The sequence below is a fragment of the Clostridium nitrophenolicum genome, assembly GCF_055391695.1.
The window spans coordinates 1,730,145-1,787,815 of record NZ_AP042469.1; the positions used below are offsets into that span (position 1 = coordinate 1,730,145).

Genomic DNA, 57,671 nt, shown 5'->3' on the forward strand with positions numbered 1-57,671 from the left:
TGATATATGAAAAACTGATTGAAATGATGATGCATATCTTAAAGGAGTCAAAGTCGCCTGAAGATATTAAGAAATCATTTGAAATTATAAATTCCTATCATTTGTTTGGAGTTATTAATTTATTTAAATAGTTTATCAAAGATAAAAATATAAGCATAAGAACTCAATAAAAATGAAAGGGGAGCGGGGAAATGGGTAGAAATTGGGTTTTAAATAGCAATCATCAAAAATTATTAAAGGCAGCACACCTTCTTTTGGTTGCAAGCGTATTTGGAGGGCTGATTTCAATCTTAAGCCTTCTTTTGTTAAAACAGACTGGGCGTTTTGAGGGAAATACTTTTCCAGTAGATTTAGGAATACTTAAGATATTTACCTGGGGAGTAAATTATGCATTTTTAATTTTAATAATAACTGCATTTATATATGGAATATTTACGAAATGGGAATTCATTAAGTATAAGTGGATAATGTTAAAGTGGTTGCTTGTGCTGGTTATGTTTATAATTACTTGGAGTGGATTTGGTCCTGCGGTTAGTGGAATGGCGTCTATATCAGATGCAGGTTTGAACAATTCTATTATGAAAAGTGAGTATTTAGAATTTCAAAACAAAGCATTAGTATCTGCAATTATTGAAGTGATAGGAATGGTATTGATTATCTTCATTTCTGTTTTTAAACCTTGGGGAGAAAGAAAAGTAAAAGGGCAGGTAAGACAGAAAACTATTATAATGGTTATATTGCCTTTAATTATAATTGGTGTTGGATTTATGATTTCAAATACTATTAGTTTAAACAAAATTAGGAATATGCCTATAGGAAGTGTAAACCTCACAAAAATTAATGATGGAGTATATCAAGGTGAAGCAAAAGTTGGCAGTTACGTGTATAAAGTAAAAGTAGAGGTTAAAAACCATAGAATTATTGATATTAAAGGGGTAGAGAATCGCAAAAGCGTATATGTAACCTATGCAGAAGGAGTATTCAAGAAAATAATTAGAGAGCAAAGGGCAGATGTAGATGCTGTTACTGGAGCCACTACTACTAGCAAGGCATTCATGAAAGCAGTAGAAAATGCTCTTAAACAATAGCATGAAAATTTTCTAACTAATTATTATTGCAAACTTTTTGTCTGTAACTCATCATATAAATATCCTATACTGTAAATGTAAGGTTAAGGGTAGTGCAGAAAAGAGTTACTTCTATTTTGGTATAATAAAGACCTCTTTTCGAATTTCCTCCTTAAATCAATAAAATAGGGCAGTGTATATTTGAGTTACTTCGATTAGTATGAAAGGTGTCGTCGGTTCGATTCCGATTTCATTCTCTTTGAGAATGAATAGCTCAGTTGGTAGAGCACTATATACTCAAATAGCTTTTCTCCCTATTTTATATCTTATAATAAGCTTTCATAAGAAATAGAGGAGGGCTATAATGTCTAAGTTCAACGTTAAAAATAATATAAAAACAACAAATATATCAGGGCATGAAGCCTATAAAATGAAGGATAAAGATAAGCTCCTTTCTCAAGTATTAACTAGCATGTTTAATGAAGATAAGTATTATGGAGATAATTCGCAAGATATTATAGAAACCGCTAAAAGGGTTATTGAAGTAGACCCAAAGTTTGTTGCAAATCTGTGCATTTATGCAAGAAAGGAAATAAATTTACGATCTATATCTCATGCTTTAATTGGTGAATTGGCCAGATCAAATATGGGAAAGAACTATGTAAGAAAGGCCGTTGGCATGACAGCTCTTAGAGTAGACGATATGACAGAAATACTATCATATTATGTAAATTCCTATGGAAAGCCAATCCCTAATTCTATTAAAAAGGGAATTGCAGATGTAATTCTTGGCTTTGATGAATATCAATTGGCAAAGTATAATCGTAAAAATGAAATAAGGCTTAAGGATATACTTTGTTTAACACATCCAAAAGCTAAAACTAATGAGCAAAATGATATGTTCAAGAGACTATTAGAAGATAAGCTTCAAACTCCTATAACTTGGGAAACTCAGCTTTCAGCTAGGGGTAATAAAAAAGAGGTTTGGGAAGAATTAATTCAAAACAATAAGCTTGGTTATATGGCTATGATGCGTAACTTAAGAAATATAATTAAATCTGATGTCAACAACATAAATAAAGTATACGAATTTTTATCTAATGAACAGAAAGTTTTAAATAATAAGCAACTGCCATTTAGATATTATTCTGCTTATAAAACCTTGAAAAATGAAGGTATAGGCACTTCAAAGGTATTCGATTCATTAGAAACTGCTATAAAGCATTCTACAAAAAATATAAGTAAACTTTCAGGTAAAACTCTAATATCAGCGGACGTATCTGGATCGATGAATATGCCAATAAGCAGAAGAAGTGAAATGACCTGTGCAGAAATTGCAGTGATATTAATGTCTATAGCTAATTATATATGTGAAGAAACAATAACTACAACCTTTGATACAAGACTTTATATGAACAACTTGTCAACTCAAAATGGAATAATTGCTAATGCTAATTCGATAAAGGTTAATGGAGGAGGAACAGATATTTCGTTGCCTTTAAAATATCTGTTTAAAAAGAAAATATTTGTAGATAGAATAATAATACTATCAGACAATGAAATAAACAGAGGATATGGAACAGTATGTCAAAGATATGTAGAGGAATATAAGAGGTTGATAAATCCAAAAGTTTGGGTACATGCTATAGATATGCAGGGCTATGGAACACAGCAATTCTCCGGTGATAATGTAAACATAATATCTGGTTGGAGTGAAAAAGTGCTTGATTTTATGAACTTAGCGGAACAGGGGATTGAAACTTTAAGGGATAAAATAGATGGATACTATTTTAAAGAACAGATATTAAGTGCTTGAAAAAGCTATAACTTGGGTATCTTCAGAAATGAATTATATATTGTTATAAAAAGGGTGCAGAAAAAATCTGCACCTTAGTGATTCACAGTTTTAACAAACAAATGTAATAAAAATTATTTAAGTTTATTTAAGAGGAGAAGAGTAAATGGAAATAAAAGTTTATACATTAAATGCTTTTGCAAAAACGGACAATGGTGGAAATCCAGCAGGGGTAGTTTTAGATGCAGACTTTTTATCAGCACATGATATGCAAAAAATCGCAGCAAAAGTTGGTTTTTCGGAAACAGCATTTGTTAAGAAATCAAATAAAGCTGATTTTAAGGTTGCTTTTTTCACTCCTAACGAAGAAGTGGATTTATGTGGGCATGCTACTATAGCAACTTTCTATTTATTGGCTAATAAAGGTATTATACAAGTAGGAGAGTATACGCAAGAAACAAGAGCTGGTATTTTAAATGTAGAATGCAGGAATGATAATGTAATTTATATGAACCAGCGTAATCCTGAATTTTATGAAATACTGGATAAAAAAGAGATAGCTAACACATTGAATATTAATGAAGATGATATTATGAATGAGCTTCCGATTCAAATCGTATCTACAGGATTAAGGGATATTTTAATTCCAATTAAATCATTGGAGACATTATATAAAATAAAACCTGATTTTGATAAGATTTCATATGTTAGTAAAAAACAAGATGTTATTGGATATCATCTTTTTACATTGGAAACGGAATATGATTCAACTGCCCATTGTAGAAACTTTGCACCTTTATATGGTATTCCTGAAGAGGCTGCAACTGGAACATCTAATGGGGCATTAAGTTGCTATTTATATAAATATGGATTTATTTTGGGGAAGAATGCAGAAAATTTGGTCTTTGAACAGGGATATTCTATGAAAAAACCTTCAGAGGTTTTAAGTAGTTTAATAATTCATAATCAAAAAATTAATGAAGTGAAGGTTGGAGGAATTTCTTTAAATATTGAAGAGAAAAAGATAAATTTATAATAAAGACTAAAAGCATGATGAAAAATGGTCATTTATTTTAGTATTTTGCACTTCAAAACGGAAGCCGTTGGAAAAAATCTGCACTTTTTTTAAATATAAAGTTAGGATTTATATATTTAACATATAAGTTCTAAGCAATGTCTAAACTAAGCAGCTAATTGTTTTAAAGTACTTTATGGAATATTAAAGAATAGATATAATTAGGATTTAATGTATTATATAGAGAATTATAAACTAAAGTACATTTAGAAAAGAGGTTTTACAGTGAGTGTTAAGAAATTATTCTGGGAAAATCCTTATTTAACTGAAATTGAAGCAAAGATAACTAGTGTTAATAACAATATTATTACTCTTGACCAGACAATAGCATTTGCCTTCTCAGGGGGACAACAATCTGATTCAGGAATAATAGGTGGGTTTAATATAATTGAAGCAAAAAAGGAAGGAAAAGAAATTTTTTATACTATTGAACAAAGTCATAATTTGATATTTAATCAAAATGTTATGGTTACAATTGATTGGGAAAAAAGATATAGATTAATGAAATTACATTTTGCGGCAGAAATCATTTTAGAATTAGTTTATCAGCACTACAACCATCCTGAAAAAATTGGAGCAAACATAACTGTAGATAAGGCAAGGATAGACTTCTTTTGGAACGGAAATATATCAGAAATTTTCTCGGAACTTATGAATAAAGCAAATAATATTATAAACTCAAACTTCGATATAATAAGTGCTTTTGATGATGAAGAAAATGAAAAAAGATATTGGTATATAGAAGAATTTGCAAAAGTTCCCTGTGGAGGAACACATTTAAAGAGGACAGGAGAAATCGGTGCAATATCTTTAAAAAGAAACAATTTGGGTAGTGGAAAGGAAAGAATTGAGATATACCTATGATAGATTTTAATAGATTAAATGCATTAGGAAATACAGCAATTGGGACGTCATTTATTCGTGGAAAAGAAAGTTTAAGGGAAGATGTATTATTTTATGATAAATTGGCTGTTGAAATACTTATGGTTGAGATTACAGAGTTATCAGCAAATGAAAGTAAAATTTTATGTGATGTGATTAATTTAGCTTTCTTAGAATCCAACTTTATGCAATCTTGGATTACGCAAATGCATAAGGAAGGAAGAGGTTGGTACTTTGGAATTGATAATTATAATGATTTTTTTAAGCAATTTGGTTGGAAGATTAAATTAACGCAGCCTGGCGAGGAGAATGCAAATTATGGACGTTGGAGATATAAGGTGTTTCCAGTAAGCTTGAGTCACATTCCTAGGTATTTTTTTATTGAAGCAATAAAATCAACAAATCCTGATTTGGACTAACATTGTGCTTCCAACATGAAAGTGTCTAAGCTAGAAGTTAGCTAAGGCTCTGACACGCCGAAAACACTTAAAAGCTATATGAAAGGAATTTATTATAAGCAGAAAAGGAGGTCAATATGAAAATGGATTATGAAAGAATGCATAATAAAGAGCCATTGCCGACTTATGATGAAATAAGAGGTTTCATTGGTAATACTGCAATAAAAAATTTTGATAAAATAATTACCTTTATTGAGGAAAATTATGATTTTAACAAAGAAATATGCTATGGTGGAAAAACTATAGAGTGTTAATAAGGTTTAGGAGAAGTGGAAGAACGCTATTATCACTATTTCCAGAAAAAAATTGTTTTTCTTGTGTTCTTGTGTATGGAAAAAGAGAAATTGAACAATTTGAAAATAGAAAAAATGAATTTAGTAATTATATGAATGTAATTTTTAATGAGACTAAGCAATATCATGATGGAAAATGGTTATTGATAAGGATTGAAGAAGAAAAATACATAAATGAATTAATAGAAATGATAAAAATTAAGAAAAAGTTAAAGAAAAAATGAACAGTTAATTAAATACCGTATTATTTCTGAATAATACGATATTTAATTAATTTATTTGTTTTTTTATTTGGTATCTATAACCTTCTGTGCCATTTTTACTAATTCATCTTGTGATATATCAGAATCCATTGCTAAGAAAGTATAGTTAATTCCATCTTGCATCCAATTTAAATATTGAATTTTAGAGATTTTTTCCTTGTCAGATCCATAACTAAATACATATTTACCAGACGATTCGTCCTGCTTATCTTGTTCTGTCATTTTATAATCTGCTGGCACAAGCTTGTTAGCATATGAATGACAATATAAATCTATACCGTTATAAGTATTAATAACAGTCGCTTTCTCTGATTTTTCACCCAACCTTCCATTTTCCATAGAAAGGCTTAATTTATCATTCCCTTTTTTATAAGTAAAATCAAGTGATTTTGTTTTTCCTACAGAATTACCTTTCATATCAACCCCTTCATTATTTGTAGTATATCCACTTGCAAAGGTATATCCGTTGTCAAATTCCTTAACTAATTTAGGATTAAATCCAAAATCACCCTTTACTTGTTCTACTGTAGGCATAGTAGTATAAGTTGGTATATTACTTCCGTGTGAAGTTATAAAGAATACTTTTCCTGCGGCAAATGCAGTTGTTCCTATTACCATAGCAGCTACTAGTGCAATCATAATTCTTTTCTTAAATGATCCCTTTTTATATATTTTTCTATTTTCCATTTCACCATTCTCCTTTTGGTCCGGTAAGCTGTTTAATGTTGCACTTACCTTATTTTTAAAACTTTTAGGTATATCTGGAAAGGTATTACTCCAATTATAATTATCCATAAGTTGCCTCCATATGCTCTAACTTTATTTTTAATAGTTTTCGTCCTTTTGCTAATCTACTTTTTACAGTTCCTGCAGGTATTCTTAAAATCTGTTTAATTTCTTCTACCGAATATCCCTCTACATAATAGAGAACAATTGTAATACGAATACGCTCTGGTAATTTCTGAATAGCCAAATATAATTCGCTATAATCCTTTTTATCATCAGCTTTGGCAAATTCAAAGTATTCTTCATAAGATACCTTTGAACATTCTTTACGCTTCAAACTATAACATTCATTTATAAGGATTCTAACCAACCATGTTTTAAAATATTGTTCTTTCTTTAGTGTACCTAATTTATCATAAGCTTTTAAAATTGCCGCCTGAACTGCATCCTCACAATCTTCATCATGAATCAAGATTGATTTAGATACATGATATAAAGTAGATTCAACCTCAAGAACTTTATCTACAAATGCATCTTTATTCAATTGATTTCCTACCTTTCTTTGCAAATTGTAGCGCTACCTTTTTGCCTTACACTAATTAGATGCATATATCTACCAAATGGTTCATTTAATTTTAACTTAAATTTAAAGTTTTTATAATATGTAAAGCTAACTTTATTTTCATAATGATTTAATACAACGCTGTAAGCTGCATCTTGGGTGCTAGGGGACGGTTCACAACTTTTGTATATTGAATACAAAATTATGAGCTGTCTCTTTAGTTTTGCTATTTGTAATAAAATCTGTACTTAAAAAATATATAAATAGTAAATAGGTTACATTAAATGCTTTTCATAGATAGCTATAAATAGCTTATTTATTAATATTATGAAAGGGTGAGTTGAAAAACATGAATATCATTGTATTAATAAAACAAGTACCAGATATGGAACGAGTTAAATTTGACAGAGAAAAAGGTGTAGTCGATAGAAAATCTGCTGGCACCGAAATAAATCCATTTGATTTAAATGCATTAGAAACAGCGGTGCAAATAAGTGAAAAAATGGATGCAAAGGTTACAGTTATAAGTATGGGACCTCCTAGTGCTGATGAAGCTTTAAAGGAGTCAATAGCAAGAGGAGCTCATGAAGGAATATTATTAAGCGACAGAACTTTTGGTGGTGCTGATACTAAAGCAACTTCAAAAACCTTAGCTAGTGCCATAAATAAAATTGGAAAATTTGATTTGATTATTGCTGGAGAAAAGACTGTTGATGGAGATACAGGACAGGTTGGACCAGAAATTGCAGAGTTTTTGGATATACCACATATAAGTTATGTGGAAAAAATTGAAGATATAAATGAAGATAATATGCTGGCACAATGCGAACTGTGGGGAGGAATCTATTTAAAGAAAGTTCAGTTTCCAGCATTAATCACAGTAACAAAGGATATAAATGAACCTAGATTACCAACCTTCAAAAGCAAGATGAAAGCAAGAAAAGCAGAAATAACTTTATGGGGTATAGAGGAGTTAAAGGAGTTTTTAGCTTTAGAAGAGGTTGGCTTTAAAGGCTCTCCTACGAAGGTAAAGAAAATAGAAGTTCCAGCAAATGTTAAAAGAGAAGGCAAGTTATTTAGAGAAAATACAAATGAAGGGCTTGAGGAAATAATTACTGCATTAGAAGACAAAAAGGTATTGGAGGTGTAAGTATGAGCTTGAAAGAATTCAGCGGAATTTTAATTTTTGCAGAGCAAAAGAATGAAGAAATTCATAAAGTAAGCTATGAGTTATTGGGCAAAGGAAAGGAACTTGCTGATAAGCTAGGAGCACCTGTATATTCAGTGGTCTTAGGACCTACCAGTATAAAAACAGAGGAACTTATCTATAGGGGAGCAGATAAAGTATTCTATTTAGAAGATGACATATTTAATGAACCAGAAGAACTAGTTTATAAATTAAATTTAGTTAACTTGATTAATAGTGTTAAGCCAGAGATATGTTTAATAGGTGCAACTAGCTTTGGACGTTCTCTAGCTCCACGTTTAGCCGCTGCGCTTAAAACTGGTCTGACAGCAGACTGCACTGGTTTAGATGTTGATGAGGATGGCAAATTAATACAGATAAGACCTGCCTTTAGCGAAAATATTTTGGCTCATATAAAAACAGAAACATATCCTCAGATGGCAACAGTAAGATATAAAGAGTTTTCTGAAGCAAAAAGGGACACATCACGTAAAGGAAAGGTAGTAAAAGTAGAAGCTATTTATAATGAAGATAAATTAGTGGAAGTAGTTAGAGAGCTTAAAAGTCAGGAATTTGATATTACAGAAGCAAATGTAGTTGTTTCAGGCGGAAAAGGACTAAGATGTGCTGAGGATTTTAGGATATTAGAAGAACTAGCACAGATTTTAGGAGGGGTTGTAGGAGCTAGCAGAAATGTAGTTGATGAAGGCTTTATTTCAAAAGAACATCAGGTAGGATACAGCGGCAATAGGGTAAAACCAAAAGTTTATATTGCTTGTGGAATTTCCGGAGCACCTCAGCATTTAGCAGGAATGAAGGATTCAGATACTATAATTGCTATAAATTCAGACCCTTCTGCACCTATTTTTAATGTTGCGGACTATGGAATAGTAGGGGACTTATATGAAGTAGTTCCTCAACTTATAAATAAAATAAAGGCTAAAAATAATTAATTATTAAATGGGGGGATATAAATTGAAAAAAGAAATAATTGATAATTTAAAAAATATAGTTGGAGAAGATTTTGTCGTTAGTGAGTTATCACAGATGCAGAGCTATTTATATGATGAAACAGAACCACTATTAAGACCAAAGGCTTGTGAAGATTGTGTAGTTGTAAAGCCAAGCACCAGTGAAGAAGTATCTAATATAGTTAAATATGCAAATGAAGCACTGATTCCTGTTGTTCCAAGAGGTGGTGGTACAGGATTGTGTGGAGGTACAATACCACTGCAGTCAAGTATAATATTATCTCTTGAGAGATTAAATAAAATAGTTGAACTAGATGAAGAAAACTTAATGATTACAGTAGAAGCAGGAGTTACTCTTGCAAATTTAATTGAAAGATTAAATAAACATGAAAAACTATTCTTCCCTATTCATCCAGGAGATGAAGGAGCACAAATTGGTGGAATGGTTGTTGAAAATGCAGGAGGAGTAAATGCTGTAAGACATGGTATTATGAGAAATCATATTAAAGCGTTAGAAGTAGTTCTTCCTACTGGAGAATTAGTTAATCTAGGAAATAAGCTTTTGAAAAATAACATGGGATATGATTTGTTAAATATGATGATAGGCAGCGAAGGAACTTTAGGTATAGTAACAAAGGCTACTTTAAGATTATATACAAAAACAACTAATACAGGTACATTAGTTGTGTCCTTTAATACTAGAGAAGATGCAGCAATAGTTGTATCTAAGGTTCTTCAGGAAGGAATAACACCTTTGGCTATAGAGTATATGGAAAGATTTGTAGCATTAGAAGCAGCAAAACACATTGGGAAGGTATGGCCAGCGACAAAGGGAAGTGTTGATTTAATATTTATATTAAATGAAGCTACAGAGGATGATCTGTATGCAAGAAGTGAAAGAATTATAGAACTATGCGATCAGTATAATGCCCTTGATAGCTTAATAGCTGAAACTACCAAGGATCAAAGAAATATTTTAGAGATAAGAAGTAACGCTTACACTGCCTTTAAGGAAAATGTTGCAGATGCTTTAGATATAGCAGTTCCTCCAGCTTCTGTTCCAAGTCTTATTGATGATTTAATTAAAATAGCTAACAAGTATAACACTGTTACCCCAGCTGTTGGACATATTGCAGATGGTAATGTTCATAATTTTATAATGTCAGAAAACGGAAAACTACCAGTTTATTTTGAGGTTATAAAGGAAGAAATGTATGAAGCAGCTATTAAATATGGAGGAACCGTTACTGCAGAACATGGCACTGGTAAAACAAGAAAGAAACACATGTCACTTCAATACAGTGAAAGAGAAATAGAAATAATGAAGGGTATTAAAAAGATATTTGATCCTAATGGAATATTAAATCCAGGAACAATAGTAGATTAAAAGACACAAAGCTATAAGGAAGTAATAACCAAATTGCTTCCTTATAAGTTTAAATTCAAAAGGGGAGTTTTATATGAAAAATTTTGAATTGGATTATGGAAGTACTAAAGCAAAGGTTTCTATTGAAGATAAAAATCTGCTTGGAGTAATAGAGAGTAAACCTTTTACAGTACTAGAATCAGAAGACAAAATTACACTAAATGCACTACAGAATCCAATAGGAAGTCCAAGACTTAAGGAACTTGTTAACCCAGGAGAAACTGTTTGTTTAGTAATACCTGATGTAACTAGAGCATGGCAGAAAACAGATAAGTTTTTGTATAAAATAGTTGAAGAGTTAAATAATGGAGGAGTTAAGGATAAGAACATTACAATTATTAGTGCTTTGGGATCACATAGAAAACAAGGCAGAGATGAACACGTTAAACTTCTAGGAGAGGAACTAGCGAAAAGATTTGAAGTTATTGATCATGACTGTTTTGATGAAGATAACTTAGTATACTTAGGGGAAACAACTTATGGTACTCCAGTGAAAGTAAATAGAAAAGCTTATGAGTGTGATCATATAATACTCACAGGAGGAATTGTCTATCATTTTCTTGCAGGATGGGGAGGAAGTAGAAAAACTATTTTACCTGGTATCTCATCCTATCAAACTATAATGAAAAATCATTCCCTTACTTTAAATGAAAACCTAGGTGAAGGGAAAAATCCTAATGTAAGAAGTGGGAAATTAAAAGGGAATCCTGTGCATGAAGATATGATGCAGGCAGCAGCTTTTTTAAGACCTACATTTATGTTTAATGTAATTGTAGATACAAAAGGTAGTATAGTTTCAGCAGTTAGCGGAAGCTATATTGAAGCTTTTTATGAGGGATGTAATATAGTTGAAAAGTTAGATAGTATCAATATAAGTGAAAAAGCGGATTTAGTAATTGCTACTGCTGGTGGATATCCAAAGGATATAAATTTTTATCAAACAAGTAAAACAATAATGAATGCTAAGGAAGCGGTAAAAGAAGGAGGAACAATAATTATATTGAGTCAGTGCAGCGAGGGATTAGGCGGTAACGAAGATGTTAAGAACATGATCTTAAATTATGACAACCTGCTAGAAAGAGAGAAGGAACTAAGACGTGAGTATAGTATTTCAAAGGATGTAGCGTATATATTCTGTGATGTCGCAAGTAAGTCTGATGTCATATTTGTATCAGATTTAGATCCAAATCTTGTGAAAAAGGCGAATATAACTGTAGTAAAAACAGTAGAAGAAGCTTTAAAACTAACCTATAAGAAAAAGGGCAGCAATTTGAAAACTTATATTATGCCTCATGCTGCAAATACTTTCCCAAAGATAGATGAAGATTAATGAATAATTTTATAGGGGAGTGGAGTTATGAGTAAAAAAATGGCTATGCCTGCATTTTTCGCCGTTGTATTTGTCTGGTTTACAACTCACTTTGGAGGCGGATTTGCATCTGGAATACAGATATCTAACTTTTATGTTAAATATGGATGGTACTCAATTTTTACTCCAATAATATCTACCTTAATACAGGCTTTTGTTTTTTACTTTGCTTGGAAATATGCAGTACAGCATAAAACCTATGATTATAAAAGCTGGGCAAATGGTATATTTAAGCCAGCAGAAAAGATTCTTGCAAATTTATATGAAGTAATTTTCAATTTAATATTGATTACAGCAACAGCTGTTGCCTTTGCTACAGGTGGAGCTACTTTACAAACAGTTCTAGGTACACCTTATATATTAAACACTATAATAATAGCTTTACTTATATTTGTATTAACTATTTTTGGAGCAGATGTTGTTAGAAAAGCTGCGTCAATATTAGCCATAGCAATTATTATTGGAATACTCATAATTTATATTCCAAATATAATATATTATTGGCCAAAGATAGTACAAAATATTTCAGGAATGCAAAGTGGAACAGTACCATGTCAATATGGTTTTTGGAATGCATTGTTGCAGTGCTTTGTTTATGCTGGTTTTCAGGTATGCTGTGTAGGAGCATATATTGCTCATTCAAGTGTATTAAAAGATATAAAAGAAGTTAAAAAGACAGCAATTTACGGATTTATAATAAATGCATCCATACTACTATTAGCTACCTTAGGTATTATGATATACTATCAAGAAGGTATACTAAAAGAGGCTGTACCAGCTTTATTTGTTATAAAACATGGAGTGGGTTCAAGTTGGATGCTTCCATTGGTATCTATACTAATAATTTTAGGAGTAATTACAACTGGCGTTAACTTAATATATGGTATAACAAATAGAATAGTAACTTGGCTTGGACGAAATGACAGTGAAGAAGCAGTTAAAGCTGGTGAAAAGAAAAGAAATATCCTTGTTGCTGGAGGATATGTAATATTTACTTGGTGTATTGCTTTATTTGGTTTAATACCTCTAGTATCAAAAGGCTATGGAACAATGGGTTATGTAGCAATATTTACTATAATAATTCCAATATTAATTAAAGGCTTTAAAGGATGGCAAAAGAAAACTAGCTAGTATAAATTTAGATAAACGGTGCAGAAAAAATCTGCACCGTTTTTAAATATAAAGTTAGAATTTATATATTTAATATATAAGTTTCAAGTAATGTCTAAAACACTCAGCTAATTGTTTTATTTTAAAGGATTTTAAAAAATATTACAGAATAGATATAATTGGGTTTAATGTATTATAAATATATATTATATATAATTTGGTTAAATGGTATTATAAAATTTACAGAATTATAAAGTCTAAAATTTAGTCTAAAGTTGATATTTACGACAGTGATTTACAGATATCCAATCAGTTAACCGATAAATGTAATTCATCATTTTACGAGTTATACTGGACTATAAATATTTATAAAATATATTTTGAATCGGAAATATTAATTAAAGGAAGGCGTGATAAATTTGATAGAAGATATAGAAAGCAAAGTATGCTTAGTTACAGGGTCTAGCTCAGGGATTGGAAAAGGAGTCGCAAAAATAATAGCTCAGATGGGAGCTAAAGTTATTATGGTGAGCCGTGATAAGACTCGTGGGAAAGAAGCCTTTGAGAAAATGAAAAATATATCTAATAATAATGTAGAATGGATACCAGCAGATTTATGTTCAGTAGAGTCTATTCATGAACTTGTCCTAAATTTTAAAAGTAAGTATTCTAAATTAGATATCCTTTTTAATTGCGCTGGGGATAAAATAATGAAAAAATACTATACAAAAGACGGTTTTGATGGACTATTTTTTAGTAACTATCTTGGACATTTTCTACTAACAAATTTATTATTTGAACCACTAAAAAAGGCAACTTCTTCAAAAGTTATCACAATTTCCGGAAGAGGTCATAAAGCTTCTTTAACCGAGGGTAATTTTAAGGGGAGTATTGATTTTAATGATCTACAGGGTAATATTCACTTTTCCTATGGTAAATATGCTAAGCAGGCAACATTAGCAAAAGTAATGTTCACATATGAATTGTGCCGAAGATGGGAAAGCTACGATATTGTGGCAACGAATCTTTGCCCCGGACTGACACATACAAGTCAGGGAGAATATTTCCCGCTACCTTTGAAAGTTCTTGTACCATTGGTTTATATGATAAAAGAAACACAAACTCCAGAAGAAGGAGCGATGCATCTTATAGAACTGGCTAAAAAAGATAACTGGGAGATAAACGGAAAGTATTTTGAAGGAGGTAAAAATGGGTTGTTTGAAGCTAAGTCGTCTGATGAGTCATATGATATATCTGTCGCAAAAAAGCTTTGGAAAGAAAGTGAAAAATTAATTGGTCAGCAATTTGTTTATTAGATTATTTTTTAAAAATGAGTTTTTAGCTTTGTGATTATAGAAAATTTTTAGATTATATGAAATGATGACTAATAAAAGTTTTAAATCAAAATTTATTTGAAACACAGCTAATGAGTCAAGCGAATTTATAAGAGGGTGGTATATATGAATAATATTAAGGTAGGAGTTATTGCAGGAACTCCTGTAGATACTCAAATGGGGGTAGATTTTTTTAGTTCAAAAGGAATTAATGCATTGGGATATCCAGTATCTTCATGTCCTGAAGAACAGTCTAGGTTTCAAATATTATCACCAGTTGAACTTGCGAATAAGATTAGAGAAATAATAAAAGAAGTAAAATATAAGAGTATTGATACAATAATTATATACTGCAATTCTCTAAGTGCAGCAGTTGATATGGACAAATTGTCTAGAGAAGAAGAGATGAGAATAATTACTCCACTTACTGTTTATAAAATAGAATAATATATAGACAAATAAAAAAAGACTCGTGATTAGTTTAGACCACAAGCCTTTATAAGGGGGAATTTAAAGAATTCTATTTCATACCTAACATCATTAAAATACAATTTGCTAATTCTTGTCCATGCATACCACATGCATGAATGCACTGAGCTAAAGTTTGACCTATCATTACAACACCTCCTGTAAATTATATTTTTATTATAATTCAAAGTTATGTAGATATTATGAAGAGAACTCAAGTAGTTCTCCTTTGTAAATTTTAAAAATATCATATAAAAATGACTTTACATTTCAAATATAAGATGCAAATATAAGATTAGTTAGATTAAGGAGTGTTGAATTTACAGAGAAATAAACTTTTAATAAAGAAGTCTTTAAAACAATCGTCAAGGAACATTTCTGAGCTTAATGCATAACTTAGATGATTTGGTATTAATAATTGCAAGTAAATATGGTGAAAATGGGCTTTTAGAAGTAATTAGAAATTTAAAATATGTTAAAGAGAGCGGAGAATATTTTGGAAAAGAAGAATTAGTTAAAATGATGCTATGGGGAGAGGATGAATATTCAATATTACTAAATATTTTACCTTATATATCTGTAGATGAAAAAGAGATTCTTGCTTCAATAATATTAAAAATAGAAGAATTAAATATAGAAAGTCTTGAAGAAAAAGTAAAAGAAGTATTAAATTTATTAATATAAGATATAAATAATTGCCGGGGAAGCTATGATGGATTTTGCCAAGATAAAAGAGGATATAGAAAATAAACTATTAGAACAATTACTTGAATCATTAAGTTGTAATAAATATTAGAAAGGTATTAATATATAACTTACAATCAATATATAGGATGATAATAAAATATCATCAATGTATATGGCAGAATCTAAGTGCAGTTGCTTTAAGGTTCTACCATGCCGGCAATGAGAGACGTTAGCAAACATTAAGTTAAAGGAGGACAACAAGATGCCATACGTTGAAATATCAAATGCTAATCTTTATTATGAGGAGATTGGTGTAGGAGAACCAATTATATTTTTACATAATGCTTTTTCAAGAGGTATCATAGCATTTTCAGCTCAATTTGCAGCATTACAATCAAGATATCGCTGCATTTTTCCAGATCTAAGGGGTCATGGTAGAACTAAAAGCAATAATTTAGATTGGACAATACCACAGCTAGCTGATGAGATAATGGAGTTTATTGATAGGTTAAATATCAACAAAGTAAATTTAATAGGATTTAGTATGGGTGGAGGGGTTGCTTTATATATTGCAATTAAATACCATAAACGAATTAAGTCTCTTATTACTATAGGAACAGCAAGCTGCGTAACAGATGGTATAAAAAGTAATGCTGATAATTGTGAATATCATATTCTACTAAACGAGGAGGATGAAAACTATATTGAATTACTTAAGCAGAATCATTATGAAGCACACTTAGGTGATTGGAGGTCAATGGTAAAGACAAGTATCAATAATTGGAGGGCATACCCTAATCTTACTATTGAAGATCTTAGAAAAATTGAGGCACCAAGTATGTTTATTTCCGGGGAAAAAGATAGTTCAATAAAAGAGGAGCACCTTCTAAAACTTTGTGAAGGAGTGATTCATTCTAGAATGAGGGTTATTGAAGGTTGCGGACATGGGCCACATTTAATTGGTGAAAAGCCTGGATTATTAAATGAAATGATCTTGCAATTTCTGGATAAGGCTAGAGAAGAAAATGTATTCTAACAAAGCACATTCTTGTGAAGTAAAAGTGTTTATATTTTTTATAATTAATTTTATTAATAAGGAGAAGATCATATGGAAATTGACCATATTTATATATGCACAGAAACCAAAGCACCAGCAGGCAATTTATTAGTAGAATTCGGACTTGAAGAAGGCTCTTCAAATATCCATCCTGGACAAGGGACAGCAAATAGAAGATTCTATTTTCATAACTTAATGTTAGAACTTTTGTGGGTAGAAAATGTAGAAGAGGTACAGAGTGAACTCACTAAGCCAATGAGATTATTTGAGCGATGCCTATTAGCTAAAAATACGATTTGCCCATTTGGAATTGGATTTAGACCTACAACGGAAAAAGATAAAATAGCACCATTTTCATCATGGGATTATCATCCAATTTATTTGCCAGATTTTCTTAAAATCCAAGTAGCTGATAATACGCCATTAAGTGAACCAATGTATTTTTATCTATCTTTTGCTACTAGGCAGGATAAGAGTTCTATTGAGAAAAGAGAACCAATGGAACATAAAGTACCTTTGAAAGAAGCAACATCTGTAAAAATACATGTAAATCAAGATATTGATTTATCGGACTCTGCTTGTATTGTAAATCAACTTCAGAACTTTTCAATTGAAAAGGGGAAAGAACATCTTATAGAGTTAGAGTTTGATAATGGAACATTAAATCAATCGAGGGATTTTAGACCTGATTTACCGTTAGTATTTAAGTGGTAATCATATTTATTACATTCAATCAGAAAACATTGGCTGCAGATGACGTTATGAGACATTGAAATTTCAAAGTAGGTCTTTGAAATTTTTTTATATTAAGTAATAATATATAGTTTTAATGCAAGGAGATATATAATGGAAATTATTAAAGCAATCGAAAAAGAGGTTGAAGAAAAGTGCAAGAGTGAAAATAATATTTTTGGATATGGCATATGGACACATCATATTTTAAGTGTTGTAAAGTATTCAAAATTGTTAGCAGAAAAAATAGGAGCAGATGTCGAAGTTGTGGAAATAGCAGCCTTATTACATGACTATGCGGGTATAAAGGATAAGGATTTACAAGAACAACATCATATACATGGTTCAATAGAAGCTGAAAGAATCCTCAGAGAATTAAGTTATTGTGAAGAGAAAATAGAAAAAGTGAAAGACTGTATTATTTCACATAGAGGAAGTGTGAAAGTAAAAAAGACATCGAAAGAGGCAATTTGTGTTGCTGATGCAGATGCAATGGCACATATAGATCAAATACCATCATTACTTTACCTAGCTTACTGTAATCATCAAATGAATATAGATGATGGCAAAGAGTGGGTTAGAAAGAAGATAGAGAGAAGTTGGAATAAATTAAGCTGTGAAGCAAAAGAAATAATTAAAGAAAAATATGAGATTGCCCAGAGAGTTTTATAGAATGTAACAAAGTCTAATTACTGGAGGAAAATAATAATGAAAGCAGTACAAATATATCAAGTAGATGCATTTACAAATGAATGTTTTAAAGGTAATCCAGCGGCAGTATGTGTTTTAGAAGAGGCAATTGAAGATAAATATATGCAGTTAATTGCTAAAGAAATGAATTTATCGGAAACAGCCTTTGTTCAACCGCTTCAAGGCAAGCCCATAAATCAGACAGATATATTTTCATTAAGGTGGTTTACTCCAAAATATGAAGTTGATTTATGCGGTCATGCCACAATTGCGACTTCAGAAATACTATTTAACAGCATAGGCATTAAAAATGATAGAATTATATATGAAACTAAAAGTGGTAGGCTTACCGCCAACAAGACTACTAAAGGAATCGCTCTTAATTTCCCAATAGATGAATGGTTAAACATTAATTTATCAAAGGACATTTTAGAGGCAATGGGAATAGAAAATTATGAAAATGCTATAATTGGAAAAAACACAAAGAAACTCGTTATTCATTTAAAAACAGAGAGTGAAGTATTAAAATTAACTCCTAACTTTGAAAAAATGAAATGTTTAGAATTTGAAATGGATGTAAAAGGTGTTGGAGTTACTTGCAAAGGAAATGAAAAATATGACTTCATATCTAGATATTTTAATCCATGGGCAGGAGTTAATGAAGATTCAGTTACAGGTTCAGTTCATACATTGCTAGCAGCATATTGGGGAAAATTACTAAACAAAAATGAGATGAAGGCTTATCAATCTTCTGACAGAGGTGGAGAGATTGTTTTGAGGATATTAACAGGAAACAGAGTAGAACTGATTGGACAAGCAGTAATTGTATTAAAAGGTGAATTATATATATGATGTACAAAAAAGCAATTAAAGCTATCAGATGACAAGAAACACCGCACACCTTAGTGGCGGTGCTTTTTATATAGATGAAAGCAAAGCTATAATATAGAAAATAGGAGGAAACAATATGGCAATCATGGAGATTATTAATTCTTTATGCATGATTTTTATTATGATAATTCCTGGAATCATTTTTCGAAAAAAAGAATTAATTGATACTAATCAATCAAAGAGTATTTCTACAGTAGTAGTAAATTTGACTTGGCCTTGTCTAGTTATTGATGCAATGCAGGTAAAGTTTTCTCAGGAAATATTTAAGAGAAGTCAGTACATATTTGTGGTTGTTTTGCTGGTTTTTGCAATTGCTTTTATAGTAGGTTTTCTTCTTGTAAAAATGCTGAAAATTAAGCGGGAACAAGGAGGTATCTTTGCATTTATGTTGGTATTTGCCAATACTGGTTTTATGGGAATTCCTGTAATTAGTGCATTGTATGGAAAAGAAGCAGTGTTCTATGCCTCTATTATAGAGATGGTAAATGACATTATGTTGTTTACTGTAGGTATTATGCTTATTCAACTTTCAGCAGGGGTTAAAACAAAAATAAGTTTTAAAGAATTTTTAACCCCAGGAATGATTGGCATTATAATTGGATATGTAATGTTTCTATGCAATTTTCAACTACCTGGATTCTTAGGACATTCTGTAAATATTATTGGAGCAGCAACAACGCCTCTTACAATGTTTATAATTGGAGTTCAGGTAGGAGAATTGAGATTTAAAGAACTTCTAGGAAATGGGTCCATATATGTCATGTCCTTTGTAAAGCTGTTAATAATACCAATCATAGCTTTACTGATCATGCGATTTATTTTTGATGATACCTCCCTTCTAGCAAAGGTATTAATTATAAGTTTTGCAATGCCAGTGGCTGCATGTACAACAATTTTTTCACAACAGTACAATGCTGATGTAGGTTTTGCCACAAAAGGAGTTTTGCTTTCAACCGTAGTATCCGTTGCTACAATTCCAATTTTTGCGACGATTTTAAGGTAGACATATTTTTGAAATCAATGAAAAGATTGCCGTAATTTTATATTGTATAACAATGTGTTAATGTGAAAAACAATGTTATAACAGCTTTTTAATATTAAAATTAGGAGGGATTTAAAAATGTTTGATATGGTACCTTTTAGAAAAAATGATTTAGTTAGAAGAGATGATTTCTTCTCAACAATTAATGATTTACGAGAAAGCTTTAAGGTTGACTTAAAAGAAACAGATGAAAGCTACCTTGTAGAAGAAGATTTACCTGGAATTGAAAAAGAAGCTATAGATATAGAGTTTAATAACAATTATCTAGTAATTAGTGCAAAAAGAGATGAATCTCTAGAAGACAAAAAAGAAAATTACGTTAGCCGTGAAAGACATTATGGAGAATTTAAGCGAAGCTTCTATATAGATAACGTAGATGAAAGTAAGATAGATGCTTCATTTAACCATGGTGTTTTAAAGATTACTTTTCCTAAATTGAATAAAGGTAACGACAAAAAGAGAAAAATTGATATTCGCTAGATATATATGCTATTTTTGAGGCTTACATTAACCTTATTGATTTTTACAAATGTTAAAATTAAATGACTTCTAAAACACCGTATTATTCAGTTTGAACTGCACCCTGTCTACCTCAAGGGAAGCATATCAGTTTGAATAATACGGTGTTTTAAATAATTATTTGATTTAATAGTTATAATACTAAAAGAAAAATATGTCTTTATTTATTATAACTTTTTGTCCTTTTTCATCCACCACATATGTGTTATAATATTTTCCTTCTCTTTCAGATATAATCTGCCTCTTTTTCTTTGACTCCTCAGTATCTTTACTCTTATGTTGATATTGTGACGTAATAGGAAAAGTATAAGATTTTCCGCTGCCAATTATATTATTAAAACTCATATTTTCAATCTCTTTAACTTAATTTTTAGTATATAACTAATATGATAATCATAACATATTTGTTATATTATTACATAAAAAGTGTGATGAAAATTATCCACTGACCAAGCACTGGAGTAAAAACTGGTGCTTATTATTTTACAAGTTGTTAAAAAAGTATATGATTATTTAACAATAATGACACAAAGTTGTAACAACTAGTATTTATAATAATAATTGCCCTAAGTGATAAAAACTTAGAGGGAAAAATAATAATTTTTCTATATAATGAGTCCCCCTTATTATATAGAAAATAAGCGCTTGGAGAAATCTAAGTGCTTATTTATTTTAAAATACTAAAAATTGAGTGCTTTAATTACCTCTATTTTAATATTGATATATTTAAAATTTTTAATTATATTCCATTTAGGGAGGAGATTAAAATAAACAAGTTAAGCCAATTAGAAGAACTAATAAATGAAGTTAGAGAGCACCTATATGAAGTTATTAATGAAAAAGGAGACTTATTAAACCCAGAAGTAGTTGCAGCTAGTAAAATGCTAGATTCAGTACTAAATACATATAGTGAGGTAATAAAACAAGATAAAACAGAAGTTTAGAAATAAGCTTCTTTTTTATGTATAAAATTGAGGTTTAAAAGAGGATTAATTTAAAAGATTTATCATATCTAAGCAATAAGATATATATTATAGACAGCCTATCAACTTTCTTATATTCAACATCATTTGCCTTTCAATGTGATAGCCATTATCTTACCACTTTATTTCCTTAATATGTTACAATAGAATATAAAATGATTAGTAGATGCGTTAGCAAAGTATCATGAAATGATAAGCCTTCAGGCACACAAATAGAAATATATAGAGACTTTAATACAATGCTAGAAAAAGCACTTGAAGATAGTCTTCTTTGAGAAGGATCAATTAAGACTTTATTTTAGTAAGGTTATGGAAAGAATAAAACTGATTATACAGGAGAGTGTTTATAATGCTAGAAAAACAAATAGATATTTTAGAGAAACTTTTGAGCGAAAAAGTATCAGAGGAAAGAATAGAGGAATATGAAAAATATCAAAAAATTAATGGAGCTTCTGAAGAAGAGTTAAATGCACTTGAAAAAAGATATAATATCAAGTTACCAAAAGATTTTCGAGAATTTTATAAATATAAAAATGGAAGTGGGTATCACTTTCATATATTATATCCAAACTGTGAGGGTGAACATATAGAACCATTTTATTTGTTTTCTATTGAAGAAATAATAGAAGAAAAAGACGGTTTTTATGATGAAGATGAGTTGATGAGTGAATATTATGATGAGGAAGAAATATCTGAAGTAGATTGCCGTATTAAACCATATTTAAAAAACAGGAAATGGATACCATTTGCAGCTTTAGCAGGTGGAAGTCTAAATTTGATACTTGACTATGATCCAACAGATAAAGGAAAAGAAGGACAGATTATTTCTTATATACATGACCCGGATTTTATATATTATGTTGCTGATACATTTACGAAGATGCTTGAGAAATCGAATATTAATTTAAGTAACTGGGATAAAATTGACTACTAGAGATAATTAATTATTTATTTAATTCTTATACATCAAAGTAGATTGTTGTTGCAGAATTTATATTAAAGGAGAGGTTACATTATGACTATTTATATCGCACTATTACGAGGTATTAATGTAGGTGGAAAAAATATAATTAAGATGGCCGATTTGAAACAAATGTTTGAAGCGATGGGATTTTGTGAGGTGAAAACATATATTCAAAGCGGTAATGTTCTATTCAAATCAAATGAAGATGAGGAACTTCTGTGTAAGAAAATTGAGCATGAGATTGAAGTGACTTTTGGATTTTCGGTCATAGTTATTTTGAGAACTGTTGCGGAGCTAGAACAAATTATCGAAAATTGTCCCTTTTCGGAGGATGCAATATTAGAAGCGGAATCGTTGTTGGAAGGAGAGAGTCTATATGTCTCCTTGCTGACCCATAGCCCTTTACAAGAAAAGATAGAATACTTAAAGTCATATAAAAGTGAAAAGGAGGAGTATCAAATCAAAGGACGGGAGGTCTTTCTTCTATTTCGTCATAGTATTCGAAAATCCAAGCTTGCCAACAATCTTCATAAGTTGGACGTACAGGCGACTGTGCGTAACTGGAAAACAATAAACAAGCTCGTTGTGCTAGCAAAAGCCATGGAGAGTTAATTTAGAAAGGGGAATTATGTATGGGAGAATTGGTATTAATAATCTTAAATACGATTATTATATTTTTCGTATTAAAAGCTCTAATAAAGGTCACAAGGAAGAAAATGCAAAATTGTAACACTAATAAATGGATTGTTAGTAAGCAAAAAAGAAAGTCTCAAATTGGAGGCTGCCTAGTGGTATTATCTATTATTAATCTATGGCTTACGACATTAGGCAAATTTCGTATAATTTCTTTTTTAATTTTTATAGTAATGGCAGTTTTTATAGTATTTATAGGTGCGTTAACTGAAGGTTAACAATATGTCAGAGTCTAAGACTCTGGCATATTGGAACTGCTTAAGTGTTAAGTAAAATACTGTGAAAATAAGATGTTACAATTTTAGTAATTTTATTATGTTTCCGCCCAGTACTTGTTCAGATACCTTTTTATCTGGACTAATCGTTTCAATCATTTTTTTGAATAGTAGAGGATTACCATAAGGGGCATCTGAACTAAATAATGTACGTTCAGGTAATTCTTTAATTGCTATTTTAGGAGCTAAAACTGTATAGATAGCTGATAAATCTAAATAAATATTACAATTTTCTTTGGCAAGTTTTATTATATCAAGCCAGTATATACCTCCCATATGACCTAGTATTAATGGGACTTTAGGGTATCTACTAGATAATTGTATAAGTTCTTTGATATCATCAAAATTTAAAGGATGAAAAGTATGAACCCATATAGGCAAACATCCTAACTCATTGGAAGCTCGAAAGACTACTTCTAAATATTTTACTTGACCAGAAGCTGGTGAGAATTCTCCTAAACCGTAAAAATTATTTTTAATTATATTATCATTTATCCAATCAGCTGTTTTATTATATGTTAAAGATAATGGTACTAATCCAAAACCGATAAATTTTGATGGATTTCTATCTATAACTTTCTTTAATTCTGCTGTAGTATTTTTGATATTTTTAATTCTCTCATCTAGTGATGTATTACTTGCTAGTACATTATTTAATATGGCTAGTTCTTTTTCTAGTGATTTTAAATCATGAGCTTTTTCAGGATGAGGTGTTGTAGAAAACAATATAGTTTTATCTACACTAGCTTCCTCCATCATTAACAATTGTTTTTCTGTTGGCAATATTACGTGAGCATGACTATCAATTATCATACAAAACATCCTTTCTCGAATTAGCGATTCTTTTTATTCTGTCTAAAAGCATATCACTGATAATAATGCATTTAAAGTACGCACAAATTTGAAATGGAGTGTAGTAAATGATACTATAAAGTTAGTACTTAAAATTTTGAGGAGAATTAAAAATGGCAAAATCAGAAAATCTAATAACAGAATGTCCTATGGACGTAACTATAAATATATTAAGTGGTAAATGGAAAATATCAATTCTTTGGCATCTAACAAGAGGAGTGATTAGATTTAACGAATTACAAAGATTACTAAAAAATATTACTCAAAAGACTCTAACACTTCAATTAAGAGAATTAGAAAGAGATGGTATAATTTATAGAAAAGTTTATCCAGAGGTTCCACCAAAAGTTGAATATGGACTTACTGAACTAGGTGAAAGCATGAAACCTATTTTAAATTCCATGTGTGAATGGGGGAAAAATTATCAAAAAATTTCTAAAACATTTTGTGATTAAGGTAAAATATGTACTAGTATTTTGTATAAGGTTTTAATATCAAATGATGAAAATGAAATACTATAAATTTAATACATAGCATTGAAGAAATAAAAAGTTTAAAATATAGTATACTTAGAAAATGCTTAAGCCAAAGTTTTAGTTGATATAAATTAAAACTCTGGCTTAATTTGTTTTGCATGTAGGAATTTTGTGTTAAAATTATAATTAATTAGTATAACATGTAGAAAAACGACAGCTAGTAAAGCATAGCAGTTCGCGCAAAAGGCAGTTCTATAGGGTAGCTGAATATTAATATAAGGACTATATAGCTAAGCGTGTTATGCAAAACTAGCTAAGATTATTGTGGGGGGATAGAGAAATATGGAAAATATAAAAATAAGTAAAAATTGTGATGCATTCATTTATAATGATTTAGAAATTTATACTACTAATGTTTTCTTAATTGAAAAAAAGTCAAAGATATTTTTAATTGATACTTTTTGTGGTTCTGATAGTATGATGCCAATAAAAGAAATAATAAAACACAAATATAATAATAAAGAAGTAATTGTTATAAATACGCATTTTCATTGGGATCACGTATGGGGAAACTCTAGTTTTAAGGAAAATATAATAATTGGTCATGAACAATGTAGAGAATTATTAGATAAATACTGGGAAGAGCAATTAAAGAAAAATGAAAAATATATATCAGGCAATGTTGAAAAATATTTACCTAACGTTACTTTTAAAGAAAATATTAATTTTAATAATGAAGGTATAGAAATATTTTACAGTCCGGGACATACTGATGATAGTATTTCAATATTTGATCATGATGAAAAAATATTGTATGCTGGTGACAATTTGGAAAAACCGATTATACATGTTGAGAACAATGATATTGAAACATATATAAAAACACTTGAGAAATACTTAGATTATAAACCAAAAAAGATTACAGCTAGTCATACGTTAAATTTAACTGAAAAAGATATTTACCAAATGATAGAATACTTAAATGATTTAAAAAATGGAAATAAAATTGAATTTGAAACTGAGCATATGAGAAAAATTCATATGGAAAATTATAATCTAATTCATGGAATACTATAATAGGACATTACGTAACAAAATGTTTTATACCTCAATTCCCCAGACTAATATAGAGATATGTAATAATGGGGATTGAACAATTAGAAAGGAAATATAAAATGAATTGTTCAAATGAAAGCCTATTGAATGATAACAACATTAAAATACCAAAGCACATTGCTATAGTTTGTGACGGAAATGGTAGATGGGCTAAAAAGAAGGGCCTTCCTCGAACTTTTGGTCATAAAGCTGGTACAAAACCAATTGAAGATATTACTAAAGCTTGCTCCAAATTAGGTGTTGAAGTGCTTACGTTCTATGTTTTTTCAACTGAAAATTGGAGCCGTTCTGATGAAGAGGTAAACTTCTTGATGAAGCTCTTTGAAGAATTTTTTGTAAAATTACGACATAAAGCGAGAGAAGATATTAAAGTGAGGCATATTGGCATTACAGACAATCTTCCTTCTGGATTAATACAAGAAATTAAAAAAACGGAAAAATCAACAGAAAACAATGCAGGTATGATACTTAATATTGCATTAAATTATGGAAGTCACTCAGAAATAACAAATGCTGCAAAAAAAATAATACATGATATAGATAAGGAGAATCTTAACATTGATAAAATAAATGAGGATTTAATAAGCAGCTATATGTTCACTTCAAACTTACCTGATGTGGACTTAATTATTAGAACAAGTGGAGAGATGAGAATCAGTAATTTTCTGTTATGGCAGTCTGCAAAAGCAGAGCTATGGGTTACTAAAGATTTATGGCCTGATTTTAAATATGACCATTTAGAGAATGCAATTAAATACTATAATAGAATAAATTTAGGGTGAAGTGAATGATTATTACAATAACAATTATAATTTCTTTTTTATGTGGTTCAATACCAACAGGATACTTAATTACTAAAAAGTTTTGTGGAATTGATATTAGAACTAAAGGTAGTGGAAATATAGGTTCAACAAATGTGAAAAGAATTGCAGGTACTAAGATATCCATTATTACTCAGATAATAGATATCTTAAAGGGTATGATTCCGGTGGCTATAGGTATATATTTGGCGAGGACTATAAAATTACCAATGTCAACGAATACCTATATTTCTATTATTGCGATAGCGGTAGTTTTAGGACATGACTATACTCCATTTCTTTCTTTTAAGGGAGGGAAGGGCGTAAATACGACGCTTGGTGCATTTTTTTTATTTGTACCAATTCCAATATTAGCTGGAGTTGCAGTTCATTTTATATTACGTTTGTTTACAAATATAGTTTCTGTTAGATCGATTGCAACAGGACTAACAATACCGATAGTATGTATTATTATGAAATTACCCATTTCACTAGTAGTTTCTACTGCTATAGCCTGTGTTTTAATGGTAATTAGGCATAAAGATAACTTGGTAAGGATTATTCATAAGCAAGAAAAATAACATTAAAAAATATTTCAATATTTAAATTTAAAATGATAAGAAAAGCGAGATTAGGGGGATTATTACAATGAGTTTTGATAATTATGCTAGAAACTGGGATACTGATGAAAGAATTAATAGAGCAAAAATAATTTCTAATGAAATAATCAATTCAATTGATAATAGTAAAAATTATTCTGCCATGGAGTTTGGGTGTGGAACTGGTCTTGTAAGCTTTAATCTCTATAATAAGTTTAAAAGCATTACTCTTGTTGATTCATCAGAAGGAATGATAGATGTACTTAAATCTAAAATTGACAAATATGAAGTAAATAATATGATACCTTATTGCTTAGACATTTCAAAGGAAAATTTATTATCTATAAAATTTGATGTGATCTATAATTCTATGGTTCTTCATCATATTCACGATACTAAGGCTATGATAAAAAGTTTTTACGAATTACTTAATGAAGATGGATACTTGTGTATAGTTGATTTAGATGAAGAAGACGGCAGTTTTCATAAAAATTATCCGGATTACGATGGACATAATGGTTTTAATCAAGATGGCTTGAAAAGTATTTTAATTAGCTGTGGTTTTAAGGATATAGAATCAAATACCTTTTTTTATGCTAAAAAAAATATAAATGGCAAAGAAATCAATTATTCTTTATTTTTAATGAAGGCAAGAAAATTTGAATACTGTAAAGAAAGAGTATCTTAATCTATGAGATATTTTATGGAGGACAAGCATTGAAGAAGCGAAATCTGTTATTATTATGTATATTTATAGCACTTTTTTTAACTAGCTTTGGTACTTATAAAATTATGAACTCAAGAAACTTTCAGTTTTTTGGAGGAATAGTCAATAGAGTTAATACTAAAGAAAAAGTAGTAGCTTTAACCTTTGATGATGGCCCATCAAAAAAAGTTGATAAAATTTTATCTATTCTTAAGGATGAAAATGTAAAGGCTACCTTTTTCTTAATTGGAAGTGAAATAGATAAATACCCCGATGAAGCAAAAAAATTAGTAATATCAGGTCAAGAAATAGGTAATCACACATATTCTCATAATCGTATGGTTTTTAAGTCACCATCATATATTAAAAAAGAAATTGAGGATACTGACAGATTAATTAGAAAGATAGGATATAACGATACTATACAGTTTAGACCACCAAACGGTAAAAAACTTATTTTACTTCCATATTACTTAGAGCAAAATAATCGCAGGACTATTTTATGGGATTTAGAGCCTAATTCATATCCAGAGATTAATTCAGACTCCAATAAAATTGTAAAATATGTTATTGATAATGCCAAGCCGGGCTCAATAATACTTTTGCATCCTATGTACGATGAAAAGGATATAACTATTAATTCTATAAAAGGCATAATAGAAGGTTTAAAAGAGAAAGGATATACATTTAAGACTGTAAATCAGCTTCTTGAAATGGAAAAGAAATAATATATTAATAACTTTAGATAAATTATTAAAAAAATTATAAATAAATTAAGGGGATAAAGTTATGAACTATAGGATTGTTGACAAGGAAGGATTTAAAATTATTGGGAAGTGTAAAAAAGTTAAAACTGACTGTGGCAAGCAGTTTGAAACAATTCCAAAGTTTTGGGAGGAATCATACAATAATGGTCTATGCGAAAAATTATTTAAGATTGCGGGAAGCTTAGGGGTATTAGGTGTATGCACAGATTTTGAACATGAGAAGGGTGAATTTACTTATGTTATTGCAGTTGAGAAACTAAAAACTGAAGTGCCAGATGACTTAGTTGAAAAAGAGATACCTGCAGCTACCTGGGCAATATTTGAAGCAGTTGGACCAATTCCAGGAGCTCTTCAAGAAGTGTGGAAGCGCATTTTTTCGGAATGGTTTCCTGCAACAGGATATGAACATGCAGATGCACCGGAATTAGAGATTTATCTACCAGGTAATCCAAATGACAGTAATTATAAATGTGAAGTTTGGATACCTATTATTAAGAAATAAAATTTTACGAATAGAAAATATATTTTGTAATTAAGGAGCAGATAAGAAAATCTGCTCCTTTGGTTCATATTTATAAAATTTATTCAAAGGTAATATTACAGTTAGGTAATTCTTTTTTTAATGCTTCTTTATCGGCATTACTAATTGGATTTCCGTTTAAATTAAGAGAATTTAGGCGAGTTAATTTCTTTAGTGCACTTATATCACTAATTTTATTATTACTTAAATCAAGATTAGTTAAACTAGTTAATTCTTTTAATGCGCTTATATCGCTAATGTTATTGCTGCCTAATTCAAGGTTCTTTAAATTAGTCAATTCTTTCAGTGAGCTTATATCACTAATTTTGTTAATAGCTAAGTTAAGTATATTTAAGTTAGTTAATCCTTTTAATGCGCTTATATCACTAACTTTATTTAAACATAAATTAAGTTCATATAAATTAGTTAATCTTTCTAATGAGCTTATGTCACTTACTTGATTACCTAACAAATTAAGCCACTTTAGTTTAGTCAAACTTTTTAAATTGCTTATATCACTTACTTGATTAGCAGCTAGCTCTAAATCTTGTAAATTAATTAAATTCTCAATGCCAGTAATATCTTTTATTTCCTTATAATCATCTGTTTTTAGAGTAAGGTTAAATATTAAACCTGTAATATCCTTAACATCAACCTTATATAGGTCTCCTTTAGGTCTATTTGCCAGAGCTCTTACTTTTGTTTCAAGATTTATGTCTTTAAAAACTATTTTATTGTCATCCCTTATATTATTGTTACCATTTGTGGCGGAATAAGTTAAGCTATTTAAAGTTGATTGGCTGATTCCGGCTTCTCCACCCAAAACAGAGAATTTGCTAAAGTGCCTTGACTTTATAAAATTCTCTGTGGCTGGGGTAGGTTTATCTCCCACTAAAATTACAGGATTGCCACTTAAAGCCGCTAAAGCTGAACCGCTTAAAGCGTCTGCAAATTTTTCAGAGTAAGCTAGATATGCATCAGTGAAATTCAGTTGATTTGGAAAAGTGTTTATAATATTTATATTTCTTGTATACTTATCTTCTCCAGTTATTCTCTGTACATTTGGAAACTTAGAAGCTACAGCGTCACTAATGATATCGGTACCTCCAAGTACGTAAGTCTTAGGAATAGTCTTACCTAAGATAAATTTTTTTACTGAATCAGGTACTTTATCTTTAGGAACTAGTATAATAGGAATTTTATAATAACCTGCCATAGGAGCTACAGAAAGAGCATCTGTAAAGTCGCTATCAGTAGTTATAATGATACCAAAGTCAGTTCCTATTTCTTCTGCTACTTTTACTGAGGTTTCATTTCTGTCTTGCCCACTATATCTTGTAGTTTGTATTCCCAGGCTCTTTATATACTTTTCGACGCTTTTATTTACTACAAACTCACCACCAACTATAAAAACATTTTTCACATTTAATCTCTTTAGTTGGGCTAATGAGTTAGCATCTAGTGTATTAGATTGAGTAAGCAAAATAGGTGCATTATATTTTTTAGCTAAAGTTGATGCGCTTAAAGCGTCTGGAAAGTTTTCTCCGTTAACTATTACTGCATAGTCTGAAGTTGTCCAACCTTCCTTTGCAACTTCAGAACAAGTTTCATATCTATCAATTCCCCATAGTCTTTTAGTTTCTATGGAGGAAGCAGCTTTAACATTTGAAGTTGCGGAAAGTCCTAATGTTAATATCAGTCCGCAAATAAAAATTGATGTTTTTTTATACATATTAATATACCCTCCTGTAAATTTTGTAAATACTTTAAATAAGTGTCTAATTATATATATTCGTCATAGGCAAAGAAAGACCTGCTAGAATTATCCATTAAAACAATATTTGCCGCCACACTTTGAAGTGCGACGGCAAATATTGTTTTATCTTTATGATATGACGATTTATAAGAGAGTTAATTACTATTCTTAATTAAGAATTACTCTATATATTCAGTAACTAAATTAGTAAAGAGAATACCATCTAAATGATCTATTTCATGACAGAAACATTTTGCTAAGTCTCCCGTACCTTCTAGGATAATTTCTTCTCCATTTTCATTTAATGCTTGTACAGTTACTTTTGAAGGTCTCTTTAACCTTCCCCAAGTGTTAGGAATGCTTAAACATCCCTCTATAACTTCTTGGATTCCCTCTTGCTTAATTATTTTTGGATTAACTAATTTTATAAGTCCTTCCCCCATGTCTATTACAACTAGTCGTTTCAATATACCTACTTGAGGGGCTGCCAATCCGCCACCATTTTCTGTATTGTACATAGTATCAGCCATATCATTAAGTATTTGTCTTATTTTATCATCTACCGCCTCAACTATTCTGCTCTTTTTTCTTAATATTTCATCATCGGAAAGTCTAATTTGTCTTAATGCCATTTAAACTACACCTCTACTTTTCTCTGCTCTAGATTTTCTTTCACTTTCTTCAAAAAGAAAAACTTCTTCTATGGAACGCTGAAAAACTTTGCAAATATCATAAGCTAACCATATAGATGGCTCAAACTTTTCCGTTTCAATAGAATTAATTGCTTGCCTCGATACACCTACAAGTTCTCCTAGTTGTTCTTGCGTTAAACCGAGAGATTCGCGAAATTCTTTTAGTCTATTTTTCATTAATAATCACCTCTGTAATGTTAACCTTACATTCCAAGTATAGCAATATTTTACTTTAACGTCAAGTTAACCTTACATATTGTACGTTTTTCAATTGGAGTACCCTTTAACATGCTAATATGGTTTAGCCCCTTAATAGTCTAAGCTAATGTTTGATTGAAATCACAATCATAAAACTTTCCATGTTATAATAAAGTGAAGCTTAAAGAGAATCAAAGACAAAAGGGGAGGGAAAATAAATGGATGAACAAAAAATATTAAATGCCTTTTCAGAAGGATTCGACTGTTCACAAGTGGTTTTAAGCAGTATATCAGCTGAATTGGGTATAGATGACATTACTGCGGAAAAGATTTCTGTCCAAAGCTAGTAGCAGATGTGATTTCTACTTTAAAAGAAGTTATATAGATATCTAAATGGAAAGTTAAAATATAAATATGATAGGAAAAGGAGAAATAGTTTATGGAAATTTTACGCTCAGTTTGTCCCTATGATTGTCCTGACACCTGTGGTTTGCTTATTCATGTAGACGGTGGAAAAGCTGTGAAAGTACAGGGTGATCCGGAGCATCCTTTTACACGAGGAACTCTTTGTCCGAAAATGGCTCATTATGAAAAAACAGTTCACTCTTCAAAGCGAATCTTAACACCATTGCGAAGAACTGGCCCTAAAGGAAGTGGTAAATTTGTGTCTATTTCCTGGGCTGAGGCTATTGAACATATAAAGACAAAGTGGAATGAAATTATTGCAAAGCATGGTACAGAATCAATACTGCCATATTCCTATGCTGGAACAATGGGTCTTGTTCAGCGTAATTCTGGACATCCATTTTTTTATAGTTTAGGTGCATCAAGGCTTGAACGTACTATTTGTTCACCAGCAAAAGAGTATGGTTGGAACGCAGTAATGGGGAAAACAATGGGACCTCATCCTAAAGAAATTCAGAAAAGTGACTTAGTTATTCTGTGGGGAATTCATGCAGTGGCAACTAGTATTCACCTTATACATGACATGAATGAGGCTAAAAAACAAGGGGCAAAGGTATGGTTAATCGATACCTATGAAAATTCCACGGCTAAGATTGCTGATGAGGTTTTTATAATTAAACCGGGTACTGACGGTGCTTTAGCTCTTGGATTGATGCATGTAATAGCTAAAGAAAACTTAGCTGATGAGGAATTTATTAAGAAACATGTACAAGGGTATGATGAACTTAAATTAGAGGTTCTACCAAATTATTCACCACAGGTAGTAAGTGAGATAACCGGCATTGATTCCGATATAATTGAAAATATGGCAAGGCAGTATGCTAAAGCTCAGGGATCATTTATTAGACTTGGCAGCGGCCTATCACGTTATGGCAATGGTGCGATGACTGTACGTACAATTACTTGTCTACCTGCACTAGTTGGAGCTTGGGGAAAAACAGGAGGTGGTCTGCTTACTGGTACATCTACTGGAGGTGCATATGATACAAGCCTAGTAACTCATGAAGACTTTCAAGAAAAAACAACAAGAATTATAAATATGAATAAATTAGGTAATGCACTTAATGAAGTTAAGGATCCACCTATAATGAGTTTATATGTATATCATTCCAATCCAGCGGCAATAGCTCCTGATCAGAATAGGGTATTGCAGGGATTAGCTAGAGAAGATCTATTTACTATAGTTCATGAACGTTTTATGACTGATACAGCAAAATATGCTGATATAGTATTACCGGCAACCACTTCACTTGAACATAGCGACTTGTATCGTGCTTATGGACATTATACGATACAGCGAGCTTACGCAGCGATTCCGCCAGTAGGACAGGCAAAATCCAACTGGGAAGTATTTTGCTTGTTGGCCGAGGCAATGGGTATAAATAAGCCTTTTTTCAATCAATCTGCGGATGATTTAATTGATAGTATTTTAGCTAAACCATCTTCATGGCTGGCAAGTACTGAGATTGAAATACTGCTTGAAGGGAGACCATTAGAATTACCGATGCCTGATAATTATAAGACTCAGTTTAAAACCTCTTCAGGGAAAATTGAGATTTTAAATTCTAAGGAAGATGAGCCTTTGCCAAAGTATCTTGAGCCCCATGGGGATAAAGCAGAGTTCTGGCTGATCAACTCTCCTGATGCTCGATTATTGAATTCATCCTTTAATGAGAGAGAGGACCTGACGAAAACAAATAGAATGCTATTACAGATGAATCCTGATGATGCTGCTAAAATGAGCTTTAAAGACGAACAGAGTGTCATTGCTTACAACGAACGTGGAGAAGTAACCTTTAAGCTCAAAATTACACCTAAAGTTCCGAGAGGTGTTGTTGTTACTGAAGGTGTATGGTGGCTTGAATACACATCAGGCAACCGTTCAGTAAATGCATTAACTTCACAACGACTTACTGATCAAGGTAAAGGAAGTACTTTTTATGATGTTAAAGTAAACCTTAGGGCAGTGTAGTAAACCCTAATATATTGAATTCTATAGAATAAAACTGCCGATCGAGGTGCAATTTGCATTTTGATCGGTGTTTTTTATGCAAAAAGTTATTGTATTGTAATATTCGTTACAACAGGATACAATAAATGTAACGAATATTACAAAGGAGTTGCTGATATGGAAAAAATAAAATGGCTTGCAATAAATTATAATCTTCCAACAGAACCTTCAAGACATAGAGTAGCTATATGGAGGAAACTAAAAAAATTAGGCGCTGTAAATGTTCAGCAATCTATGTGGCTTCTTCCTAACAGTGGAGAAAATTATGACGCTTTGCAAAAAATATCTCAAGATATTGAATCTAATAATGGCGAAACTCTATTGATGGGAAGTATGTTTTTTTATGAGAAGCATGAAGAAAGAGTAGTGTCACTTTTCAACAAAATACGAGATGAAGAGTATCAAGAACTCATTAGTGAATGTGAGAAATATATTAAGGAGATTGAAAAAGAGATTTCAAAGGAAAAGTTCACATTTGCAGAGCTTGAAGAAGAAGAGGAGGAATTAGAAAAATTAATATCATGGCATGGAAAGATAGAAGTGAGGGATATATTTAACTCTTCGGAGGCCAAGCGAGCAAAGGAAATGCTAGAGATTATAAAAAAGTCCTTTGAAGAATACAGTGAGTTGGTTTACAAACATAATGATAAATAGATGAATTATATGGGAGGAAAGTGGTATGATTAAAAATAAGAGAGTAGATAAACAGATTTTAGGACTCGATTCCAATATTTTTTTTGTGGGAATTACCAGCTTCTTAACGGATACTACTACCAAGATGATATATGCAGTCATGCCATTATTTCTAATGACATTAGGTGCAACAAAAACAGAGCTTTCTTTGATTGAAGGGGTTGCCGAGAGTACCGCATCTGTTTTGAAAGCATTATCAGGCTGGTGGAGTGATAAGATTGGTAAGAATAAACCTTTCATGATAATAGGATATGCATTTACAGCAATCCTTTCTCCGTTATTTGCATTTGTTACGTCGCCGCTTCAAGTGCTGATTATTAGATTTTCAGAAAGGGTTGGAAAAGGAATTAGAACAGCACCAAGGGACAGTTTAGTTGCCGCTTCATCTACAGATAAAACAAAGGGTAAGGGCTTTGGATTTCATAAAGCTATGGATAACAGCGGAGCCATATTAGGACCACTTTTAGCATTTGGAATTTTGATATTATTCCCAGGAAGTTACAGAAGAGTATTTTTAGTTGCTGCAATACCAGGTTTATTAGGCTTGTCAGCTATTATTTTTCTTGTTAAGGAAGCCAAAAGGGATAAGACTGAGTTGCTAGGTAAAATAAGCTTTAGAGATTTTTCAAATAAATACTATTTCTTTCTTGTAATAGTATTTATATTTACCCTTGGCAATTCAACTGATGCGTTATTATTAATAAAGGCAAGTGATGTAGGAATAAGTGATACATTTATTCCAATAATGTACCTGATATTTAACTCTGTATCGGCAATTTTTGCAATGCCTGCAGGCATCTTATCAGATAAGATAGGAAGAGAAAGACTTATTATATTTGGATATTTACTATATTCTTTGATATATTTTGGATTTGGAAGGACAAATGGTAAGGTCTCCGTGATATTATTATTTGCTCTTTATGGTCTTTATAGCGCTGCTACTGATGGTATACAGAAGGCTTTAGTTTCGGATCTCATTGATAAAAATAAAAGAGGTACAGGACTCGGAATTTATAATTGTCTTGTAGGGATAACTCTTCTTCCAGCTAGTATTATTGCTGGATTACTTTACGATAATATTAATAATAGAGCACCGTTTTATTATGGAGCAATTATGGCTTTAATATCAGCTGTACTTATGATTATTTTTTACAGAAAGAGAAAATACTAATAAAAAGCAAATAATCATTCTAAACGAGGTGCACCAATGATTTCTAATTTCTTAATAAATAAGTTTGTAAGAGGTTATTCTGATACTAAAAGTAAAAAAGTGAGAGAGAGATATGGATACCTTGGGGGAATAATGGGGGCATTGATAAACATGGCTCTATTTGCCATTAAGTTTACTGTGGGAATTGCTGTAAACAGTATTGCAGTTACGGCGGAAGCCTTCAACAATCTCTCAGATGTAGCATCATCACTGGTAACTATTTTTGGCTTTAAGTTATCTGGAAAGCCTGCGGACAAAGAACACCCCTTTGGACATGGCAGAATTGAGTACATTTCAGGCTTGATAGTGGCATTTTTAGTTATGATGGTAGGGTATGAGTTTGTTAAAAGCTCTTTTAATAGAATTAAAAACCCTGCTCCTGTTAGTTTTTCTCTTATACCATTTATTTTGCTGCTAATATCTATAGTGCTTAAGGTATGGCTTGGCAGGTTTTATAAGGATATAGGAAATAAGATAAATTCTTCTGCACTTCAAGCCTCAAGTGTAGAGGCTATTAGTGACGTTTTTTCTACTGCAGCAGTAGCACTTGCTCTTTTAGCTTCTAGATTTACATCTTTGCCTATAGATGGATATATAGGTATGATTGTTTCTTTAGTTATTCTTTATGCTGGCTTTAATTTAGTAAAAAATACTTTAAATCCTCTTCTTGGTGCTGCACCAGAAAAGGAGCTTGTGGAAAGCATACAAGAGATGCTTTTAGAATATGAATATATAAATGGAGTTCATGATTTACTGGTACATAATTATGGTCCAGGAAGAATTATTGCATCTATTCATGCTGAGATTCCTTCAAATATACCAATAGTTAAAATACATGAAATCATAGATAGAGCAGAAAAAGAAATATCTACCGTCTTGGATATTTATTTGGCAATTCACATGGACCCCATTAACACTGACGACAAGGAAATATTAGAGGCCAGAGAAGAACTTACAGAGACACTAAAAACTGTTCCTATAGTGAAATCTTTTCATGATTTTAGAGTGGTAGGTGAAGGAGAAAATAAGAATTTAATTTTTGATGTAGTAATTGGTGCTGATCATAGGCTTACAAAAAGTGAAGAACTTAACTTACAAAAAGATATAAATTTTAGATTAAAAAAATTGTATCCAAATTACAATGCAATTATAACTATAGATAAAGATTATTTAGGTATATGAAAAGATAAAAGCCTTAGGACTATATATAAATTTGTATATAGTCCTATTCTCTTTACAGCTGTTATTTGAAAGTAGCCTTTCGATGTTATCTGCTTAAATCAAAGCTACTATCGATTCTTAAGATTGAGTCGCCATTATGTGGATTTTTAGCTAGTAGATATATTTATAACTCTGCTTATAATTTATGCAATTCTTAGCTTACATTTTTTCAACAGCAACTGTAATTTGTGTAATATAATCATTTTCACTTTTCACAGCAACTTCGTCTAAAAGATATTCCTCATAGGCGAATTCACCCATGCTTAAGTGATTTTTTTCAAGGAAATTTGACAGCTTATCATAAGTTTTATATGTAGTTTCATAACTTCCGCGGTGATAAGCAACAGCATACAAGCCCTTGGGTTTCAAAGCAATTGAGGGGAGGATATGTTTGTTATCTGTTTTTGCAAAAAAATAAGAATAATTGTTGTAATTATTATTTGCAATATTCTCTTTACTAAGCATTGTACCTACAAAAGAAGTATCTTTTGATTGAGTGCTATTTATGAAGCTCGTAAACGCCAGCATCCATTTGATATAATCCTTATTACTTTCTTCTTTCAGCAAAGCACTGCGGATTATGTATTCTTCTTCCTGCTCTTCAAGCATGATTCTATTGTAATCTGCGTGTATTCCTTTATTCGTAAAGACAATAGTTTCTTCCAATAAGTGTTTGATTGTAATTAGCTTCTCTATTTCCCTATCAACTTCTGCAATTTTTGACTTTGATAAATTAATTAACCCCTCAGGTGTTCTTTCATCAAGATATGTTTTCACTTTTTTCAACGGAACATTTAATTCTTTTAGTATGGATATGATTAAAAAAACATCAAACTGGCGGTATGAATAATATCGGTAGCCTTTTTCATCTGTTATAGCAGGACAAAACAGTCCGATATCATGATAGTGAAAAAGGGTTCTTTTATTTACACCACAAAGCTCTGCAAATTCCCCTGTTGTAAAATAATTATGTAAATTTTTATTCATAATTCACATCTCCTCTTGACTATCCGGTTACGTTATACATTATTATAAAACTAGCAACAAGCAAATGCAATAAAAAGGAGATTCATATGTTAAGATTGTTTCGTTTTTTAAAGCCTCATAAAAAAGTAGTTATTGTTATATTATTGGCTACATTTTTACAGACGCTAGGTACCTTATATATCCCAACACTCACCGCTGAAATTGTAAACAATGGTGTGGCAAAAGGAGATATATCATATATTATCAAAACTGGAGTATTCATGCTGCTAACAGTGGCACTAACGGCAGCGGCTGCTGTGGCAGGCTCTCGGCTGTCTGCGAATCTTTCTTCTGGATTTGCAAAGGATATTCGAGAAGCAATGTTCATGAAAGCACAGGAGTTTTCTATAAATGACTTTAATAAAATAGGCACAGCATCCATGATTACAAGAACTACCAGCGATGTTACCTTAATTGGGCAAACTACAGTAATGTTTATTCAAATGTTACTACCTGCACCGATTATGGCCATAGGAGGCTTGTGTCTCGCTTTTGCAAAGGATAAGGTAATGGCGCTAATTATTGTGGCAACTATGATTGCCTTTATGTTAATTGCCTTTCTGTTAGGGAAAAAGGTTATTCCTCTTTTTAAGCTGATGCAAATTAAAATGGATAATATCAATCGTATTCTTAGAGAAACGATTATAGGCATTCGTGTTATTCGTGCATTTAATCGTGAGAAATATGAAAAAGGCAGAATTGATACAGCAGCTGCTGATTATGCAGGTAATGCTATCAAAGTAAATAAAATAATTGCTATTTTAATTCCAGCGATTATGATGATTATGAATTTGGGGATTGTCTGTATTCTATGGATTGGCGGAAAAAGAGTGGTGAAAGGTAATATGCAGATTGGCGATATAATGGCTATGGCAGAATACTGTTTTCTTATTTTGTATTTCCTTATTATGGGTGTCATGATGTTTATGTATATTCCCCGTGCACAGGCCTGCGCAGACAGAATTAATGAAGTACTTGCTATAGCTCCTGAAATCACAGACGGAAGCTCAAAACACTTGAAAAGAAGAGAATATGCTCATCTTGAGTTCCAGAGTGTTACCTTTCAATACTCTGATGCAGAGGAGCCAGTACTGAGTAATTTGAGCTTCGAATCAAAATCAGGAGAAGTCACAGCAATCATAGGAGGTACTGGATCGGGAAAATCAACGATAGCAAAGCTGATTCCAAGATTTTTTGAAGTTCAAAGCGGCTGTATTATGGTAAACGGTACGGACATCAGGAATTTATCACAAAAAGAGCTTCGGGATAAAATTGGACTTGTTCCTCAGAAAGCATTTCTTTTTAGCGGAACAATAACAGAGAATATCAGATATGGTAAAAAGGATGCCACACAAGAGCAGATAGAGCATGCTGCGAAGGCAGCTCAGGCTCATGATTTTATTACTAGTCTAGAAAATGGATATGGCTCTCACGTTGCACAGGGCGGCAATAACCTGTCAGGTGGCCAGAATCAGCGTTTGTCAATTGCACGAGCGTTGATTCGTAAGCCAGAAATATACATTTTTGATGACAGCTTTTCTGCCCTTGATTTTAAGACAGAGGCAAGGCTTAGAAGAGCACTAAAAAGTGAAATAGGCAGTTCCACCGCCGTCATTGTGGCACAGCGTATTAGTACCATAATGGATGCAGATAGAATTATTGTACTAGATGAAGGAAAAATTGTAGGCATCGGAAGACATGAGGAATTAATGAAAAGTTGTGATGTCTATAAACAGATTGCGGCTTCCCAACTTAGCGAGGCCTAACAGATTTAACAGTAATGGAGGTCACTATGAAGGAGAATACAAACCAGGAAATTAAAATAGAGGATAATGGTATTGCCGATACCTCAGTAGAGAGAGCAAAAAATGCAAAAAGGACTACTTTACGTTTGATAAAGCTTTTAGCAAAGCAAAAATTTAGGTTTTTGGCAATTTTAATTTCAGTGCTGATTAGTTCTTCACTTATCATTGCTGCTCCATTGGTGATGGGAAAAGCTATAGATCAGCTGTATAATGGCATCAAAGCATCTATGAAAACTGGAGTGAAATTCAGCGTGAATATTAGCACAATGGGAGAGATTGTTGGAATCTTACTAATAATCTACATTTTAACTTCACTATTTAAATATTTCGAGCAATATATGATGTCAGGTGTATCACAAAATCTTACCTTGGGTCTGCGTAAAGAATTAAGTGACAAGCTCAATCGCTTGCCGCTAAAATATTATGATACACACAAGAAAGGTGACATATTAAGTCGTGCCACCAACGACCTGGAGAGAATTGCGGATAGCTTACAGGAAGGATTAATGCAGCTCATTACTTCCATAGTAACTATAATAATTGCCATAATTATTATGATGACAATAAGCCCTGTTCTTACGCTAATTGCTATCATAACGCTTGTTGTGTCCATGCTTGTAACAACGAGAATCTCACATAAACTAGAGGGATATTTTGCAGATAACCAGCGAATTCTCGGTGAATTAAACAGCACCATTGAAGAAACATTTACAGGACAGCTTATCATTAAGGCCTTCAGTGGAGAAAAGGATTCGTTGGAAGCTTTTAGAAATATAAATCAGAGACTATATGATGCAAACAGAAAAGCACAGTTTTCGGCTTACTCAATTGCTCCATTTATCAGGTTTTTGGAGAAAATTGGCTATGTTATCATTGCTGTTGTCAGTGGTATTTTCGCAGTACAGGGAACCATGACGCTGGGGAGCATTCAGGCATTTCTTCAATATGTGGACATGTGCTCCGAGCCAATGACAGAAATCTCATATATTATAAATATGCTTCAATCTGCTGTAGCATCAGCAGAGCGTGTTTTTGAAATAATGGACGAGATAGAAGAAACCCCAGATATGTCAAATAGTAAGCTTATTAAAAATCCTAAAGGAGAAGTTGTATTTGAACATGTCAAATTTGGTTATAGCAACGACAATATTCTGATGAAGGATATTAATGTCAACTTAAATTCTGGAGATAAAATTGCCATTGTTGGCCCCACAGGGGCAGGAAAAACAACCCTTGTCAACCTACTCATGCGGTTTTATGAAACTCAGGGTGGAAGAATTACTATTGATGGCGTAGATATTAAAGAGCTGAGCCGTAGTTCACTAAGAACTATGTTTGGAATGGTGCTGCAGGATACATGGCTTTTTCACGGCAGCATACAGGATAATATCGCCTACAGCCGATTGGATGCGGATTTGGACGACGTGATTCTTGCAGCAAAGGCTGCTCGTGCTGACCATTTTATCCGAACCTTGCCTAAGGGGTATCAAACAATTTTAGATGAGGACGGCTCCAATGTGTCTCAGGGGCAAAAACAGCTTCTCACTATTGCAAGAGCTATACTTGCCAATCCATCAATTCTGATTTTGGATGAGGCAACGTCCAGCGTTGACACAAGAACCGAAGTAGAAATCCAAAAAGCAATGAATCATTTGATGCAAGGAAGAACTAGCTTTGTGATTGCTCACAGATTGTCTACTATCCGTGATGCAGATTTAATTTTAGTAATGGAAAAGGGAACAATCATAGAGCAAGGAAGGCATCAGGAGCTTCTTGATAAAAAGGGATTTTATGAGAAACTTTATAATAGTCAGTTTGCGAATAAGGTAGCAGCAGAAGTATAATCCTTCTGCAATGCAGTCTAGTCTTAAGGAGGAAATATATGAATATCGAAATCAGAGTGGTTACAAAAGAGAACTTAAAAGAGGTTTTAGCTTTGGATGTAAGTACACCTCAAAAATCATATGTGGAATCTACAAAGCAATGTTTGGAGGATGCTGTAGAATGTAACTATTACCAACCAGCAGGACTTTATAAAGATAGAATTTTGGTCGGATTTGCAATGTATGGATTTTTCCCAAGAGAGGGTCAGAAGGGGAGGGTGTGGCTGGATAGATATTTAATTGATGAGCGTTTTCAAGGGCAAGGACTTGGAAGTATCATGTTAGAAGCATTAATTGCACACCTTGTCAAACTATATCATTGCGATGAAATTTATCTAAGCCTTTATGATGACAATCGGTGTGCGTTACATCTATACCAAAAATTTGGATTTAAGTTTAATGGAGAAAAGGATATTAATGGAGAAAAAATAATGATAAAGATTTTGTAGCATAATTATCATGAATTTCTTCTTTATAAAAATGTTTAAATATATAATATTATAAATTATTCATCGAATTTTATTTTAAAATAAAGACTATATAATGAAATATATGTTAAAATATATATAAATAACCATAAAAGGAGATGAATATATGAAAGCTTTAGTAATTAATTACAAGGCTAGTAGATTTAAAAGACTCTGTGTTCAAAACTTGTTATTAGTTGGTATGCTAATAGCATCTTTATTAACAATTCCAACAGCTGTACAAGCATCTGATGTAACCACTAAAAGACTTTTTGGAAACGACAGGTATTCTACATCTATTGCTATTTCAAGGGAAGGATGGAATCAGTCCGATTATGCTATATTAACTAGTGGTGAAAACTATCCAGATGCTTTATCAGCGGCACCTTTAGCAAAAAAATATAATTGTCCTATTATTCTTACTTCTAAGTATTCTTTAAGCAATGACATAATGTCTGAACTTAAGAGATTAAATGTTAAAGAAGTATTTGTATTAGGTGGAACAGGTGTAATATCTAATGATATAGATAGTCAGCTATCTTATATCAATATTAAGGTTACTAGACTATCGGGAATAGATAGATATGAAACTTCTTCTAAAATCGCTGAAAATTTAGGCACACATGATGAAATTTTTATAGCTAGTGGTGAAGATTTTACAGATGCTTTATCAGCAGCGCCTATAGCTTCTATAAAAAATGTACCTATACTATTAAGTCCTAAGGATAATTTAAGTAGAAATATAGTTAATTTTATTAATGGCAAAAGTGTACATAAATCCTATGTAGTGGGAGATACAAATTCTCTATCACAAAATATATTTAATTCAGTAGCTAATTTAAATGCGGAAAGAATAGATGGTACTGATAAATATGATAGAAATATTAATGTAATCAACAAATTTAAAGAACAAATAAATTTCAATACGGTTTTTATAGCTTCTGGTAATGATTTTCCAGATAGCTTGAGTGGTTCTGCCTTAGCAGCTAAAACTAATTCTCCTGTAATTTTAGTTAATAACTATAATATTGATAAGGTTAAGGATTATATTAAAGATAAAGATGTTAGGAATATTGTGGTATTAGGTGGAGAAGGTGTAATTCCAAATAGCATAAAAGAAAGCCTAGCTAATTCTATAAATCCTGTAGATAATGGAACTTTAAAAGTAGTTAACGTAAGTAATTCAAAGGAACTAGTACAAAGTATAGCTCCAAATACTAAAGTTATATTAAAATCTGGGGACTATAATTTATTAGAACCAAAAGTATTAGATAACAAATATGTTCAATACAATCAAGTTTTTGATGGATATGAGATTCAAATAAAGGATATAAATAATTTAACTATAGAAGCGGAGCAGGGGGCAAAGGTAAATTTATTAATTGACCCAAGATATGCTTATGTTATGCACTTTACAAATTCTAATAACATAAATATTTCAGGTGTAGTTGCTGGTCATTATCCTAACAAAGGTCAATGTACAGGTGGAGTTTTTAAATTTGAGAATTGCAAAGATATAAAAATAGACAACTCCGATTTATTTGGCTGCGGAACAGAAGGGTTGACTTTAGATAATGTTGATAAGCTTCAATTTATAAACTCAACTATTAGAGACTGTTCCTATGGGATTATGACTGTAAATAATTCCTCAAACCTTAATTTTAATAATTCAACCTTTAAGGATAATGAAAAATATTATTTAATTAATATTTCTCATAGCGATGCAAATTTTGAAAAGTGTAACATAATTAATAATAAAATACTCTCTGATTATTCTCAGAATTTATTCAGTCTTGATATTTATTCAAAGGTATCCGTTAGTAATTCTACTATTGAGAACAATTTGTCTAAAACCTTAACAAATGAGAAAAATAATATCACTTTTAAAAATGTAATTTTTAAAGGAAATGACTTTGATAATAAATAATTATAAACACGCAAAACATCCCCAAGCGATTTATTACACACTTGGGGATTATTATTATTTGCTTAAATATTCATCTATAGCCTTAGCAGCATTTTTACCTGCTCCCATAGCGAGTATTACTGTAGCAGCTCCTGTTACAGCATCGCCACCTGCATATACTGCATCTTTTGAAGTTTTTCCTGTTTCATCTTCTGCTACTATGCATTTATGCTTATTTATTTCTAAGGCCTTTGTAGTTGAAGATATCAATGGATTTGGTGATGTTCCAAGAGACATTATTACAGTGTCAACATCTAATATAAACTCTGAGCCTTCAACAACTACAGGTTTTCTTCTTCCTGATGCATCGGCTTCGCCAAGTTCCATTTTTACACATTTCATGCCTTTAACCCATCCATTTTCATCACCTATGATTTCTGTAGGGTTTGTTAGAACATCAAATATTACTCCTTCTTCTTTTGCGTGGTGTACTTCTTCCACTCTAGCTGGAAGTTCTGCTTCTGATCTTCTATATACTATGTGAACTTCTGCTCCAAGTCTTAATGCTGTTCTAGCAGCATCCATAGCAACGTTTCCTCCACCTACAACAGCTACTTTCTTGCCTGCCTTTATAGGTGTATCATAATTTTCTTTAAAAGCTTTCATAAGATTATTTCTTGTTAGGAATTCATTAGCTGAGAATACTCCATTTAAGTTTTCTCCTGGTATTCCCATGAATTTTGGTAATCCTGCACCGGAACCTATGAATACTGCATCAAAGTCTTCTTCCTCTAAAAGTTGATCTACAGTAACAGTTCTTCCTACTACTACGTTAGTCTCTATTTTAACACCTAGTTTTTTAACATTTTCTACTTCATGCTTAACTACAGTGTCCTTTGGAAGTCTGAATTCTGGAATTCCATAAACTAAAACTCCGCCAGCTTCGTGCAGTGCTTCAAATATAGTAACATCATAACCTAATTTAGCCAAATCTCCTGCGCAAGTAAGTCCTGCAGGACCGCTGCCTATAACTGCAACTCTTTTACCATTATTAGGTTTTCTATCTGAAAGATCTATATTGTTTTCTCTTGACCAGTCTGCTACAAATCTTTCAAGCTTACCTATAGCTACAGCGTCACCTTTTATTCCAAGTACACATTTACCTTCGCATTGGCTCTCTTGAGGACAAACTCTTCCGCATACTGCCGGAAGTGCACTGGACTCTGATATTATTTTAGCAGCTTCTTCAAAGTTTCCTTCCTTAACCTTAGATATAAAGTCTGGTATATTTATAGATACAGGGCATTTTGAAACACATAAAGGCTTTTTACAGTTTAAACATCTATGAGCTTCTTCTACAGCTTCATCTTTACTGTAGCCTAAACAAACTTCATCAAAGTTTTTAGCTCTTACTTTTGGATCTTGTTCTCTTATTGGTGTTCTTTTCATTCTATCTGGTGTTTTTTTGTTTTCATCCATACAGCTACAAGTATGTCCTTTTTTCTTTTCTTCAGCTATAAGTTTTCTGCCTTCTTCACTCTTGTAAAGAGATTGTCTTCTCATAGCTTCATCAAAGTCTACTAAGTGAGCATCAAATTCAGGTCCATCAACACAAGTGAACTTAGTTGAGTCACCTACTGTAACTCTGCAGGCACCACACATACCTGTTCCGTCTACCATAAGTGTATTTAAACTTACTATTGTTTTTATATCATATTCCTTTGTAAGCTTAGCTACAAATTTCATCATAATCATTGGTCCGATAGCTATTACTTCGCTGTATTTATTTCCTTTATCTATAAGATCTTTTAAAAGATTAGTTACAAGGCCTTTAAAACCTGATGAACCATCATCTGTACAAGTATGTACAACAGCACCTAGGGATTTCATTTCATCTACAAGAAGAAGATATTCCTTAGTTTTTCCTCCAATTATAACTTCTACATCTATGTTATTTTCTCTCAACCATTTTACTTGAGGATATACTGGTGCAGCTCCTACACCACCTGCCACAAATATTATTTTTTTATTCTTTAAGGTTTCTATATCTTCGTGTATAAATTCTGATGGTTGGCCTAAAGGACCTGCAAAGTCAGCAATATAGTCTCCTTCATTTAAGGACACCATTTTATTTGTAGAACATCCTATAGCTTGAATTACTATAGTAACAGTTCCTTTTTCTGCATCATAATTACAAATTGTAAGAGGTACTCTTTCTCCTTTTACATCTGTCTTTACTATTACAAACTGTCCTGGTTTTGCTGATTTAGCTACTCTTGGTGCTTCTATATCCAAAAGTATTATGTTTGGTGCTAACTCTCTTTTTTCAACTATTTTATACATTTGTTTCCTCCTTCGATTTTGCTTATTTTGACTTTATTTTTAATAAGCAAAAACTATGCCAATAATTTAACGTGCATTTTTCAACATATATACAAAACAAAATCTCAAAAATGACACAAATATAAGTGTCATTTTTGAGATTTTAGATTATAGGGCTTCAAACTAGAATTCTACTTTTTCTCCATAGTATGTACACTCAAATAACTTTTTCATCTCTTCATCTGTTATTGGTCTTGGATTTGATCCAGTACAAGCATCTAGCACAGCATTATGAGCTATATAATCTAAATTTGCTTTGAAATCGTCCTCTGTTACTCCATATTCTTTTAATGTTAGAGGAATATCCATATTCTTGTTCATATCTTGAATCATAGCTATTAATGAATCTACTAATTCTTCTTCACTGTTTCCAGCTAATCCTAAAGTTCTAGCGATAGTAGCATATCTATCTGCACAAGCTTTCTTATTAAATTGAATTACATATGGTAGGAAAATTGCATTAGCACATCCGTGTGGTATGTGGAATACTGCGCCAGTTTTGTGTGCCATACTATGAGTTATTCCTAGTAATGCATTTGAGAATGCCATTCCTGCAAGACATTGAGCTATATGCATGTCATCTCTAGCTTCTTTGTCTCCATTATAGGATTTTAATAAGCTTTCTTTTACCATAACTATTGCTTGCATTGCAAGAGGATCTGAAAAATATGATCTTAAACCTGCTACATAAGCCTCAATTGCATGAGTTAAGGCATCCATACCAGTATGTGCAGTTAATGTTGCTGGCATTGTTTGAGCAAGAGCTGGATCTATTATAGCTACATCTGGTGTTAAATTGAAGTCAGCTAAAGGATATTTTATTTTAGCTTTATAGTCAGTTATTACTGAAAAGGCAGTAACCTCTGTAGCTGTTCCGCTTGTAGATGGTATAGCCACAAATCTAGCTTTTTGTCTTAATTCTGGTATACCGAATGGAACTACTGCTTGTTCAAAAGTAAAGTCTGGGTATTCGTAGAATATCCACATAGCTTTAGCGGCATCTATTGGTGATCCTCCACCTATGGATACTATCCAGTCTGGCTGGAATTCTCTCATAGTTTCTGCACCCTTCATAACTGTTTCAACAGATGGATCTGGTTCTACACCTTCTAATAGCTTTACTTCTATTCCTGCTTCTTTTAGATACTCTTCAACTTTATCTAGAAAGCCAAATCTCTTCATTGAACCTCCGCCAACTACGATTATAGCTTTTTTACCTTTTAATGTTTTTAATGTCTCTAAAGAATTTTCTCCGAAATAAATATCTCTTGGTAATGTAAATCTTGCCATTTTATATTCCTCCCTAAAACATGTTTTTATTTTACATAGATATTATTAAGCAAAATCTATGCCAAATATAAAACCGCTACTTTTCATGTTATTTAACAAACAAATCTCAAGATTGAGAATAATTTTGTCTCAATCTTGAGATTTAAGTTATATTTTTAACGAAATGAGAGGAATAAATTTACAACAAGTTGTCTGGTTAGATTTTATTTACATCTATTCCATATTTTTTTACTCTTCTATATATAGTAGCTCTACTCATATTTAATATGCGAGCAACCTTTAATAAATCTCCGTTACATTTTTTTATAGTTGCCTCAATATTTTGTTTTTCAAATTCATCTATAGTCAAAATCTCTTTTTTAATGGAGTAATCATGAAGCTTTGTCGATGTTTTATATTTGACAATATAATCATATAAAAGTTCATCTGTTATGTTATTACTTTCACATAAGTAGTAGGAACGCTCAACTACATTTCTCAATTCTCTTACATTTCCTGGCCAATGGTAATCTCTTATGGCTTTTAAGTATTTTTCATCTAAATATTTAAAAACTCCTGAAGTTTTTAAGTTTAATCTGTGTACAAAGTGATTTGCTAAGATTTCAATATCCTCTGGTCTATCCTTTAAAGGTATTGTTTTTACATTCATTACATTTAATCTATAATATAGGTCTTCTCTAAAACTTTTGTCATTTATCTCTTCGATTAAATTTCTATTAGTTGCAGCTATTATCCTTACATTTAAAGTTTTTTCGTAGGTCCCACCTAATCTTGTTATTTTATTGTTATCTAAAACCCTTAAGAGTTTCGATTGCATATCAAGGGGCATCTCACCTATTTCATCTAAAAATATAGTTCCGCCATTAGCTAACTCAAATTTCCCAGGATGACCATCTTTAGTTGCTCCTGTAAAGGCACCTTTCTCATATCCAAAAAGTTCGCTTTCTATAAGTTCTTTTGGAAGAGAAGCGCAATTTACCGCTACAAAGGGACCGCTCCCTCTATTGCTGTAATTATGAATAGCTTGAGCAAAAAGTTCTTTTCCCGTACCACTTGGGCCTTCTATTAATATATTACAGCTAGTTAAGGATGCCTTCTTAGCAAGATCTATAGTTTTTTTCATAAGCTCGTCTTTAGTTACTATATCTTCAAACTTGTAAGAAGCGCTGAAGCCAGCTATAGTATTTACAATTTTATGAACATATCCCTCATCTTTAAAAGTTATTACCATTCCATTTATATCTCCATTTATGATTACAGGAAAAGCATTCATACTGCATTTTAGTCTTTTGTTTCTAACATAGAAGCTACAGTCCATATTATGATAATTTTTTTCTGTAATTAATTTATTTTTAATTGTATCCATGTTTTTTAACATAGAATCTATACTTAAGTTTAATATTTCCTCTATAGGTATTCCTAGTATTTTAGCTGCGGTATTGTTAGCTCTTGTTATTTTAAAGTTTTTATCTAAAACCAACATACCATCAGACATGGAATCAAAGATTACGTTTAACAATTTATTAGACTTTATAAGAGCGAATTGTCTTTCTATAGAGTAGGCACCTGAAACAACTATACCTGTAGTATGAGAGTTTGCCTTTGAATAGTTTCCGGACATATTAATACATCCAATAAGTTCGCCATCTTCATTATGGATGGCAGCAGCTGAACATGTTAAACAATGATTATTTACATTGTAGTGTTCTGCACCTATTATTTGTATAGGCTTATTCAAATGTAGGGCTGTGCCTATAGCATTTGTTCCAATAGACTCTTCGCTCCATAATGAACCTAATATAAGATGCAATTCTTTAGATTTTGGCCACTCTTTATCGCCTATTATTTTAATTATGCAGCCTTCTCTATCTGTAAGTACTATTACAAATCCGGATCCTTCAACTATATTATATAATCTTTCCATAATAGGCTCTGCTACATCTATTAATTCCTTATTTTGCTTTAATTTTATAGATAGCTCTTGCTGTGAAACTTGTTTAATAGATGAATTAAAAGGGTCTATATTCATATGCCTACATCTTATCCAAGACTCACTAACATCTACATCTAAATTATCATTTGTCTTTTTATCTTTTATAAAATTCAACCAATACTGCTTTACATTCTGTGTATCCTTTTCCACAAAATCACCTCAAAATTCTAATGGGTAAATTTCTGCATTATATTACAATTAGTTCTTATTCTTGCATAAGCAAGAGTGGGAATTCATATTCATTTTTATTATGTAGTATTTTTATATAAATTTCAACTAAAGGGTACAGAATGGTTTACAGCAATAGCAATAAATAGATCTGAACAAACTGCCGTAGCGCTAAACACTGCTCAAGAAATGACATCCAAGCCTGAAACCATGAAGTAACATACTAGAGAAATAGGTAATAAGGTTGAAGATTCTACTGCAACAGCAGCCGCAGTTGGTTCAGAGACTTAATGAACTAATATTGAAATTTAAAATATAAATCTAAAGAAATTAAGTTGGATTTAAATAATTTTAGCATTAGTTAAAAGAGCATGTTAAAGATACAGTTAACATGCTCTTTTATATTTATTACAATATATATAAGTATAGTACTATATTTATTATTTTATTGAAGTAAAATTAATTTCATGTACATGAAATTAATCGTAGACTTTAAGAGGAAAATGTATTATAATGTTAATTGTAAAGGTTGTTATTGATAAAATTTTATAACTGTGAAATTTTATCTAGTTGAATTTTCATCTTTGGTATTTAATTTAACTATATTTTTATTAAATAGTTCAAGGCAAAATACATCTGATGTAGGTTTCATTTTATCTAATTATGATATAATAAAGTGAAACTAGGAATTATATAGGGATTTACTCAATATACAATTCTTAGTTGAATGAATCCAAAAGCTTAGTTAGCTATCGGATAAAATCATAATATATATTAAGATATGTGAGGGAAGAAATATGACAGAAGATGTAGGAAAGAAAATAAAAGAATTAAGAGTAAATAAGAATCTAACATTAAAAGATTTAAGCGCTGCAACGAATTTATCTATAGGATTTTTATCTCAGCTAGAGCGGGGACTTACAACTGTAGCCATTGATTCTCTAAATAATATTGCTAAAGCTTTAGAGGTTAACTTATCCTATTTCCTTGAAAGTAAAAAAAATAACAAAAAAATTATAATTCGTAGTTATGAAAAAGAAGTGTTTCAAGTAGATAATAATCAATTCATACACTATCATCTAACTAATGATATTGAAAATAAAAATTTATTACCTAGATTAATAGAAATACTTCCAACTAAATTTGAAGAAGATATTAATTCATATCAGCATGAAGGTGAAGAATTTGTATATGTTTTAGAAGGAATTCTTACGTTGATTATAAATGGCGAACAGCAGGAATTATTCCCAGGAGATAGTGCTCATTATAGCTCAAGCATTATACATAATTGGGCAAATTATACCACTAGAACAGTTAAAATATTAACGGTGCATACTCCTAATATGTTCAAAAAATAGAAGATAAAAATATAAGATATTTTATAATATCTTATATTTTTAAAAATGTTTGTTAAAACCATAACATAGATATTACATAATCAATCAATTGTAGGGGGTGATAAAAATGGGGTCAGGAACTGTAATAAATATTCAAAAGTATTCTGTTCATGATGGACCGGGCATTCGTACAACAGTGTTTTTTAAAGGATGTCCTTTAAAATGCTGGTGGTGCCACAACCCAGAAAGTCAAAATCAAAAACACGAGATTATGTTTTTTCAAGAAAGATGTACAGGTTGCGGAACTTGTTTTAAAAGATGTCCACAAAAGGCTATTGAACTTGAAAATGGTTATCCCAAAATAGATGAAACTAAGTGTATACTATGTGGAAAATGTACTGATTTTTGTCCGAATAATGCCAAGGAATATGTAGGAAGGGATATGTCGGTACAAGAGCTCATGAAGGAAATCATTAAGGATGAGGTATTCTATAACGAATCCAACGGTGGAGTTACATTCTCCGGTGGGGAGCCTTTGATTTATTCAGATTTCCTTGAGGAAGTGCTAAAGAGGTGCAAAACTAGAGGCATTCATACTGCAGTAGATACTAGTGGATTTGCAGCATGGGATAAATTTGAAAAAATAGCTGACAAAGTAGATTTATTTTTATATGATCTTAAGCTTATGGATAATGAAAAGCATGTTAAATATATAGGCATAGAAAACGTTATCATATTAGAAAACTTAAAGAAACTTTCAGATAAAGGATGCAATATATATGTAAGAATGCCTATAGTTGCTGGTGTTAACGATGATGATGAGAATATAGATGAAGCTATAGAATTCATATCAAATCTAAATATTATACAAGTAAATTTGCTTCCATATCATAAAATGGGTATGGACAAGTATAAAAGACTTAAAATGGAATATAAATTAACTGGTCAGGAAAAACCATCCAATGAAAGGATGGCTGAAATAAAAGACAAGTTTAAAAAAGCTGGAATAAGAGTTGAGATAGGGGGGTAATCAATTATGATGACTGAAAGAGTAAAAAAGTTAAGAGCACAAAGTGTAAATGCAATTCCACGTATTTCTATGGAAAGAGCAATAATTGAAGATGAAGTTTACAAAAAGTATGAAGGATCAGTACCAACGACCATATTAAGAGCATTAGTTTTAAAGGAGTTAATGTCCAAAAAGCAACTATGCATCAATGATGGCGAATTAATAGTTGGAGAAAGAGGGGAAGCTCCAGCAGCAACACCTACTTATCCAGAGTTATGCTGTCATACACTTGAAGATTTTGATGTAATGGATCAACGTGAGAGAATATTCTTCAAAGTTGATGAGGAGGCTAAAAAGCTTCAAAAAGAAATTATAATTCCACATTGGGAAAGAAGATCAATGAGACATAAGATTTTAGAGAGAATGTCTGATGAGTGGAAAGAGTGCTATGCAGCAGGGATATTCACAGAGTTTATGGAGCAAAGAGGTCCAGGACATACTACTGGAGATGACAAGATATTTAAAAAAGGTTTCTTAGATTTCAAAAAAGACATTGCAGAGGCTATGGCTAAATTAGATTTCTATGAAGATGATGAAGCTTTAGATAAAAAGCATCAGCTTGAAGCTATGGACATAGCTTGTGATGCAGTAATAACTTTAGGAGAGCGTTATTCAAAGTATGCTAAAGAGTTAGCTGAGAAAGAAGAAGACCCAGTTAGAAAAGCGGAGCTTCTAGAAATATCAGAAGTATGCAGCCACGTGCCTGCTAACGCTCCAAGAAACTTTAGAGAAGCACTTCAATCTTATTGGTTTACTCATTTATGTGTTATTTCAGAATTAAATCCATGGGATGCTTATAACCCAGGAAGATTAGACCAGCACTTAAATCCATTCTATGAAATGGAAGTAGAGGAAGGCACATTAACAAGAGAACAAGCAGAAGAATTATTACAATGCTTCTGGGTTAAATTCAACAATCAGCCTGCACCTCCTAAAGTAGGTATAACACTAAAAGAAAGTGGAACTTATACAGATTTTGCAAACATTAATGTAGGTGGAGTAAAAATAGATGGCTCAGATGGAGTTAATGAAGTAAGTTATCTTCTATTAGATGTAATAGACGAAATGACGCTATTACAACCAAGCTCCAATGTTCAAGTAAGTAAAAAGAGCCCTCAAAAGTTTGTTAAGAGAGCTTGTGAAATATCAAGAAAAGGTTGGGGTCAGCCTTCAATGTTCAATGCAGACGCAGTTACACAAGAGCTAGTTAGAGCAGGAAAGTCTATAGAAGATGCTAGATGTGGTGGAACAAGCGGGTGTGTTGAGGCTGGTGCTTTTGGTAAAGAAGCATATATTCTTACTGGATATCTTAACCTTCCAAAGATATTAGAAATAACATTAAATAACGGTCTTGATATAATGACTGGCAAAAAGTTAGGAATAGAAACTGGAGAGGCTGTTAACTTCCAAAGCTATGAAGAAGTACTTGAAGCCTTTAAGAAACAGCTTAAACATTTTGTTGATATAAAAGTAAAAGGGAACAGAGTTATAGAAAGATTATATGCAACTATGATGCCTGTGCCATTCCTTTCAGTGGTAACAAGCGATTGTATTTCTAAAGGAAAGGACTACAATGCAGGTGGTGCTAGATACAATACTAGCTATATTCAGGGTGTTGGTATAGGAACAATTACAGATAGTTTATCAGCTATAAAATATCAAGTCTTTGATAAGAATAATGTAACTATGGCTGAACTTATGGAAGCAATAAAGAATAACTTTGAAGGTAATGAGGATATATTGAACTTAGTAAAGAACAAAACTCCTAAATATGGCAATGATGATGATTATGCAGACTCAGTAATGAGAGATGTATTTAATGCCTATTACTATGAAGTAAATGGAAGAAAGAATGGAAGGGGAGGAAGTTATAGAATAGATATGCTTCCAACTACATGCCACGTTTACTTTGGTTCTGTTATGGGAGCAAGTGCAAATGGTAGAAAAGCACATGTGCCAGTTTCAGAAGGTATTTCTCCAGAAAAGGGCGCAGACTTAAATGGACCAACAGCAGTTGTTAAATCAGCAGCTAAAATGGATCACTTAAGAACAGGGGGAACTCTTTTAAATCAGAAGTTTACTCCATCAGTTGTAGAGGGAGAAAAAGGTTTAGACAACATGGCAAGCTTAGTAAGATCTTATTTCACAATGGATGGACATCATATCCAATTTAACGTTGTTGATAAAAAGATTCTTTTAGAAGCACAAAAAAATCCAGATGAGTATAAAGATCTTATAGTTCGTGTTGCTGGATATAGTGATTACTTTAATAATCTTGATAAAGTATTACAGGATGAGATAATCGAAAGAACTGAACAGTCCTTTGGAGATTGCGGCTGTTGCTAGTAATTTATTTGAATAAGGGAGAAGATTAATATGGATAAGGTTATAGGATTTGTAGGATGCGGTAACATGGGTCAGGCAATGATAGGGGGTATAATTAAAGCAAATATTGTTTCTCCAGAAAATATAATGGTAGCGGACTTAAATGAAAAAAGTTTAAAAGCTACTGCTGATGAATACGGAGTAAAAATAACTACTGATAATAATGATGTTGCAAAAGTTGCAGATATATTAATACTATCAGTAAAACCTAATTTATATCCAATTGTTATCGAAGGAATAAAGAATAATGTTAAAGAAAATGTTGTTATTGTAACAATTGCAGCAGGAAAATCTATTGAAAGCACTGAGCTGTCCTTTGGCAGAAAACTTAAGGTAGTAAGAGTTATGCCTAATACTCCTGCACTAGTTGGAGAAGGAATGTCAGCTTTATGTCCAAATGAGAAGGTAACTGCAGAAGAAAAAGAAGAAATAGTTAATATATTTGAAAGCTTTGGTAAAGCTGAGATAGTAAGTGAAAAGCTAATGGATGTTGTAACTTCAGTTAGTGGTTCATCACCAGCTTATGTTTATATGTTCATTGAGGCTATGGCAGATGCAGCGGTATTAGATGGAATGCCAAGAAATCAAGCATATAAATTTGCAGCTCAAGCAGTACTTGGTGCAGCAAAAATGGTATTAAGTACAGGAAAGCACCCAGGAGATCTTAAAGATATGGTTTGCTCTCCAGGAGGAACAACTATAGAAGCAGTAGCAACTCTTGAAGAAAAAGGATTAAGAAATGCAGTTATTTCTGCTATGAGAAAATGTACTGAAAAGTCCATCGAGATGTCTAAATAATAGTATATTCAGGGGGAAATAATAATGTTTAAAACAAATGAATATTTTGAAGGAAAAGTAAAATCTATTGCTTTTACTACAGCAGATGGTCCTGCAACTATAGGTGTTATGGCAGTAGGGGAGTATGAGTTCGGAACTTCAAGTAAAGAGTTCATGACAGTAACAAGTGGAGCTATGACTGTAAAACTTCCAGGAAGCGATGAATGGAAAGAATTTAAGCAAAATGAAACCTTTATTGTAGAAGCAAATAATAAATTCGGAGTAAAGGTTAACGAAGAAACAGCTTATTTATGTCTATATAAATAAGGTAGATTTAGAGAGAATTCTAAGAGATTAGAATTCTCTCTATTTTAGCGATTTATAGAATTAATAATAGATACAAAGATACACTGACGTTAAAGATTATATTCAACCAAGGAGGTAATCTAATGTTTACATTTAGAAAAAAGAATATAGAAACAGATGTCAGCAATAGTGAAAACAGATTATATGATAATAATTTTTCAGTACTTGCCCATAATGAAAAACGTATAGTTGATAAAATGAATAATAAAATAAGTGAAACTAACTTTGTAGTAGAAAATCTTATATCAACAATTAATACTATTTCAGAATACGTTGAAGTGCAGTTGGGATCTATAGATAAAGTTGTAAACGAAATTAATACATATTCAGCTCTTGAAGAAGAAGTATCCTCAAGCATAGAGAGTTCAAAAAAGCTTTATACTCAAACACTACAGGTAGCTGAGGACGGTAGTGAAGCTGTAAATGAATCTATAAAAGCAATGAGAGATATTGAAGGATCCGTTAATTATTCAAAATCAGTAGTAAATACTCTTAATAATAAAGCTGCAGATATAAACAATATGCTTGATGTAATAAAAGATATTGCAGATAACACTAACTTACTTGCACTAAATGCATCTATTGAGGCTGCAAGGGCTGGGGAAGCTGGAAGAGGTTTTTCAGTTGTAGCTACAGAAGTTAAGAAATTAGCTGAAAGAAGCATGGAATCTGTTTCATATATATCTGGTACTATTCAAGAAATTAATGAAAGCATAAGAAATACCATACTAGCTATGGATGAAACTATGGAAAGAGTGAAAAAGGGCTCTGATATAGCTAATAATACCTTAAAAGTTTTTAAAAATATCATTGAGTCGGTGAATACAAGCAATAATGTAGCAGAAGAAATTGTCTCTGCAGTTTCAATACAAGCCAAAAGTCTTGAAAATGTAATCTATTCTACTGATGATATGAATAATACCTCTGGAAAGCTGATGTTTGTAATAGAAGTAGCATCTCTAAACACTCAGTATGCTAAAACCTCACTATTTTCACTGTCGCAGGTTTCAGAAGATTTAAAAATAATTACTAATGATTTTTTGAAAATGCTAGATGTGCAAAATAAAGAGGATATAGTTCTCAAAACTTGCTTAAAGGTAGCTCCTAGAACCTATGATCCAGCTTTAAATTACGATTTTGAAATAGCAAACATACTTTCAAATTTACATGCATCGATTCTTGCAATAGGTGACTCAGGTGAAATATCTCCTGGCCTT

59 protein-coding genes (2 of these 59 cut by a window edge) are annotated in these 57,671 nt (G+C 31.7%); 48 read left to right on the forward strand and 11 right to left on the reverse strand.

Annotated features, from left to right (window positions below; genetic code table 11):
• The 8 genes from ACZ5N4_RS08095 to ACZ5N4_RS08130 form a co-directional block, all read left to right on the forward strand.
• Positions 1–131, forward strand: partial view of a TetR/AcrR family transcriptional regulator gene (locus tag ACZ5N4_RS08095; protein WP_464208816.1) — the end only. It extends 481 nt beyond the left edge of the window; the window shows 131 of its 612 coding nt (coding positions 482–612); its start codon lies beyond the left edge, outside the window; its stop codon occupies positions 129–131.
• A 60-nt stretch (positions 132–191) separates the two neighbouring features.
• Positions 192–1,088: an FMN-binding protein gene (locus ACZ5N4_RS08100; protein WP_464208818.1), complete on the forward strand. Its 897-nt coding sequence runs from the start codon at positions 192–194 to the stop codon at positions 1,086–1,088.
• Between the two features lie 343 nt (positions 1,089–1,431).
• The gene (locus ACZ5N4_RS08105) at positions 1,432–2,883 is read left to right on the forward strand and encodes a TROVE domain-containing protein (protein ID WP_464208820.1); all 1,452 of its coding nucleotides are present in this window, start codon (positions 1,432–1,434) and stop codon (positions 2,881–2,883) included.
• 145 nt (positions 2,884–3,028) lie between these two features.
• Positions 3,029–3,898 carry a PhzF family phenazine biosynthesis protein gene (locus ACZ5N4_RS08110; protein ID WP_464208822.1) on the forward strand — a complete coding sequence of 290 codons (870 nt, stop codon included), beginning with the start codon at positions 3,029–3,031 and terminating at the stop codon, positions 3,896–3,898.
• A 264-nt stretch (positions 3,899–4,162) separates the two neighbouring features.
• A complete protein-coding gene (locus ACZ5N4_RS08115) occupies positions 4,163–4,801 on the forward strand; it encodes an alanyl-tRNA editing protein (RefSeq protein ID WP_464208824.1) in 639 nt (212 codons plus the stop codon).
• Positions 4,798–5,238, forward strand: coding sequence for a hypothetical protein (locus ACZ5N4_RS08120; protein ID WP_464208826.1), 441 nt, complete (start codon positions 4,798–4,800; stop codon positions 5,236–5,238). The genes ACZ5N4_RS08115 and ACZ5N4_RS08120 overlap by 4 nt, the downstream gene beginning before the upstream one ends.
• Before the next feature lie 116 nt (positions 5,239–5,354).
• Complete coding sequence (locus ACZ5N4_RS08125; protein WP_464208828.1) at positions 5,355–5,531, forward strand: hypothetical protein; 177 nt, start codon at positions 5,355–5,357, stop codon at positions 5,529–5,531.
• Positions 5,525–5,794 (forward strand): DUF3788 family protein, encoded by a 270-nt coding sequence (locus ACZ5N4_RS08130; protein WP_464208830.1) that lies wholly within the window; start codon positions 5,525–5,527, stop codon positions 5,792–5,794. The genes ACZ5N4_RS08125 and ACZ5N4_RS08130 overlap by 7 nt, the downstream gene beginning before the upstream one ends.
• Positions 5,795–5,857: 63 nt before the next feature.
• Here the strand turns inward: ACZ5N4_RS08130 and ACZ5N4_RS08135 are convergent, their stop codons facing one another.
• Both ACZ5N4_RS08135 and ACZ5N4_RS08140 read right to left on the reverse strand, forming a co-directional pair.
• Positions 5,858–6,628, reverse strand: a complete 771-nt coding sequence (locus ACZ5N4_RS08135) for a hypothetical protein (RefSeq protein WP_464208832.1) — start codon at positions 6,626–6,628, stop codon at positions 5,858–5,860.
• On the reverse strand, positions 6,621–7,103 hold the full coding sequence (locus tag ACZ5N4_RS08140) for an RNA polymerase sigma factor (RefSeq protein WP_464208834.1): 483 nt from the start codon (positions 7,101–7,103) through the stop codon (positions 6,621–6,623). Before ACZ5N4_RS08140 ends, ACZ5N4_RS08135 begins: the two co-directional genes overlap by 8 nt.
• Positions 7,104–7,470: 367 nt before the next feature.
• Between ACZ5N4_RS08140 and ACZ5N4_RS08145 the strand changes: the two genes are divergently transcribed.
• The 14 genes from ACZ5N4_RS08145 (at position 7,471) to ACZ5N4_RS08210 (ending at position 20,564) form a co-directional block, all read left to right on the forward strand.
• Positions 7,471–8,271, forward strand: coding sequence for an electron transfer flavoprotein subunit beta/FixA family protein (locus ACZ5N4_RS08145; RefSeq protein ID WP_464208836.1), 801 nt, complete (start codon positions 7,471–7,473; stop codon positions 8,269–8,271).
• A gap of 2 nt (positions 8,272–8,273) precedes the next feature.
• On the forward strand, positions 8,274–9,260 hold the full coding sequence (locus ACZ5N4_RS08150) for an electron transfer flavoprotein subunit alpha/FixB family protein (protein WP_464208838.1): 987 nt from the start codon (positions 8,274–8,276) through the stop codon (positions 9,258–9,260).
• Between the two features lie 22 nt (positions 9,261–9,282).
• Positions 9,283–10,665, forward strand: a complete 1,383-nt coding sequence (locus ACZ5N4_RS08155) for an FAD-binding oxidoreductase (RefSeq protein ID WP_464208840.1) — start codon at positions 9,283–9,285, stop codon at positions 10,663–10,665.
• A 73-nt stretch (positions 10,666–10,738) separates the two neighbouring features.
• Entirely contained in the window at positions 10,739–12,034 is a 1,296-nt protein-coding gene (locus ACZ5N4_RS08160) for a lactate racemase domain-containing protein (RefSeq protein WP_464208842.1), read from the forward strand.
• A gap of 27 nt (positions 12,035–12,061) precedes the next feature.
• Positions 12,062–13,204 (forward strand): YkvI family membrane protein, encoded by a 1,143-nt coding sequence (locus ACZ5N4_RS08165; RefSeq protein ID WP_464208844.1) that lies wholly within the window; start codon positions 12,062–12,064, stop codon positions 13,202–13,204.
• Positions 13,205–13,602: 398 nt separating this feature from the next.
• Complete coding sequence (locus tag ACZ5N4_RS08170; protein WP_464208846.1) at positions 13,603–14,499, forward strand: SDR family NAD(P)-dependent oxidoreductase; 897 nt, start codon at positions 13,603–13,605, stop codon at positions 14,497–14,499.
• A gap of 144 nt (positions 14,500–14,643) precedes the next feature.
• Positions 14,644–14,964, forward strand: a complete 321-nt coding sequence (locus ACZ5N4_RS08175; protein WP_464208848.1) for a hypothetical protein — start codon at positions 14,644–14,646, stop codon at positions 14,962–14,964.
• A 408-nt stretch (positions 14,965–15,372) separates the two neighbouring features.
• Positions 15,373–15,669, forward strand: coding sequence for a hypothetical protein (locus tag ACZ5N4_RS08180; RefSeq protein WP_464208850.1), 297 nt, complete (start codon positions 15,373–15,375; stop codon positions 15,667–15,669).
• A 265-nt stretch (positions 15,670–15,934) separates the two neighbouring features.
• Complete coding sequence (locus tag ACZ5N4_RS08185; RefSeq protein WP_464208852.1) at positions 15,935–16,708, forward strand: alpha/beta fold hydrolase; 774 nt, start codon at positions 15,935–15,937, stop codon at positions 16,706–16,708.
• A 72-nt stretch (positions 16,709–16,780) separates the two neighbouring features.
• Positions 16,781–17,443: a hypothetical protein gene (locus ACZ5N4_RS08190; protein WP_464208854.1), complete on the forward strand. Its 663-nt coding sequence runs from the start codon at positions 16,781–16,783 to the stop codon at positions 17,441–17,443.
• A 132-nt stretch (positions 17,444–17,575) separates the two neighbouring features.
• The gene (locus tag ACZ5N4_RS08195) at positions 17,576–18,133 is read left to right on the forward strand and encodes an HD domain-containing protein (protein ID WP_464208856.1); all 558 of its coding nucleotides are present in this window, start codon (positions 17,576–17,578) and stop codon (positions 18,131–18,133) included.
• A 36-nt stretch (positions 18,134–18,169) separates the two neighbouring features.
• A complete protein-coding gene (locus ACZ5N4_RS08200; RefSeq protein WP_464208858.1) occupies positions 18,170–19,003 on the forward strand; it encodes a PhzF family phenazine biosynthesis protein in 834 nt (277 codons plus the stop codon).
• A gap of 115 nt (positions 19,004–19,118) precedes the next feature.
• A complete protein-coding gene (locus tag ACZ5N4_RS08205) occupies positions 19,119–20,045 on the forward strand; it encodes an AEC family transporter (protein ID WP_464208860.1) in 927 nt (308 codons plus the stop codon).
• A 117-nt stretch (positions 20,046–20,162) separates the two neighbouring features.
• Positions 20,163–20,564, forward strand: coding sequence for an Hsp20/alpha crystallin family protein (locus ACZ5N4_RS08210; RefSeq protein ID WP_464208862.1), 402 nt, complete (start codon positions 20,163–20,165; stop codon positions 20,562–20,564).
• A gap of 180 nt (positions 20,565–20,744) precedes the next feature.
• Here the strand turns inward: ACZ5N4_RS08210 and ACZ5N4_RS08215 are convergent, their stop codons facing one another.
• Positions 20,745–20,948, reverse strand: coding sequence for a hypothetical protein (locus ACZ5N4_RS08215; protein WP_464208864.1), 204 nt, complete (start codon positions 20,946–20,948; stop codon positions 20,745–20,747).
• A gap of 314 nt (positions 20,949–21,262) precedes the next feature.
• On the opposite strand from ACZ5N4_RS08215, the gene ACZ5N4_RS08220 reads away from it, so the two are divergent.
• The 4 genes from ACZ5N4_RS08220 to ACZ5N4_RS08235 all read left to right on the forward strand — a co-directional run bounded on the left by ACZ5N4_RS08220 (position 21,263) and on the right by ACZ5N4_RS08235 (position 23,461).
• Positions 21,263–21,547 carry a Spo0E family sporulation regulatory protein-aspartic acid phosphatase gene (locus tag ACZ5N4_RS08220; protein ID WP_464208866.1) on the forward strand — a complete coding sequence of 95 codons (285 nt, stop codon included), beginning with the start codon at positions 21,263–21,265 and terminating at the stop codon, positions 21,545–21,547.
• Positions 21,548–21,935: 388 nt separating this feature from the next.
• Complete coding sequence (locus ACZ5N4_RS08225) at positions 21,936–22,520, forward strand: SMI1/KNR4 family protein (protein ID WP_464208868.1); 585 nt, start codon at positions 21,936–21,938, stop codon at positions 22,518–22,520.
• 81 nt (positions 22,521–22,601) lie between these two features.
• Positions 22,602–23,162, forward strand: a complete 561-nt coding sequence (locus ACZ5N4_RS08230; RefSeq protein ID WP_464208870.1) for a DUF1697 domain-containing protein — start codon at positions 22,602–22,604, stop codon at positions 23,160–23,162.
• Between the two features lie 20 nt (positions 23,163–23,182).
• Positions 23,183–23,461: a hypothetical protein gene (locus ACZ5N4_RS08235; RefSeq protein WP_464208872.1), complete on the forward strand. Its 279-nt coding sequence runs from the start codon at positions 23,183–23,185 to the stop codon at positions 23,459–23,461.
• 75 nt (positions 23,462–23,536) lie between these two features.
• Here the strand turns inward: ACZ5N4_RS08235 and ACZ5N4_RS08240 are convergent, their stop codons facing one another.
• The gene (locus ACZ5N4_RS08240; RefSeq protein WP_464208874.1) at positions 23,537–24,331 is read right to left on the reverse strand and encodes an amidohydrolase family protein; all 795 of its coding nucleotides are present in this window, start codon (positions 24,329–24,331) and stop codon (positions 23,537–23,539) included.
• Between the two features lie 152 nt (positions 24,332–24,483).
• Between ACZ5N4_RS08240 and ACZ5N4_RS08245 the strand changes: the two genes are divergently transcribed.
• The 7 genes from ACZ5N4_RS08245 (at position 24,484) to ACZ5N4_RS08275 (ending at position 29,336) form a co-directional block, all read left to right on the forward strand.
• Positions 24,484–24,825 carry a winged helix-turn-helix transcriptional regulator gene (locus ACZ5N4_RS08245; protein WP_464208876.1) on the forward strand — a complete coding sequence of 114 codons (342 nt, stop codon included), beginning with the start codon at positions 24,484–24,486 and terminating at the stop codon, positions 24,823–24,825.
• 363 nt (positions 24,826–25,188) lie between these two features.
• Complete coding sequence (locus tag ACZ5N4_RS08250; protein WP_464208878.1) at positions 25,189–25,923, forward strand: MBL fold metallo-hydrolase; 735 nt, start codon at positions 25,189–25,191, stop codon at positions 25,921–25,923.
• A gap of 65 nt (positions 25,924–25,988) precedes the next feature.
• Positions 25,989–26,744, forward strand: coding sequence for an isoprenyl transferase (locus ACZ5N4_RS08255; protein ID WP_464208880.1), 756 nt, complete (start codon positions 25,989–25,991; stop codon positions 26,742–26,744).
• A 5-nt stretch (positions 26,745–26,749) separates the two neighbouring features.
• Positions 26,750–27,343, forward strand: coding sequence for a glycerol-3-phosphate 1-O-acyltransferase PlsY (gene plsY, locus ACZ5N4_RS08260; protein ID WP_464208882.1), 594 nt, complete (start codon positions 26,750–26,752; stop codon positions 27,341–27,343).
• A gap of 67 nt (positions 27,344–27,410) precedes the next feature.
• Positions 27,411–28,049, forward strand: coding sequence for a class I SAM-dependent DNA methyltransferase (locus ACZ5N4_RS08265; RefSeq protein ID WP_464208884.1), 639 nt, complete (start codon positions 27,411–27,413; stop codon positions 28,047–28,049).
• Between the two features lie 29 nt (positions 28,050–28,078).
• Positions 28,079–28,795 (forward strand): polysaccharide deacetylase family protein, encoded by a 717-nt coding sequence (locus ACZ5N4_RS08270; protein WP_464208886.1) that lies wholly within the window; start codon positions 28,079–28,081, stop codon positions 28,793–28,795.
• Between the two features lie 61 nt (positions 28,796–28,856).
• Positions 28,857–29,336, forward strand: coding sequence for a GyrI-like domain-containing protein (locus tag ACZ5N4_RS08275; protein WP_464208888.1), 480 nt, complete (start codon positions 28,857–28,859; stop codon positions 29,334–29,336).
• Positions 29,337–29,415: 79 nt separating this feature from the next.
• On the opposite strand, the gene ACZ5N4_RS08280 is transcribed toward ACZ5N4_RS08275, so the two are convergent.
• From ACZ5N4_RS08280 to ACZ5N4_RS08290, 3 genes are all read right to left on the reverse strand, one after another.
• Entirely contained in the window at positions 29,416–31,086 is a 1,671-nt protein-coding gene (locus ACZ5N4_RS08280; RefSeq protein WP_464208890.1) for a cell wall-binding repeat-containing protein, read from the reverse strand.
• Between the two features lie 203 nt (positions 31,087–31,289).
• A complete protein-coding gene (gene def / locus ACZ5N4_RS08285) occupies positions 31,290–31,742 on the reverse strand; it encodes a peptide deformylase (RefSeq protein WP_464208892.1) in 453 nt (150 codons plus the stop codon).
• Positions 31,743–31,979, reverse strand: a complete 237-nt coding sequence (locus ACZ5N4_RS08290; RefSeq protein WP_464208894.1) for a helix-turn-helix transcriptional regulator — start codon at positions 31,977–31,979, stop codon at positions 31,743–31,745.
• Between the two features lie 239 nt (positions 31,980–32,218).
• Here ACZ5N4_RS08290 and ACZ5N4_RS08295 point away from each other — a divergent pair, with 239 nt between their 5' ends.
• From ACZ5N4_RS08295 to ACZ5N4_RS08315, 5 genes are all read left to right on the forward strand, one after another.
• Positions 32,219–32,347, forward strand: coding sequence for a hypothetical protein (locus tag ACZ5N4_RS08295; protein ID WP_464208896.1), 129 nt, complete (start codon positions 32,219–32,221; stop codon positions 32,345–32,347).
• Positions 32,348–32,439: 92 nt separating this feature from the next.
• Positions 32,440–34,437 (forward strand): molybdopterin-dependent oxidoreductase, encoded by a 1,998-nt coding sequence (locus ACZ5N4_RS08300; protein ID WP_464208897.1) that lies wholly within the window; start codon positions 32,440–32,442, stop codon positions 34,435–34,437.
• A 156-nt stretch (positions 34,438–34,593) separates the two neighbouring features.
• The gene (locus tag ACZ5N4_RS08305) at positions 34,594–35,130 is read left to right on the forward strand and encodes a Chromate resistance protein ChrB (RefSeq protein ID WP_464208899.1); all 537 of its coding nucleotides are present in this window, start codon (positions 34,594–34,596) and stop codon (positions 35,128–35,130) included.
• Between the two features lie 25 nt (positions 35,131–35,155).
• On the forward strand, positions 35,156–36,340 hold the full coding sequence (locus tag ACZ5N4_RS08310) for an MFS transporter (RefSeq protein WP_464208901.1): 1,185 nt from the start codon (positions 35,156–35,158) through the stop codon (positions 36,338–36,340).
• Between the two features lie 36 nt (positions 36,341–36,376).
• On the forward strand, positions 36,377–37,561 hold the full coding sequence (locus tag ACZ5N4_RS08315) for a cation diffusion facilitator family transporter (RefSeq protein WP_464208903.1): 1,185 nt from the start codon (positions 36,377–36,379) through the stop codon (positions 37,559–37,561).
• Positions 37,562–37,759: 198 nt separating this feature from the next.
• Here the strand turns inward: ACZ5N4_RS08315 and ACZ5N4_RS08320 are convergent, their stop codons facing one another.
• Positions 37,760–38,587 carry a MerR family transcriptional regulator gene (locus tag ACZ5N4_RS08320; protein WP_464208904.1) on the reverse strand — a complete coding sequence of 276 codons (828 nt, stop codon included), beginning with the start codon at positions 38,585–38,587 and terminating at the stop codon, positions 37,760–37,762.
• 86 nt (positions 38,588–38,673) lie between these two features.
• Here ACZ5N4_RS08320 and ACZ5N4_RS08325 point away from each other — a divergent pair, with 86 nt between their 5' ends.
• The 4 genes from ACZ5N4_RS08325 to ACZ5N4_RS08340 all read left to right on the forward strand — a co-directional run bounded on the left by ACZ5N4_RS08325 (position 38,674) and on the right by ACZ5N4_RS08340 (position 44,708).
• Positions 38,674–40,392 (forward strand): ABC transporter ATP-binding protein, encoded by a 1,719-nt coding sequence (locus ACZ5N4_RS08325; protein ID WP_464208906.1) that lies wholly within the window; start codon positions 38,674–38,676, stop codon positions 40,390–40,392.
• Positions 40,393–40,418: 26 nt separating this feature from the next.
• Positions 40,419–42,275 (forward strand): ABC transporter ATP-binding protein, encoded by a 1,857-nt coding sequence (locus ACZ5N4_RS08330; RefSeq protein WP_464208908.1) that lies wholly within the window; start codon positions 40,419–40,421, stop codon positions 42,273–42,275.
• A gap of 38 nt (positions 42,276–42,313) precedes the next feature.
• Positions 42,314–42,763: an N-acetyltransferase family protein gene (locus tag ACZ5N4_RS08335; protein ID WP_464208910.1), complete on the forward strand. Its 450-nt coding sequence runs from the start codon at positions 42,314–42,316 to the stop codon at positions 42,761–42,763.
• 145 nt (positions 42,764–42,908) lie between these two features.
• Positions 42,909–44,708 (forward strand): cell wall-binding repeat-containing protein, encoded by a 1,800-nt coding sequence (locus ACZ5N4_RS08340; protein ID WP_464208912.1) that lies wholly within the window; start codon positions 42,909–42,911, stop codon positions 44,706–44,708.
• A gap of 54 nt (positions 44,709–44,762) precedes the next feature.
• On the opposite strand, the gene ACZ5N4_RS08345 is transcribed toward ACZ5N4_RS08340, so the two are convergent.
• From ACZ5N4_RS08345 to ACZ5N4_RS08355, 3 genes are all read right to left on the reverse strand, one after another.
• A complete protein-coding gene (locus tag ACZ5N4_RS08345; RefSeq protein WP_464208914.1) occupies positions 44,763–47,030 on the reverse strand; it encodes a bifunctional dihydroorotate dehydrogenase B NAD binding subunit/NADPH-dependent glutamate synthase in 2,268 nt (755 codons plus the stop codon).
• 162 nt (positions 47,031–47,192) lie between these two features.
• Complete coding sequence (locus ACZ5N4_RS08350) at positions 47,193–48,359, reverse strand: iron-containing alcohol dehydrogenase (protein ID WP_464208915.1); 1,167 nt, start codon at positions 48,357–48,359, stop codon at positions 47,193–47,195.
• A 196-nt stretch (positions 48,360–48,555) separates the two neighbouring features.
• The gene (locus ACZ5N4_RS08355; RefSeq protein ID WP_464208917.1) at positions 48,556–50,502 is read right to left on the reverse strand and encodes a sigma-54-dependent Fis family transcriptional regulator; all 1,947 of its coding nucleotides are present in this window, start codon (positions 50,500–50,502) and stop codon (positions 48,556–48,558) included.
• An 815-nt stretch (positions 50,503–51,317) separates the two neighbouring features.
• On the opposite strand from ACZ5N4_RS08355, the gene ACZ5N4_RS08360 reads away from it, so the two are divergent.
• From ACZ5N4_RS08360 to ACZ5N4_RS08385, 6 genes are all read left to right on the forward strand, one after another.
• The gene (locus ACZ5N4_RS08360; RefSeq protein ID WP_464208919.1) at positions 51,318–51,878 is read left to right on the forward strand and encodes a helix-turn-helix domain-containing protein; all 561 of its coding nucleotides are present in this window, start codon (positions 51,318–51,320) and stop codon (positions 51,876–51,878) included.
• Positions 51,879–51,984: 106 nt separating this feature from the next.
• Positions 51,985–52,887: a trans-4-hydroxy-L-proline dehydratase activase gene (locus tag ACZ5N4_RS08365; protein WP_464208921.1), complete on the forward strand. Its 903-nt coding sequence runs from the start codon at positions 51,985–51,987 to the stop codon at positions 52,885–52,887.
• 6 nt (positions 52,888–52,893) lie between these two features.
• Positions 52,894–55,272, forward strand: coding sequence for a trans-4-hydroxy-L-proline dehydratase (gene hypD, locus ACZ5N4_RS08370; protein ID WP_464208923.1), 2,379 nt, complete (start codon positions 52,894–52,896; stop codon positions 55,270–55,272).
• Between the two features lie 30 nt (positions 55,273–55,302).
• On the forward strand, positions 55,303–56,109 hold the full coding sequence (gene proC, locus ACZ5N4_RS08375) for a pyrroline-5-carboxylate reductase (RefSeq protein ID WP_464208925.1): 807 nt from the start codon (positions 55,303–55,305) through the stop codon (positions 56,107–56,109).
• Positions 56,110–56,133: 24 nt separating this feature from the next.
• On the forward strand, positions 56,134–56,415 hold the full coding sequence (ppnP, locus tag ACZ5N4_RS08380; RefSeq protein ID WP_464208927.1) for a pyrimidine/purine nucleoside phosphorylase: 282 nt from the start codon (positions 56,134–56,136) through the stop codon (positions 56,413–56,415).
• A gap of 122 nt (positions 56,416–56,537) precedes the next feature.
• On the forward strand, positions 56,538–57,671 hold the 5' portion of the coding sequence (locus tag ACZ5N4_RS08385) for an ABC transporter substrate-binding protein (RefSeq protein ID WP_464208929.1). The gene runs 1,314 nt beyond the window's last position; the window shows 1,134 of its 2,448 coding nt (coding positions 1–1,134); it begins with the start codon at positions 56,538–56,540; its stop codon lies beyond the right edge, outside the window.

Coding starts and splice junctions, on each gene's coding strand:
- ACZ5N4_RS08100 (WP_464208818.1), top strand. CDS start 192: ATGGGTAGAAATTGGGTTTTAAATAGCAATCATCAAAAATTATTAAAG.
- ACZ5N4_RS08105 (WP_464208820.1), top strand. CDS start 1,432: ATGTCTAAGTTCAACGTTAAAAATAATATAAAAACAACAAATATATCA.
- ACZ5N4_RS08110 (WP_464208822.1), top strand. CDS start 3,029: ATGGAAATAAAAGTTTATACATTAAATGCTTTTGCAAAAACGGACAAT.
- ACZ5N4_RS08120 (WP_464208826.1), top strand. CDS start 4,798: ATGATAGATTTTAATAGATTAAATGCATTAGGAAATACAGCAATTGGG.
- ACZ5N4_RS08125 (WP_464208828.1), top strand. CDS start 5,355: ATGAAAATGGATTATGAAAGAATGCATAATAAAGAGCCATTGCCGACT.
- ACZ5N4_RS08135 (WP_464208832.1), bottom strand. CDS start 6,628: ATGGATAATTATAATTGGAGTAATACCTTTCCAGATATACCTAAAAGT.
- ACZ5N4_RS08145 (WP_464208836.1), top strand. CDS start 7,471: ATGAATATCATTGTATTAATAAAACAAGTACCAGATATGGAACGAGTT.
- ACZ5N4_RS08150 (WP_464208838.1), top strand. CDS start 8,274: ATGAGCTTGAAAGAATTCAGCGGAATTTTAATTTTTGCAGAGCAAAAG.
- ACZ5N4_RS08160 (WP_464208842.1), top strand. CDS start 10,739: ATGAAAAATTTTGAATTGGATTATGGAAGTACTAAAGCAAAGGTTTCT.
- ACZ5N4_RS08165 (WP_464208844.1), top strand. CDS start 12,062: ATGAGTAAAAAAATGGCTATGCCTGCATTTTTCGCCGTTGTATTTGTC.
- ACZ5N4_RS08175 (WP_464208848.1), top strand. CDS start 14,644: ATGAATAATATTAAGGTAGGAGTTATTGCAGGAACTCCTGTAGATACT.
- ACZ5N4_RS08180 (WP_464208850.1), top strand. CDS start 15,373: ATGCATAACTTAGATGATTTGGTATTAATAATTGCAAGTAAATATGGT.
- ACZ5N4_RS08185 (WP_464208852.1), top strand. CDS start 15,935: ATGCCATACGTTGAAATATCAAATGCTAATCTTTATTATGAGGAGATT.
- ACZ5N4_RS08190 (WP_464208854.1), top strand. CDS start 16,781: ATGGAAATTGACCATATTTATATATGCACAGAAACCAAAGCACCAGCA.
- ACZ5N4_RS08195 (WP_464208856.1), top strand. CDS start 17,576: ATGGAAATTATTAAAGCAATCGAAAAAGAGGTTGAAGAAAAGTGCAAG.
- ACZ5N4_RS08200 (WP_464208858.1), top strand. CDS start 18,170: ATGAAAGCAGTACAAATATATCAAGTAGATGCATTTACAAATGAATGT.
- ACZ5N4_RS08205 (WP_464208860.1), top strand. CDS start 19,119: ATGGCAATCATGGAGATTATTAATTCTTTATGCATGATTTTTATTATG.
- ACZ5N4_RS08210 (WP_464208862.1), top strand. CDS start 20,163: ATGTTTGATATGGTACCTTTTAGAAAAAATGATTTAGTTAGAAGAGAT.
- ACZ5N4_RS08215 (WP_464208864.1), bottom strand. CDS start 20,948: ATGAGTTTTAATAATATAATTGGCAGCGGAAAATCTTATACTTTTCCT.
- ACZ5N4_RS08225 (WP_464208868.1), top strand. CDS start 21,936: ATGCTAGAAAAACAAATAGATATTTTAGAGAAACTTTTGAGCGAAAAA.
- ACZ5N4_RS08230 (WP_464208870.1), top strand. CDS start 22,602: ATGACTATTTATATCGCACTATTACGAGGTATTAATGTAGGTGGAAAA.
- ACZ5N4_RS08235 (WP_464208872.1), top strand. CDS start 23,183: ATGGGAGAATTGGTATTAATAATCTTAAATACGATTATTATATTTTTC.
- ACZ5N4_RS08240 (WP_464208874.1), bottom strand. CDS start 24,331: ATGATAATTGATAGTCATGCTCACGTAATATTGCCAACAGAAAAACAA.
- ACZ5N4_RS08245 (WP_464208876.1), top strand. CDS start 24,484: ATGGCAAAATCAGAAAATCTAATAACAGAATGTCCTATGGACGTAACT.
- ACZ5N4_RS08250 (WP_464208878.1), top strand. CDS start 25,189: ATGGAAAATATAAAAATAAGTAAAAATTGTGATGCATTCATTTATAAT.
- ACZ5N4_RS08255 (WP_464208880.1), top strand. CDS start 25,989: ATGGGGATTGAACAATTAGAAAGGAAATATAAAATGAATTGTTCAAAT.
- plsY (WP_464208882.1), top strand. CDS start 26,750: ATGATTATTACAATAACAATTATAATTTCTTTTTTATGTGGTTCAATA.
- ACZ5N4_RS08265 (WP_464208884.1), top strand. CDS start 27,411: ATGAGTTTTGATAATTATGCTAGAAACTGGGATACTGATGAAAGAATT.
- ACZ5N4_RS08275 (WP_464208888.1), top strand. CDS start 28,857: ATGAACTATAGGATTGTTGACAAGGAAGGATTTAAAATTATTGGGAAG.
- ACZ5N4_RS08280 (WP_464208890.1), bottom strand. CDS start 31,086: ATGTATAAAAAAACATCAATTTTTATTTGCGGACTGATATTAACATTA.
- def (WP_464208892.1), bottom strand. CDS start 31,742: ATGGCATTAAGACAAATTAGACTTTCCGATGATGAAATATTAAGAAAA.
- ACZ5N4_RS08290 (WP_464208894.1), bottom strand. CDS start 31,979: ATGAAAAATAGACTAAAAGAATTTCGCGAATCTCTCGGTTTAACGCAA.
- ACZ5N4_RS08295 (WP_464208896.1), top strand. CDS start 32,219: ATGGATGAACAAAAAATATTAAATGCCTTTTCAGAAGGATTCGACTGT.
- ACZ5N4_RS08300 (WP_464208897.1), top strand. CDS start 32,440: ATGGAAATTTTACGCTCAGTTTGTCCCTATGATTGTCCTGACACCTGT.
- ACZ5N4_RS08305 (WP_464208899.1), top strand. CDS start 34,594: ATGGAAAAAATAAAATGGCTTGCAATAAATTATAATCTTCCAACAGAA.
- ACZ5N4_RS08310 (WP_464208901.1), top strand. CDS start 35,156: ATGATTAAAAATAAGAGAGTAGATAAACAGATTTTAGGACTCGATTCC.
- ACZ5N4_RS08315 (WP_464208903.1), top strand. CDS start 36,377: ATGATTTCTAATTTCTTAATAAATAAGTTTGTAAGAGGTTATTCTGAT.
- ACZ5N4_RS08320 (WP_464208904.1), bottom strand. CDS start 38,587: ATGAATAAAAATTTACATAATTATTTTACAACAGGGGAATTTGCAGAG.
- ACZ5N4_RS08325 (WP_464208906.1), top strand. CDS start 38,674: ATGTTAAGATTGTTTCGTTTTTTAAAGCCTCATAAAAAAGTAGTTATT.
- ACZ5N4_RS08330 (WP_464208908.1), top strand. CDS start 40,419: ATGAAGGAGAATACAAACCAGGAAATTAAAATAGAGGATAATGGTATT.
- ACZ5N4_RS08335 (WP_464208910.1), top strand. CDS start 42,314: ATGAATATCGAAATCAGAGTGGTTACAAAAGAGAACTTAAAAGAGGTT.
- ACZ5N4_RS08340 (WP_464208912.1), top strand. CDS start 42,909: ATGAAAGCTTTAGTAATTAATTACAAGGCTAGTAGATTTAAAAGACTC.
- ACZ5N4_RS08345 (WP_464208914.1), bottom strand. CDS start 47,030: ATGTATAAAATAGTTGAAAAAAGAGAGTTAGCACCAAACATAATACTT.
- ACZ5N4_RS08350 (WP_464208915.1), bottom strand. CDS start 48,359: ATGGCAAGATTTACATTACCAAGAGATATTTATTTCGGAGAAAATTCT.
- ACZ5N4_RS08360 (WP_464208919.1), top strand. CDS start 51,318: ATGACAGAAGATGTAGGAAAGAAAATAAAAGAATTAAGAGTAAATAAG.
- ACZ5N4_RS08365 (WP_464208921.1), top strand. CDS start 51,985: ATGGGGTCAGGAACTGTAATAAATATTCAAAAGTATTCTGTTCATGAT.
- hypD (WP_464208923.1), top strand. CDS start 52,894: ATGATGACTGAAAGAGTAAAAAAGTTAAGAGCACAAAGTGTAAATGCA.
- proC (WP_464208925.1), top strand. CDS start 55,303: ATGGATAAGGTTATAGGATTTGTAGGATGCGGTAACATGGGTCAGGCA.
- ppnP (WP_464208927.1), top strand. CDS start 56,134: ATGTTTAAAACAAATGAATATTTTGAAGGAAAAGTAAAATCTATTGCT.